General features: G+C 69.7%; 56 protein-coding genes (1 of these 56 cut by a window edge). 31 read left to right on the top strand and 25 right to left on the bottom strand.

Annotated features, from left to right (window positions below; translation table 11 throughout):
* The 4 genes from ACFOWB_RS00280 to ACFOWB_RS00265 form a co-directional block, all read left to right on the top strand.
* On the top strand, window positions 1–373 hold the 3' end of the coding sequence (locus ACFOWB_RS00280) for a murein hydrolase activator EnvC family protein (RefSeq protein ID WP_378145024.1). Its footprint begins 908 nt before the window's first position; only the last 373 of its 1281 coding nucleotides appear in the window; the start codon falls outside the window, past its left edge; its stop codon occupies window positions 371–373.
* Window positions 373–1701, top strand: coding sequence for a S41 family peptidase (locus tag ACFOWB_RS00275; RefSeq protein WP_449252277.1), 1329 nt, complete (start codon window positions 373–375; stop codon window positions 1699–1701). Before ACFOWB_RS00280 ends, ACFOWB_RS00275 begins: the two co-directional genes overlap by 1 nt.
* 204 nt (window positions 1702–1905) lie before the next feature.
* Window positions 1906–3102, top strand: coding sequence for a divergent polysaccharide deacetylase family protein (locus ACFOWB_RS00270; RefSeq protein WP_261401900.1), 1197 nt, complete (start codon window positions 1906–1908; stop codon window positions 3100–3102).
* Complete coding sequence (locus ACFOWB_RS00265) at window positions 3099–3608, top strand: RNA pyrophosphohydrolase (RefSeq protein ID WP_261401901.1); 510 nt, start codon at window positions 3099–3101, stop codon at window positions 3606–3608. The genes ACFOWB_RS00270 and ACFOWB_RS00265 overlap by 4 nt, the downstream gene beginning before the upstream one ends.
* Here the strand turns inward: ACFOWB_RS00265 and ACFOWB_RS00260 are convergent.
* Together ACFOWB_RS00260 and ACFOWB_RS00255 are read right to left on the bottom strand one after the other, a co-directional pair.
* A complete protein-coding gene (locus ACFOWB_RS00260) occupies window positions 3605–4444 on the bottom strand; it encodes an oxygenase MpaB family protein (protein ID WP_261401902.1) in 840 nt (279 codons plus the stop codon). The genes ACFOWB_RS00265 and ACFOWB_RS00260 overlap by 4 nt on opposite strands.
* A gap of 49 nt (window positions 4445–4493) precedes the next feature.
* Window positions 4494–4730 (bottom strand): hypothetical protein, encoded by a 237-nt coding sequence (locus tag ACFOWB_RS00255; protein ID WP_261401903.1) that lies wholly within the window; start codon window positions 4728–4730, stop codon window positions 4494–4496.
* Between the two features lie 122 nt (window positions 4731–4852).
* Here ACFOWB_RS00255 and ACFOWB_RS00250 point away from each other — a divergent pair, with 122 nt between their 5' ends.
* The gene (locus ACFOWB_RS00250; RefSeq protein ID WP_261401904.1) at window positions 4853–6907 is read left to right on the top strand and encodes an ATP-dependent helicase; all 2055 of its coding nucleotides are present in this window, start codon (window positions 4853–4855) and stop codon (window positions 6905–6907) included.
* Between the two features lie 12 nt (window positions 6908–6919).
* Here ACFOWB_RS00250 and ACFOWB_RS00245 read toward each other — a convergent pair whose 3' ends face one another.
* Window positions 6920–7843, bottom strand: a complete 924-nt coding sequence (locus ACFOWB_RS00245; RefSeq protein ID WP_261401905.1) for a hydrogen peroxide-inducible genes activator — start codon at window positions 7841–7843, stop codon at window positions 6920–6922.
* A 161-nt stretch (window positions 7844–8004) separates the two neighbouring features.
* On the opposite strand from ACFOWB_RS00245, the gene katG reads away from it, so the two are divergent.
* Window positions 8005–10170: a catalase/peroxidase HPI gene (gene katG, locus ACFOWB_RS00240; protein ID WP_378145019.1), complete on the top strand. Its 2166-nt coding sequence runs from the start codon at window positions 8005–8007 to the stop codon at window positions 10168–10170.
* A gap of 74 nt (window positions 10171–10244) precedes the next feature.
* Here katG and ACFOWB_RS00235 read toward each other — a convergent pair whose 3' ends face one another.
* From ACFOWB_RS00235 to ACFOWB_RS00200, 8 genes are all read right to left on the bottom strand, one after another.
* The gene (locus ACFOWB_RS00235) at window positions 10245–11174 is read right to left on the bottom strand and encodes an ACP S-malonyltransferase (protein WP_261401907.1); all 930 of its coding nucleotides are present in this window, start codon (window positions 11172–11174) and stop codon (window positions 10245–10247) included.
* A complete protein-coding gene (locus tag ACFOWB_RS00230; protein WP_261401908.1) occupies window positions 11168–11776 on the bottom strand; it encodes a malonate decarboxylase holo-ACP synthase in 609 nt (202 codons plus the stop codon). Before ACFOWB_RS00230 ends, ACFOWB_RS00235 begins: the two co-directional genes overlap by 7 nt.
* Window positions 11773–12579, bottom strand: a complete 807-nt coding sequence (gene mdcE / locus ACFOWB_RS00225; protein ID WP_261401909.1) for a biotin-independent malonate decarboxylase subunit gamma — start codon at window positions 12577–12579, stop codon at window positions 11773–11775. The genes ACFOWB_RS00230 and mdcE overlap by 4 nt, the downstream gene beginning before the upstream one ends.
* Window positions 12576–13418 (bottom strand): biotin-independent malonate decarboxylase subunit beta, encoded by an 843-nt coding sequence (locus ACFOWB_RS00220; protein ID WP_261401910.1) that lies wholly within the window; start codon window positions 13416–13418, stop codon window positions 12576–12578. The genes mdcE and ACFOWB_RS00220 overlap by 4 nt, the downstream gene beginning before the upstream one ends.
* Window positions 13415–13702 (bottom strand): malonate decarboxylase subunit delta, encoded by a 288-nt coding sequence (locus ACFOWB_RS00215; protein ID WP_261401911.1) that lies wholly within the window; start codon window positions 13700–13702, stop codon window positions 13415–13417. The genes ACFOWB_RS00220 and ACFOWB_RS00215 overlap by 4 nt, the downstream gene beginning before the upstream one ends.
* Window positions 13702–14673: a triphosphoribosyl-dephospho-CoA synthase gene (locus ACFOWB_RS00210; RefSeq protein ID WP_261401912.1), complete on the bottom strand. Its 972-nt coding sequence runs from the start codon at window positions 14671–14673 to the stop codon at window positions 13702–13704. The genes ACFOWB_RS00215 and ACFOWB_RS00210 overlap by 1 nt, the downstream gene beginning before the upstream one ends.
* Window positions 14674–14676: 3 nt before the next feature.
* A complete protein-coding gene (mdcA, locus tag ACFOWB_RS00205) occupies window positions 14677–16326 on the bottom strand; it encodes a malonate decarboxylase subunit alpha (protein WP_378145013.1) in 1650 nt (549 codons plus the stop codon).
* A gap of 144 nt (window positions 16327–16470) precedes the next feature.
* Window positions 16471–17823, bottom strand: coding sequence for an SLC13 family permease (locus tag ACFOWB_RS00200; protein WP_261401913.1), 1353 nt, complete (start codon window positions 17821–17823; stop codon window positions 16471–16473).
* 253 nt (window positions 17824–18076) lie between these two features.
* Between ACFOWB_RS00200 and ACFOWB_RS00195 the strand changes: the two genes are divergently transcribed.
* Entirely contained in the window at window positions 18077–18796 is a 720-nt protein-coding gene (locus ACFOWB_RS00195) for a GntR family transcriptional regulator (protein ID WP_261401914.1), read from the top strand.
* 3 nt (window positions 18797–18799) lie between these two features.
* Here ACFOWB_RS00195 and puuE read toward each other — a convergent pair whose 3' ends face one another.
* Entirely contained in the window at window positions 18800–19714 is a 915-nt protein-coding gene (puuE, locus tag ACFOWB_RS00190) for an allantoinase PuuE (protein WP_261401915.1), read from the bottom strand.
* A gap of 7 nt (window positions 19715–19721) precedes the next feature.
* On the bottom strand, window positions 19722–20390 hold the full coding sequence (locus tag ACFOWB_RS00185) for a TetR/AcrR family transcriptional regulator (RefSeq protein WP_261401916.1): 669 nt from the start codon (window positions 20388–20390) through the stop codon (window positions 19722–19724).
* A gap of 111 nt (window positions 20391–20501) precedes the next feature.
* Here ACFOWB_RS00185 and ACFOWB_RS00180 point away from each other — a divergent pair, with 111 nt between their 5' ends.
* The 8 genes from ACFOWB_RS00180 (at window position 20502) to ACFOWB_RS00145 (ending at window position 27617) form a co-directional block, all read left to right on the top strand.
* Window positions 20502–21254 carry an aspartate/glutamate racemase family protein gene (locus ACFOWB_RS00180; RefSeq protein WP_378145010.1) on the top strand — a complete coding sequence of 251 codons (753 nt, stop codon included), beginning with the start codon at window positions 20502–20504 and terminating at the stop codon, window positions 21252–21254.
* A 147-nt stretch (window positions 21255–21401) separates the two neighbouring features.
* Window positions 21402–22859, top strand: a complete 1458-nt coding sequence (locus ACFOWB_RS00175) for an NCS1 family nucleobase:cation symporter-1 (protein ID WP_378145008.1) — start codon at window positions 21402–21404, stop codon at window positions 22857–22859.
* A gap of 109 nt (window positions 22860–22968) precedes the next feature.
* A complete protein-coding gene (alc, locus tag ACFOWB_RS00170; RefSeq protein ID WP_261401918.1) occupies window positions 22969–23970 on the top strand; it encodes an allantoicase in 1002 nt (333 codons plus the stop codon).
* Window positions 23967–24461 carry an ureidoglycolate lyase gene (locus ACFOWB_RS00165; protein ID WP_261401919.1) on the top strand — a complete coding sequence of 165 codons (495 nt, stop codon included), beginning with the start codon at window positions 23967–23969 and terminating at the stop codon, window positions 24459–24461. The genes alc and ACFOWB_RS00165 overlap by 4 nt, the downstream gene beginning before the upstream one ends.
* A gap of 347 nt (window positions 24462–24808) precedes the next feature.
* A complete protein-coding gene (locus ACFOWB_RS00160; protein WP_378145047.1) occupies window positions 24809–25546 on the top strand; it encodes a transporter substrate-binding domain-containing protein in 738 nt (245 codons plus the stop codon).
* 34 nt (window positions 25547–25580) lie between these two features.
* Window positions 25581–26255, top strand: coding sequence for an amino acid ABC transporter permease (locus tag ACFOWB_RS00155; protein ID WP_261401921.1), 675 nt, complete (start codon window positions 25581–25583; stop codon window positions 26253–26255).
* Entirely contained in the window at window positions 26252–26911 is a 660-nt protein-coding gene (locus ACFOWB_RS00150; protein WP_261401922.1) for an amino acid ABC transporter permease, read from the top strand. The genes ACFOWB_RS00155 and ACFOWB_RS00150 overlap by 4 nt, the downstream gene beginning before the upstream one ends.
* A complete protein-coding gene (locus ACFOWB_RS00145; protein ID WP_261401923.1) occupies window positions 26889–27617 on the top strand; it encodes an amino acid ABC transporter ATP-binding protein in 729 nt (242 codons plus the stop codon). Before ACFOWB_RS00150 ends, ACFOWB_RS00145 begins: the two co-directional genes overlap by 23 nt.
* Window positions 27618–27630: 13 nt before the next feature.
* Here ACFOWB_RS00145 and ACFOWB_RS00140 read toward each other — a convergent pair whose 3' ends face one another.
* The 7 genes from ACFOWB_RS00140 to ACFOWB_RS00110 form a co-directional block, all read right to left on the bottom strand.
* Entirely contained in the window at window positions 27631–30780 is a 3150-nt protein-coding gene (locus ACFOWB_RS00140) for an efflux RND transporter permease subunit (protein ID WP_261401924.1), read from the bottom strand.
* A gap of 12 nt (window positions 30781–30792) precedes the next feature.
* A complete protein-coding gene (locus ACFOWB_RS00135; protein ID WP_261401925.1) occupies window positions 30793–31980 on the bottom strand; it encodes an efflux RND transporter periplasmic adaptor subunit in 1188 nt (395 codons plus the stop codon).
* 73 nt (window positions 31981–32053) lie between these two features.
* Window positions 32054–32320 (bottom strand): cysteine rich repeat-containing protein, encoded by a 267-nt coding sequence (locus ACFOWB_RS00130; RefSeq protein ID WP_378145001.1) that lies wholly within the window; start codon window positions 32318–32320, stop codon window positions 32054–32056.
* Window positions 32321–32375: 55 nt separating this feature from the next.
* Window positions 32376–32987, bottom strand: a complete 612-nt coding sequence (locus tag ACFOWB_RS00125) for an SH3 domain-containing protein (protein WP_261401927.1) — start codon at window positions 32985–32987, stop codon at window positions 32376–32378.
* A gap of 190 nt (window positions 32988–33177) precedes the next feature.
* On the bottom strand, window positions 33178–33489 hold the full coding sequence (locus ACFOWB_RS00120) for a hypothetical protein (protein ID WP_378144999.1): 312 nt from the start codon (window positions 33487–33489) through the stop codon (window positions 33178–33180).
* Window positions 33486–34400 carry a sterol desaturase family protein gene (locus ACFOWB_RS00115; RefSeq protein ID WP_261401929.1) on the bottom strand — a complete coding sequence of 305 codons (915 nt, stop codon included), beginning with the start codon at window positions 34398–34400 and terminating at the stop codon, window positions 33486–33488. The genes ACFOWB_RS00120 and ACFOWB_RS00115 overlap by 4 nt, the downstream gene beginning before the upstream one ends.
* Before the next feature lie 27 nt (window positions 34401–34427).
* Window positions 34428–34664 carry a hypothetical protein gene (locus ACFOWB_RS00110; RefSeq protein WP_261401930.1) on the bottom strand — a complete coding sequence of 79 codons (237 nt, stop codon included), beginning with the start codon at window positions 34662–34664 and terminating at the stop codon, window positions 34428–34430.
* 186 nt (window positions 34665–34850) lie between these two features.
* Between ACFOWB_RS00110 and ACFOWB_RS00105 the strand changes: the two genes are divergently transcribed.
* Window positions 34851–35561 (top strand): response regulator, encoded by a 711-nt coding sequence (locus ACFOWB_RS00105; RefSeq protein ID WP_261401931.1) that lies wholly within the window; start codon window positions 34851–34853, stop codon window positions 35559–35561.
* Complete coding sequence (locus tag ACFOWB_RS00100; RefSeq protein WP_261401932.1) at window positions 35558–36925, top strand: sensor histidine kinase; 1368 nt, start codon at window positions 35558–35560, stop codon at window positions 36923–36925. Before ACFOWB_RS00105 ends, ACFOWB_RS00100 begins: the two co-directional genes overlap by 4 nt.
* Before the next feature lie 6 nt (window positions 36926–36931).
* Here ACFOWB_RS00100 and ACFOWB_RS00095 read toward each other — a convergent pair whose 3' ends face one another.
* From ACFOWB_RS00095 to ACFOWB_RS00080, 4 genes are read right to left on the bottom strand one after another with little or no spacing between them, the layout of a single operon-like run.
* A complete protein-coding gene (locus ACFOWB_RS00095) occupies window positions 36932–37822 on the bottom strand; it encodes an efflux RND transporter periplasmic adaptor subunit (RefSeq protein WP_261401933.1) in 891 nt (296 codons plus the stop codon).
* Between the two features lie 14 nt (window positions 37823–37836).
* Window positions 37837–38034 carry a DUF1656 domain-containing protein gene (locus tag ACFOWB_RS00090; protein ID WP_261401934.1) on the bottom strand — a complete coding sequence of 66 codons (198 nt, stop codon included), beginning with the start codon at window positions 38032–38034 and terminating at the stop codon, window positions 37837–37839.
* The gene (locus ACFOWB_RS00085) at window positions 38034–40076 is read right to left on the bottom strand and encodes an FUSC family protein (protein ID WP_261401935.1); all 2043 of its coding nucleotides are present in this window, start codon (window positions 40074–40076) and stop codon (window positions 38034–38036) included. The genes ACFOWB_RS00090 and ACFOWB_RS00085 overlap by 1 nt, the downstream gene beginning before the upstream one ends.
* Window positions 40073–40534 (bottom strand): MarR family winged helix-turn-helix transcriptional regulator, encoded by a 462-nt coding sequence (locus tag ACFOWB_RS00080; RefSeq protein WP_261401936.1) that lies wholly within the window; start codon window positions 40532–40534, stop codon window positions 40073–40075. The genes ACFOWB_RS00085 and ACFOWB_RS00080 overlap by 4 nt, the downstream gene beginning before the upstream one ends.
* A gap of 256 nt (window positions 40535–40790) precedes the next feature.
* Between ACFOWB_RS00080 and ACFOWB_RS00075 the strand changes: the two genes are divergently transcribed.
* From ACFOWB_RS00075 to bhcD, 9 genes are all read left to right on the top strand, one after another.
* The gene (locus tag ACFOWB_RS00075) at window positions 40791–41885 is read left to right on the top strand and encodes a calcium-binding protein (RefSeq protein ID WP_261401937.1); all 1095 of its coding nucleotides are present in this window, start codon (window positions 40791–40793) and stop codon (window positions 41883–41885) included.
* Between the two features lie 213 nt (window positions 41886–42098).
* Window positions 42099–43082, top strand: a complete 984-nt coding sequence (locus ACFOWB_RS00070) for a Bug family tripartite tricarboxylate transporter substrate binding protein (RefSeq protein WP_261401938.1) — start codon at window positions 42099–42101, stop codon at window positions 43080–43082.
* A 4-nt stretch (window positions 43083–43086) separates the two neighbouring features.
* On the top strand, window positions 43087–43533 hold the full coding sequence (locus ACFOWB_RS00065) for a tripartite tricarboxylate transporter TctB family protein (RefSeq protein ID WP_261401939.1): 447 nt from the start codon (window positions 43087–43089) through the stop codon (window positions 43531–43533).
* A gap of 4 nt (window positions 43534–43537) precedes the next feature.
* The gene (locus tag ACFOWB_RS00060; protein ID WP_261401940.1) at window positions 43538–45037 is read left to right on the top strand and encodes a tripartite tricarboxylate transporter permease; all 1500 of its coding nucleotides are present in this window, start codon (window positions 43538–43540) and stop codon (window positions 45035–45037) included.
* 36 nt (window positions 45038–45073) lie between these two features.
* Window positions 45074–46051, top strand: a complete 978-nt coding sequence (locus ACFOWB_RS00055) for a 2-hydroxyacid dehydrogenase (RefSeq protein WP_378144991.1) — start codon at window positions 45074–45076, stop codon at window positions 46049–46051.
* A 14-nt stretch (window positions 46052–46065) separates the two neighbouring features.
* On the top strand, window positions 46066–46359 hold the full coding sequence (locus ACFOWB_RS00050) for a putative quinol monooxygenase (protein ID WP_261401941.1): 294 nt from the start codon (window positions 46066–46068) through the stop codon (window positions 46357–46359).
* Window positions 46360–46709: 350 nt separating this feature from the next.
* Window positions 46710–47657 carry a beta-hydroxyaspartate dehydratase BhcB gene (gene bhcB, locus ACFOWB_RS00045; RefSeq protein ID WP_261401942.1) on the top strand — a complete coding sequence of 316 codons (948 nt, stop codon included), beginning with the start codon at window positions 46710–46712 and terminating at the stop codon, window positions 47655–47657.
* A 13-nt stretch (window positions 47658–47670) separates the two neighbouring features.
* The gene (gene bhcC / locus ACFOWB_RS00040; RefSeq protein ID WP_261401943.1) at window positions 47671–48834 is read left to right on the top strand and encodes a 3-hydroxy-D-aspartate aldolase BhcC; all 1164 of its coding nucleotides are present in this window, start codon (window positions 47671–47673) and stop codon (window positions 48832–48834) included.
* Between the two features lie 22 nt (window positions 48835–48856).
* Window positions 48857–49822: an iminosuccinate reductase BhcD gene (gene bhcD, locus ACFOWB_RS00035; protein ID WP_261401944.1), complete on the top strand. Its 966-nt coding sequence runs from the start codon at window positions 48857–48859 to the stop codon at window positions 49820–49822.
* Between the two features lie 231 nt (window positions 49823–50053).
* Here bhcD and ACFOWB_RS00030 read toward each other — a convergent pair whose 3' ends face one another.
* Window positions 50054–51253, bottom strand: coding sequence for a pyridoxal-phosphate-dependent aminotransferase family protein (locus tag ACFOWB_RS00030; protein WP_378144987.1), 1200 nt, complete (start codon window positions 51251–51253; stop codon window positions 50054–50056).
* A gap of 149 nt (window positions 51254–51402) precedes the next feature.
* On the opposite strand from ACFOWB_RS00030, the gene ACFOWB_RS00025 reads away from it, so the two are divergent.
* The 5 genes from ACFOWB_RS00025 to ACFOWB_RS00005 form a co-directional block, all read left to right on the top strand.
* The gene (locus ACFOWB_RS00025; RefSeq protein ID WP_261401945.1) at window positions 51403–52167 is read left to right on the top strand and encodes a GntR family transcriptional regulator; all 765 of its coding nucleotides are present in this window, start codon (window positions 51403–51405) and stop codon (window positions 52165–52167) included.
* A 106-nt stretch (window positions 52168–52273) separates the two neighbouring features.
* A complete protein-coding gene (locus tag ACFOWB_RS00020) occupies window positions 52274–53260 on the top strand; it encodes a tripartite tricarboxylate transporter substrate binding protein (protein ID WP_261401946.1) in 987 nt (328 codons plus the stop codon).
* Between the two features lie 105 nt (window positions 53261–53365).
* The gene (locus tag ACFOWB_RS00015) at window positions 53366–54352 is read left to right on the top strand and encodes a tripartite tricarboxylate transporter substrate binding protein (RefSeq protein ID WP_261401947.1); all 987 of its coding nucleotides are present in this window, start codon (window positions 53366–53368) and stop codon (window positions 54350–54352) included.
* Window positions 54353–54568: 216 nt separating this feature from the next.
* The gene (locus ACFOWB_RS00010) at window positions 54569–55081 is read left to right on the top strand and encodes a tripartite tricarboxylate transporter TctB family protein (protein ID WP_261401948.1); all 513 of its coding nucleotides are present in this window, start codon (window positions 54569–54571) and stop codon (window positions 55079–55081) included.
* A gap of 13 nt (window positions 55082–55094) precedes the next feature.
* A partial coding sequence (locus tag ACFOWB_RS00005; RefSeq protein ID WP_378144984.1) for a tripartite tricarboxylate transporter permease occupies window positions 55095–55477 on the top strand: 383 nt, incomplete at its 3' end.

The following is a 55477-nucleotide window of genomic DNA, read 5'->3' as shown; positions in this document are numbered from 1 at the left end:
CGGGGGCGGCGGCGCCTCCAAGGGCGTGTCGATCTCGGCCTCGCCCGGCGCGCCCGTGACCGCCCCGTGCGACGGCTGGGTGGTCTATGCCGGGCCGTTCCGGTCCTACGGCCAACTCTTGATCCTGAACGCGGGCGGCGGCTATCATGTGCTTCTTGCGGGCATGGAGCGTATTTCCGTCGCATTGAACCAGTTTGTTCTCGCGGGAGAGCCTGTGGCGACGATGCGCGGCGCGGCCGCCGGACCGGCACGGCCGGCGACCACCTCGCCGGATCGTCCAGTGCTCTACGTCGAGTTCCGCAAGGACCGCGGCTCGATCGACCCCTCGCCCTGGTGGGCCGCCGGCAATCCCGGCGAAAAGGTAGGCGGATGATGCGAAAGGTTACTCTGGTGCTCTTCGGAGCCGTGATCGGCGCCTCGGCGGCCGGCATGGCGCTGCAGCCTCGCGCCTTCTTCGGGTCCGTGGCGGAGGCCGCGGGCTCCGCCGACACCTACCGCCAGCTGAACCTGTTCGGCGACGTGTTCGAGCGCGTGCGCGCCGACTATGTCGAGAAGCCGGACGACGCCAAGCTCGTCGAGAGCGCCATCAACGGCATGCTCTCGGGCCTCGATCCGCATTCGAGCTACATGGACGCCAAGGCGTTCAAGGACATGCGCACCAACACCGACGGCAAGTTCGGCGGCCTCGGCATCAAGGTGCAGATGTTCGAGAAGCTGATCCGCGTCGAGGGCGCGATCGACGACACGCCGGCGCAGAAGGCCGGCATCCGCGCCAAGGACGTCATCACCCAGATCGACGGCCAGCAGGTCGAGGGCATGACGCTCGAGCAGGCGGTCGACAAGATGCGCGGGCCGGTCGGCACGCCCATCACGCTGACCATCCAGCGCGAGAACATCGAGAAGCCCGTCGAGGTGAAGCTCACCCGCGCCGAGATCAGCCTCGACTCGGTCAAGTGGGAAGTGCTGAACGACGACATCGGCTACATCCGCGTCAGCCAGTTCAACGCCCAGACGTTCGAGATGATGAACAAGGGCCTGGACCAGATCGAGAGCAAGGTGCCGAACGACAAGCTCAAGGGCTTCGTCATCGACCTGCGCAACAATCCGGGCGGCCTGCTCGACCAGGCGATCGCGGTCTCCGACGCCTATCTCGAGCGCGGCGAGATCGTCTCGACCCGCGGCCGCAATCCGGAAGAGTCGCAGCGCTTCAACGCGCGTCCGGGCGATCTCGCCAAGGGCAAGCCGGTGATCGTGCTCGTGAACGGCGGTTCGGCCTCGGCGTCGGAGATCGTCGCCGGCGCCCTGCAGGACCACAAGCGCGCGACCATTCTCGGCACGCGCTCCTTCGGCAAGGGCTCGGTCCAGACCATCATCCCGCTCGGGGGCAACGGGGCCATCCGCCTCACCACCGCGCGCTACTACACGCCGTCGGGCAAGTCGATCCAGGCGAAGGGCATCTCGCCCGACATCGAGGTGAAGCAGGAACTGCCCGAGGACATGAAGGACAAGGACTTCGAGACCAAGGGCGAGGCGGGCCTGAAGGGTCACCTCAAGAACGGCGAAGACGAGCAGTCGGGCTCTTCGGCCTACGTGCCGGCCGAGCGCAAGGACGACAAGCAGCTCAACTACGCCCTCGACCTGATGCGCGGCATCCAGTCGAACGCCGCCTTCCCGCCCCAGGGCAAGACCTCGGCGAACTGACAAGACCTCCGCGAACTCCGCGGAGATTCCGGCCAGATCCGACCCCCTTCCGCGCTCTGCGGAAGGGGGGGGTCTTTGCGCCAGTCTTGGAGGGCGGCGGCTCGTTCCGATCCCCGCTCCGATCGCCCTGGGGATCGGCGCGCGTTTCTTCGACGCAGCGGGCGCGAATCCGTTATCGTCTCGCACGGCCAGCCGACGAGACCGATGACCGAGGACGAACTCAAGAAGCCGCTCAAGGCGCGCAAGCCGGCGAAGCTCCCGTTCCCGCGCCCGAAGGTCGAGGGCATGACGCTGCTCGCGCTCGGCGTCGGCGGCGCGCTGGCGGCCGCCGGGCTCTGGGCGATGTTCGTCCATGATCCTCTCGGCGGAGAGCCGGTCGCGACGGCCGCGATCGAGCGCCGCGCGCCCTCCGCGCCGCAGAAGTCGGCGGCCGAGCCCGACGCCCATGCGGCCGCCGAGATCGAACAGCCGTCGTTCTCGCGCGAGGGCGTGAGGATCGTACGGCCGGGCGACCCGATGCCGAAGAGCGGACCGGTCATCATCCGCGTGCCGGACGCCAACGGCCACGACGCCCCCTCGGCGCAGGCCGCGGCTCCCGCTCCCGCCGCCGATCTCCAGACCGCGATGCTGGAGGACAGCCGCTACGGCCAGCTTCCGCGCATCGCCCCGGACGGCAAGCGGCCCGTCGACGTCTACGCCCGCGCCGCCGCCGGCCCCGCCGACGCGCCGCGCGTGGCGCTGGTGGTCGCGGGCCTCGGCGTCGGCCGCGACGCGACGCTCGCCGCGATCAAGGGCTTGCCGGGCGAGGTGACGCTCGCCTTCTCGCCCTATGGCTCCGACGTCGGCGAGTTCGTCGAGGCCGCCCGCAAGGACGGCCACGAGACGCTGATCCAGGCCCCGATGGAGCCGTTCGCCTATCCCTCGAACGACCCCGGCCCGCAGACGCTGCTGGCGAGCCTTCCGGCCCCCGCCAATCTCGAGCGCCTGCGCTGGGCGCTCGCCCGGGCGCGGGGCTATGTCGGCGTCGCCCCGCTCGCGGGCGGCCGCTTCCTGCAGGCCGACGAGGCGCTCCAGCCGGTGTTCGCGGAGCTTGCGCGCCGCGGCCTGATGTTCCTTGGCCAGACCGACCGGGAGAGCCGCTTCGGCGCGGTGGCCGAGCGCGCCGGGCTGCTCTACGCCCGCGCTGGCGCGCCGATCGACGCCGCGCCGGACGCCGGCGCGATCGACGGCGCGCTCGCCGAGCTCGAGCGCCGCGCCAGGGAGAACGGCTCCGCGGTCGGCTGGGCGAGCGCCTCGCCGCTCACGCTGAAGCGCATCGAGGCCTGGCGCTCGGGGCTCTCGGCCCGCGGCCTGACGCTGTCGCCGCTCACCGCCGTCATCAAGCCGCAGGACCGGTCGTGAGCGCGGCGCCGGCGGACGGGCGGCGGCTGCCCTATCGGCGTTGCGTCGGGGTCGCGCTCTTCAACGCGCAAGGCAAGGTGTTCGTCGGTCGTCGCAAGTCCGGAGCCGGAGACGCCGAAAAGCTCGTCCACCGCTGGCAGATGCCGCAGGGCGGGATCGACCGCCACGAGGACCCGCTGACCGCGGCCCGCAGGGAGCTCGAGGAGGAGACGGGCGTGCGCTCGGCCGAGCTCCTCGCCGAGGCGCCGGAGTGGTTCACCTACGACTTCCCGCCCGAGATCCTCGCGCGAGCCCGCGGCGGCAAGTTTTCCGGCCAGACCCAGCTCTGGTTCGCGTTCCGCTTCACCGGAGAGGACGCAGAGATCGACCTCGCGCCGCCCGGCCACAAGCCGGAGTTCGACGAGTGGCGCTGGGCGGACCTCGCCGAGACGCCGGCGCTGATCGTGCCGTTCAAGCGCTCGGTCTACCGTCAGGTCGTCGAGACCTTCGGGCGCTTCGCGGCCTAAGCCGTGGCGTCGACGCGCATCGCCCATCGCAGCAGCGCCCCGGCGCCGTAGGCGCGCGCCCGCACCGCGCGACGCGCCCGCGGACTTCGGCCAAGCCCGTGCATCTCGGCGGCCCAGTCCGGGAGGAGGTCGCAGCCGGCGTCGAAGATGAAGCCGTCGACCGGCGCGAAGGACGGCGCGACGGCTGGCTGCGACAGCAGGTGGCTCGCGACCCGTCGCGTGCGCGCGTCCCATTTGAGCCGCGGGCGCATCGCCTCGAGATAGGCCTCGGCGTCGGCGCGGGTCGCGGGCGGCTCCGCGGAGCCGAGGAGGCGCGCGACGCTCGCCATCTCGGCGAAGTAGCGGTCCTGGTCGGCCGCGGGCGTGCGGGGCGCGCGATAGCGCAGATGAGCCTCCAGGAAGCAGCGCGTCTCGGCGACGTGGACCCATCTGAGGAGCTCCGGGTCGGACGCCGCGTAGGGCGTCCCGTCCGGCAGGGCTCCCGCGACCTTCTCGTGGATCGCCCTGACGCGCGCGATCGCGGCGAGGGCGTCGTCCTTCGCGCCGTAGGTGGTGACGGAGACGAAGCGCGCGGTGCGCCGCAGCCGCCCCGCCATGTCCTTGCGGAAGTCCGAATGGTCCCAGACGCCGGCGAGCGCCGACGGGTGAAGCATCTGGAGCAGCAGCGATCCGACGCCGCCGATCATCATCGAGGTGAAGTCGGCATGGACCGCGCGGACGATCGAGCCCGGCGGAAACAGCCCCTCGGCCGAAGGCGGCGGCGCCTCGCCGGCGCGCCGCTCGACGCCGACGATCTTGAGCACCTGGTCGCGGACGGCTCTGCGCGCTGCTTTCATGGGGAGAATGTGGGCTTCCGGTCGCCGGCCGCCAAGCCGAACCTCGACGCTAGATCTGGCGATAGGTGCCCGGTTCGATCCCGAGCCGGGCCGCCTGCGCCTTGATCTCGGGTCCGCTCGACGAGATGCGGTGCTCGAGGCCCGGATGGTCGGCCTCGACGAGGCCGAGCGCCTCGGTCTCGTCGCTTGCGAGCACGAGGAAGACCATCAGCGTCGCGGCGCGGCCCTCTTCGGCCGGCTGCGCCTGGCTCTCCACGATGAAGCCGTCGTCGGTGTTGGCGCCCATGTCGTCGAGGCTCGCACGGATCGCGCCGGCGCGACAGGGGCGCCGGAGCCGATTGCGAACGAAACGCGAATGGGGCTCACTCGCCCGAGCGCGACGCGGACATCGATTCGAGGCGGCGACTGGTGGCGGCCGAGGCCTATCTCGACAAGCTGAACGACGAGCAGCGGCAGGCGGTGGAGCATGGCGCGACGGGCCCGTGCGGGCCGCTGCTCGTCATCGCGGGCGCGGGCTCGGGCAAGACCAACACGCTCGCCCACCGGGTCGCGCATCTGGTGGCGCGCGGCGCGGACCCGGCCCGCATCCTGCTCCTGACCTTCTCGCGCCGCGCGAGCGTCGAGATGATCCGGCGCGTCGAACGCATCCTGCGCGAGGCCCTCGGGCCCCAGATCGGCGGCGCGCTGTCGCTGCCCTGGGCCGGCACGTTCCACGGCGTCGGCGCGCGGCTGCTGCGCGACCGCGCCGAGACGATCGGGCTCGACCCGCAATTCACCATCCTCGACCGCGAGGACGCCGCCGACCTCATGAACGTGGTCCGTCACGAGCTCGGCTTCTCGAAGACCCACAAGCGCTTCCCGACCAAGAGCGCCTGCATGTCGATTTATTCACGCGCCGTGAACGCCGAGGCGCGCATCGACGAAACGCTCGGGCGCTCGTTCCCCTGGTGCGCCGGATGGGCCGACGAGCTCGGGCGTCTGTTCGCCGCCTATGTCGAGGCCAAGCAGGCCCAGAACGTGCTCGATTACGACGACCTGCTGCTCTACTGGGCGCAGATGGCCGCCGAGCCCGGGATCGCGGCCGAGATCGGCGGGGCGTTCGACCACGTGCTGGTCGACGAATACCAGGACACCAACCGCCTGCAGGCCTCGATCCTCACCGCGCTCAAGCCCGACGGGCGCGGCCTTGCGGTGGTCGGCGACGACGCGCAGGCGATCTACTCGTTCCGCGCCGCCACGGTGCGCAACATTCTCGACTTTCCCGCCGCCTTCTCGCCGCCCGCGCGGATCGTCACGCTCGACCGCAACTACCGCTCGACCGAGCCGATCCTTTCCGCCGCCAACGCCGTCATCGGCGAGGCGTCGGAGCGCTTCACCAAGAACCTGTGGTCGGGCCGGGAAGGCGGCGGGCGGCCGCGCCTCGTCTCGGTCCGCGATGAGGCCTCGCAGGCCGCCTTCGTCGCCGACGCCGTGCTCGAGAACCGCGAGGCGGGCGAGACGCTCAAGCAGCAGGCGGTGCTGTTCCGCACCTCCTCCCACAGCGCGCCGCTCGAACTCGAGCTCGTCCGGCGCAACATTCCGTTCGTGAAGTTCGGCGGCCTCAAATTCCTCGACGCCGCCCACGTCAAGGACATGCTGGCGCTGCTGCGTTTCGCCGAGAACCCGCGCGACCGCACCGCGGGCTTCCGCGCCATGCAGCTCATTCCGGGCGTCGGGCCCTCGACGGCCGCCCGCGCGCTCGACGCGATCGCGGCCGCTTCGGCGCCGTTCGAGGCGCTCACCGCCGCTTCGCCGCCGCCGCGCGCCGCGGCCGACTGGGCGGCCTTCGCCGAGACGATCGCGACGCTCGCCACGGGGCAGGCCGGATGGCCGGGCGAGATCGCGGCGGCGCGCCGGTGGTACGACCCGCAGCTCGAACGCGTCCACGAGGACGCCGAGACGCGCCGGGCGGACCTCGCGCAGCTCGAGCAGATCGCCGCCACCTATCCCTCGCGCCAGCGCTTCCTCACCGAGCTCACGCTCGACCCGCCGGACGCGACCAGCGACGAGGCCGGCCCGCCGTCGAAGGACGACGACTACCTGATCCTGTCGACCATTCACTCCGCCAAGGGGCAGGAGTGGCGCTCGGTCTTCGTGCTGAACGGCGTCGACGGCTGCATGCCCTCCGACCTCGGCGTCGGCTCGCGCGAGGAGATCGAGGAGGAGCGCCGCCTGCTCTACGTCGCCATGACGCGGGCCAAGGACGCGCTCTCGATCGTGCTGCCGCAGCGCTTCTACGTCCACGGGCAGGCGGCGCGCGGCGACCGGCACGTCTACGCCGCCCGCACCCGCTTCATCACTGCGGCGATGCTCGGCCTGTTCGAGGCGATCGCCTGGCCGCCGGCCGCGGCCGAGCCGGCGGCGCGGCCCGCCGGGACCGCGAAGGTCGACCTGCGCGCCAAGATGAAGGCGATGTGGGGCTGAAGCGCAGGCGGATCACGCGCGCGCCGCGGCCGCCTGGCCGAGCGCTCCGGCCGAACGGCGCACGGTCTCCGACATCTGCAGCAGCTGCGCGGTGAGGGGGCTCGTCGTGCGCCACACCATGCCGATGGTGCGCGAGGGCTTCGGGTTCGTGAAGCGCGCGATCGACACCGAGGCCGAGCGGGTCTCGACCCCGACGGCCATTTCGGGAATGAGCGTGACGCCGAGCCCCGCCTCGACCATTTGGACGAGCGTCGAGAGCGAGCTTGCGTCGAGCAGGCCGCGCGGCTGCGCGGCGTGCGTCGGGCGGTTGCAGAAGGTGAGCGCCTGTTCCCGGAAGCAGTGGCCTTCCTCCAGCAGCAGCAGCCGCATCTCGCGCAGCGCCTCGCGGTTGGGGACGGGCTGGCCCTCGTCGGCGCGCGGGCGCACGAGCACGAACTCCTCGGTGAACAGCGGCGCTTCCGTGAGCGAGGGCTCGGAGACGGGCAAGGCGACGATCGCGACGTCGATGCGGCCGTCGTTCAGCTCCTGCACGAGCTTCGGCGTCAGCGTCTCGCGCACGTGGAGGTCGAGGCCGCCATGGAGGCGGATGAGGTCGGCGATGAGGCTCGGCAGCAGATAGGGCGCGACGGTCGGAATCACGCCGATGCGCAGCCGGCCGACCAGCCTTCCGCGGGAGGCGCGCGCAAAGCCCTCGAGATCGTCGAGCGCGCGCAGGATGTCGCGGGCGCGCAGGGCGATCTCCTCGCCGAAATTCGTCAGCCGCACCTGCCGCCGGTCGCGCTCGAACAGCGGCGCTCCGAGCTCCTCCTCCAAGGCCTTGATCTGCATGGACAAGGCCGGCTGGGAGATGGCGCAGGCCTCGGCCGCGCGGCCGAAATGGCCGTGGCGGGCCAGCGCCTCGAAATAGCGGAACTGCTTGAGGGTGAGGTTTTTCATAAGGACGACTTATCGTCACAATCAGGAAATCGGAATTAATATAATGAAACGGCTTTGCTAGAACGCTCCCAAGGAAGGGGCGGACAGGTCGCGCGGAAGCCGCCGATCGCTCCGCGGACCGACGACGCCCTATCAGCCGAGCCACAATCGGAGAAATGAAAATGGACGCCAAGACCGAGGACAACGTCGGCAAGTGCCCCGTCGCGCACGGGGGCCCGAGGCAGAACACCGACTGGTGGCCGAACACGCTGCCGGTCGACCTGCTCAACCAGCACTCCGCCAAGTCCGATCCGCTCGACAAGGAATTCAATTACCGCGAGGCCTTCAAGAAGCTCGACTATCAGGGCCTGAAGCGCGACCTGCGCGCGCTGATGACCGAGAGCCAGGAGTGGTGGCCGGCCGACTTCGGCCATTACGGCCCGCAGTTCATCCGCATGTCGTGGCACGCCGCCGGCACCTATCGCCTCATGGACGGCCGCGGCGGCGGCGGTCGCGGCCAGCAGCGCTTCGCGCCCCTCAACGCCTGGCCGGACAACGTCAACATCGACAAGTCGCGCCGCCTGCTGTGGCCGATCAAGCAGAAGTACGGCCAGGCGATCTCCTGGGCCGACCTCCTGATCCTCACGGGCAACGTCGCGCTCGAGACCATGGGCTTCCGCACCTTCGGCTTCGCCGGCGGGCGCGCCGACACCTGGGAGCCGGATCGCGACGTCAACTGGGGCTCGGACACCGAGTGGCTGACGCACCGCAATCCCGAGCAGTTCGGCAAGGACCTCGGCGCGACCGAGATGGGCCTGATCTACGTCAACCCGCAGGGTCCGAACGCCGACGGGAACCCGCTGACGGCGGCCGAGTTCATCCGCGAGACGTTCAAGCGCATGGCGATGAACGACGAGGAGACCGTCGCGCTGATCGCCGGCGGCCACACCTTCGGCAAGACCCACGGCGCGGAAGCCGAGTCCTACAAGGGCCCGGATCCGGAAGCCGCCGACATCGAGGACCAGGGCCTCGGCTGGACGTCGAGCTACGGCGCGGGCCACGGCGGCGACGCCATCGGCTCGGGCCTTGAGGTCACCTGGACCCAGACGCCGGCCCAGTGGTCGAACTTCTTCTTCGAGAACCTGTTCAAGTTCGAGTGGGTGCAGACCCGCAGCCCGGCCGGCGCGATCCAGTGGGAGGCCAAGGACGCCCCCGAGATCATTCCGATGGCGCACGACGCCACGAAGAAGATCAAGCCGACCATGCTGACGACCGACCTGTCGCTGCGCTTCGATCCGATCTACGAGAAGATCTCGCGCCGCTTCCTCGAAGACCCGCAGGCCTTCGCCGAAGCCTTCGCGCGCGCCTGGTTCAAGCTGACCCATCGCGATCTCGGCCCGCGCTCGCGCTACATGGGCCCGGAAGTCCCGAAGGAAGTGCTGATCTGGCAGGATCCGATCCCGGCCGTCGACCACCCGCTGGTCGATGACGCGGACGTCGCGGCGCTCAAGGCCAAGATCGCCGAGGCTGGCCTCTCGGTCTCCGAACTCGTCGGGACCGCCTGGGCGTCCGCGTCCACGTTCCGCGGAGGCGACAAGCGCGGCGGCGCCAACGGTGCGCGCATCCGTCTGGCTCCGCAGAAGGACTGGGAGGTCAACCAGCCGGCCCAGCTCGCCAAGGTGCTGGCGGCGCTCGAAGCCGTGAAGGCTCAGTTCGAGCAGGGCGGCAAGAAGGTGTCGATCGCCGACCTCATCGTGCTGGCGGGCTCCGTCGGCGTCGAGCAGGCGGCCAAGGCCGCCGGCCACGACGTCGTGGTGCCGTTCACGCCCGGCCGCGCCGACGCCAGACAGGAAGACACCGACGTCGAGAGCTTCAGCTATCTGGAGCCCGAGCTCGACGGCTTCCGCAACTACGAGACCGGCGGCACCAAGCGGGCCGAGGTCGCGCTCGTCGACCGCGCCCAGCTCCTGACGCTGACCGCGCCGGAACTGACCGTGCTGATGGGCGGCCTTCGCGCCATCAACATCAACGCCGACGGGTCTTCGCGCGGCGTGCTGACCTCGACCCCGGGGGCGCTCACCAACGAGGTGTTCGTCAACCTGCTCTCGATGGACACCAAGTGGAAGGCCACCGACGACACCAAGCGGTCGTTCGACGGCGTGAACCGCAAGACCGGCGACAAGACCTGGACGGCGTCGCGCGCCGACCTCGTCTTCGGCTCGAACTCGATCCTGCGCGCGCTCGCCGAGGTCTATGCGGCCTCCGACGCGAAGGAGAAGTTCGTCTCGGACTTCGTGGCCGCCTGGGTCAAGGTCATGAACCTCGACCGGTTCGACCTCGCGGCCTGATCGGCCGTCGATCGACCTAAAAAACGCTCCCGGCGCCGCTTCACGCGGCGCCGGGATTTTTTTGCGCGGAGCCGTCAGTCCGCGCTGCGGACCGCGGCGAGCCTTGCAAGCGCCGAGATATCCGCGCCGTCGAGCGAAACCACCTCCGCCGCCTCGATCGCTTCGGCCGTGAGGTCGCGCAGGGTCGAGCCCGGCGGGGCCTCGAGCGCGGTCCTGACGCCGAGCTCCCCGAGCAGCTGCGCGGCGTCGCGCCAGCGAACCGGCTCGGCGACGTTTGAGGCGAGATCCTCGCCGATCGCGTCTGCGGCGCGGAGCCGGCGGGCCGTGCGCGCGCTCACCACCGCGATCGCAGGCGCCGAGAGCGCGACCTGCGCGATCGCAGCGCGCAGGCGATCGGCCACGGGCGCGACCAGCGGAGAATGAGAGGGCGTGGCGACCGCGAGCCGCTCGGCCTTCCGCGCGCCGCGCTCGAGCGCGAGCTCGGCGACCCGCGCAAGCGCGGCGTCGGCGCCCGAGACCACGATCTGACGTTCGGCGTTGCGGTTGGAGACGTAGAGCTCCCCGGCGGCTCGCGCCTCGTCGACGAGCCGCGCCACCGCCGCCTCGCGCAAGCCGAGGATCGCGGTCATGCCGTAGCCCTGCGGGTGGCTCTTGGCCATCAGGCCTCCGCGCAGCCGGACCAGCTCGATCGCGTCCTGGAACGACAGCGCTCCGGCCACGACCGCGGCCGGAAACGCCCCCACCGAATGACCCGCCACCACGTCGATCGGCGCGCCTTCGGCCAGTAAGGCGCGGCCCGCCGCGACGCCCGCGATCGTGAGCGCGAGCTGCGCGCCGTCGGTGCGCGACAGCGCGTCGGCGTCGTCGAGCGAGCGCCAGTCGCGGCCGAGGATCGCCGCGGCCTCCTCACGCGCGTCGTGAACCGCGCGGTGGTCGGGCAGGCCCGCCAGCATGCCGGGCCGCTGCGATCCCTGACCCGGAAAGAGCAGCGCGGTCTTCAGCACGGCCCGGTCCAGAGCGCGCCGCGCCGCGCGAGCCGCGGCCCCTCCCGCGTGCGCAGCAGGACGCTTTCGACGTCCGAGAGATACTCCTCAAGCGCCGCCGCGCCTGCGGGCGCCTCCAGCAGGACGTCGACGCGCAACGGCGCGCGCCGCGCCGCCGCCGCGAGGCCGGCGAGGACGCCGTCGCGCGGCGGAGCGCGGAGGCGCAACACGAGGTCGAGGTCGCTGTCGGCGGTGAGCGCCGGACGGCCGGTCGCAAGCTCGAAGCCGGCCGCGCCCGCCGGTCCCCAGCCGCATCCGACGTCGTCCAGCGCCGGCCGCAGCGCCGCCATGGCGTCGAAGGCGCTGTGGGCGCGCGGCGGCGGCCGGTCCGCGAGATCCTCGGGGCCGAGCGTCTCGACGACCGCAGTGGTTGGGACATGGGCCGCGAACCGCTCCGACCGCGTCGCGCCGCGCACGCCGACGGCGATGCGGCCGCCGGCTTCTCCCGCGCGCCGCGCCACCACCCAGGGCGTCGCTGCGAGCGCCGCCGCGACCCAAGCCGGCGCCGCGGCTGCCTCGACGGCGGTCGGCGAGGCGAGCCGGAGCAGGTCGTGCGGCCTCACCCCCATTGCGCCGCGAGCGCCTCGCGCACGCGGATCGACGCCGTCCGGTTCTCGCGCGCGGCCTCGGACGTCAGGCGGCTCGACAGGTCGCGCGGACCCTGGCGCGCGTCGGCGATCGCTGCGGAAATGCGCTCGGCGACCTTCGCGACGTGGTCCGGACCCGGCGCGTCGGCGTCGACGCCGCCGATCAGCTCGTGCACCAGGCCGAGCTTCGCGAAGGAGCGGACGTCATAGGCGAGCGGCAGGATCTCCTCGCCGAGCTTCTCGAGCTGCTCGACGGTGCGCTTGGTGACGCGCGCGGCCGCCTGCTTGCCCATGGCGTGGATGGAGACGCCGGGATCGTCGAGCGCGAGCACCCGGTTGGCCTGATAGCCATGCGCGAGGAAAGCGCCGGAGAGCGCCCGGCCGACGATGAGCGAGACCACTGGACAGCCGGCGAGGCGGGCGCTGGCGTAGGCGTCGGCCGCCGCCGCGCAGGCGAGGTGGATGCCAAAAAGCTCCTCCGCGCGGCCATAGGCCTGGCTTGGGACGTCGACGACCGCGAGCACCGGCCGCGTCTCGCCGCCGAGAACCTCGCGGACCCGGGCCGCCACGCCCCAGCCTTCGTCGAGGCCGACTTCGCCCTCGCGGGCGCGCGGAAACCGGTTTTCGGGATCGGGAACCACCGAGATGATCCGCACGCTCTCGCCGCCGATCGGGGCGTCGGCCGCGAGCACGGAGGGCGGCCCGCCTTCGAGGCGCGCGGCCTCGCCGGCGAGCGCGTCGAACCAGGTGCGGCCGCGGCTTGTCGGAACGGCGCTCATGCCTCGTCTCCCTTCCAGACTTGGCGCAAAGCCGGGCCTTCGGCGCGCGCGGGCAGGCGGTCGAGCCGCGCGCGCCAGAAGTCGATCCGCTGGCTGTTGTGCTCGCGCGGCGCGCCCGCCTCGAAGGCCGCGCGCACGGCGGCCGAAATCGCTTCGGCGTCATCGGCCACGAGGTCGTCGGCGAGGCCGACTGCGTGGCGCTGCTCGCCCCCCGTGAGGCTCCAGATCAAAGGCCGGTCTCGGCTGTCTAGCTCGTCGAGGCCGGCGTTCTGCTCGATGACCTCCGGGCCGTTGAGCCCGAGCCGCGCCTGTCGCGTCACGATCAGTCGGCTCATCAGCCCGGCCGTGATGCCCATGCCGCCGAAGCAGCCGATCATGCCGGCGATCACGCCGACGACGGGCGTGCGGCGGCGAAGAGCGACGACTGCGGCGTGCACGTCGGCCATGGCCGCGAGGCCGAGATTGGCCTCCTGCAGCCGCACGCCGCCGGTCTCGAAAACGAGCACGGGCCGGATGGGCCGGCCGGCCTCGCAATCCTTCAGCGCGAGCTCGAGCGCTCCCGCGATCTTGGCGCCCGATACCTCGCCGGTGGAGCCGCCCTGGAACGCGCCTTCGATCGCGATGGCGACCGCCGGCGCGCCGCCGATCGTCCCGCGCGCCGCCACGACGCCGTCGTCGGATTGCGGGACGACGCCCTGGCGGGGAAGCCACGGCGACTCGATGCGGTCGAACGGGCCGAGCAGCTCTCGGAACGAGCCCGCGTCCAGCAGCGCCATGGCGCGGGCGCGGGCGTTCAGCTCGACGAAGCTGATGCGGTCGAGGAGGGCGGGGCGGGTCATCGGCGGGCCTCCTCGAGCGCCTGGGCGAGCCGCAGCGACACGACGCCCGGCGTCGCGCCGAAATCGTTGATCTCGATCTTCGCGGCGATCGGGTTGCGGGCGAGGAAGCGCTCCAGCGTCGCGCGCCAGATCATGCCGAAGCCGTCGACGCTGGTGCGCACCGAGACCACGGTCTCGTTCGCGGGCTCCATCAGGACCTCGAGATCGCCGGAGCCCACGACGCCCACATGCGCGCGACCGCCGATCGGCGCGTTTCCGGAGAAGCGGAGTTCGAAGCTTTCCATCAGGCGTCCTCTCCCTTCGGATCGAGCGCGTCGAGCAGCAGCGCGGCGGCGAGCATGTCGGCCGCGCCGCCGGGCGAGGCGTTCAGCGCCAGCAGGCGGCGGTCGAGCGCCTTCGCCGCCGCCATGCCGTCGGGCGTCCCGGCTCCGCCGGCGGCGAGCGCCGCGCGCGCCCCGAGCCGGGCGATCCTGAGCGCCCTGAGGCCGCCGCGGTGGAGCAGGCAGGTGTCGTCGAGCGTGGCCATCACCGTGAGCAGCCCGTCGAGCCGGGCCGCGGCCTCGGGGGCGCCCTGACGGCGGGAGGTTCGCAGGGCGCGAAGAGCCGTCGCCGCATGCGGAAAGCCGGCCGCGGCCTCGCCGCGCGCGCCCGTCACGCCATAGGCCCGGCACGCGCGCGCGCCGTTGAGGTCCAACGGCCGAGCGGCGCTGTCCTCGAATCGCGCGATTGCGCCGGCGGTCTCGCGGATGTCCGTCGCGGAGGCGGCGGGTCGCATCGCCGCGGCCGCGACCAGCAGTCCGAGCGCCCAGATCGCGCCGCGGTGGGTGTTTGCGCCGCCGGTCGCGGCGAACATCGCGGCCTCGCCCTCGCGGCCGACGGCTGCGAGCTCCTCGCGCAGCGCCTGCGAGGGCTCGCGCCCCTCCGCCGCCCGCGCCAGCGCCGCGAAGGTCGGCCGCAGCGCCTCGGCCGAGGCGAGGAAATGGGAGAGCTCGACGTCTGCGTGCGCGCCCGGTCCGCGGGCGTCCACGAGGCCGGGCTTGGGGGTGAGAGACGCCTCCGCGATCAGCGCGGAGGCCGCGAGGTCGGCGAAGAGCTGAGAGGAACTGCGTGCTTCGAGACGCGCGCCCGTGGCGCGCTCCTCAGCATGAGGGACGGGGGAGGGGCTCCAACAGTCCTCATGCTGAGGAGGCGCGAAGCGCCGTCTCGAAGCACGCGCTGCGCCTCGGCTCGCGTCCCTATCAAGCAGGTCGCTCATCGCTCAAAAGCTCCTGAACTTGGCGGGCGGGCGGTAGAGGCCGCCGGACCAGTCGACCAGATCCTCAATGGTGCGGGCCGCGAGCAGCGAGCGTTTCGCCTCCGCGGGATCGACGCCGAGATCCTCCGGATAGGCCACGAGCCCCTTGGCGCGGAGGTCGTCGGTGCGGCGCGCGTCGTGCCGCAGGCCGATCGGGCTCACCCCCGCCACGGCTGCGATCGCGGCGCGGCGCTCGTCCTCGTCCGCCGCGAGATAGAGATAGGCGACGCCCTCCTCGGTCACGACATGGCTGACGTCGTCGCCATAGATCATCACCGGCGCGATCGGCATGCCGGCCGCCTTGCCGACGCCGACGGCGTCGAGCTCCTCCACGAAGGTCGGCACGCCGCCCTTCTGGAAGGTCTCGGCCATCTGCACGACGAGCTTCTTGCCGCGCGCGGTGGGGGAGGGGTCGGTCTTCATGTCGAGCCAGGCCTTGCTGGCGTGGCGGCGCCCGCCGGGATCGTGGCCCATATTGGGCGCCCCGCCGAAGCCTGCGAGGCGCCCGCTGGTCACGGTGGAGGAGTTGCCGTCGCCGTCGATCTGCAGCGTCGCGCCGATGAACATGTCGACCGCGTATTGGCCCGCGAGCTGGCAGAGCACGCGATTTGACCGCAGCGAGCCGTCACGGCCGGTGAAGAACACGTCGGAGCGGGCCGCGATGTAGTCCTCCATGCCGACCTCGCCGCCGAAGCAGTGCACGCTCTCGACCCAGCCGCTCTCGATCGCCGGGATGAGGGTCGGGTGCGGGTTGAGCGTCCAGTGCTTGCAGATCTGGCCTTTCAGCCCGAGCCGCTCGGCGTAGGTCGGCAGCAGCAGCTCGACGGCCGCGGTGTTAAAGCCGATGCCGTGGTTGAGCGAGACGACGCCGTGGCGTTCGTAGACGCCGCGGATCGCGAGCATCGCCATCAGGATGTGCTGCTCGGTGATGAGGCGCGGGTCGCGGGTGAACAGCGGCTCGATCGCGGCCGGCCGGTCGGCCTTCACCACGAGGTCTACCCAGTCGCCGGGAATGTCGACGCGCGGCAGTTCGTCGACGATTTCGTTGGCCTGCGCGACCACGATCCCGCCGCCGAAGGCGCAGGCCTCCACGATGGTCGGCGTGTCCTCGGTGTTGGCGCCCGTATAAAGGTTGCCGCGCCGGTCGGCCTTCTCGGCCGCCACCAGCGCGACGCGCGGCGTCAGGTCCACGAACATGCGGGCATAGAGCTCGACATAGGTGTGGATCGCGCCGACCTCGAGCTGGCCGTCCTCGAGCAGCTGCGCGACGCGCAGGCTCTGCGGGCCCGCATAGGCGAAGTCGATCTTCTTTGCGACGCCCGTCTCGAACACGTCGATCTGCTCCGGCCGGGAGATCGAGGAGATCAGCATGTGGAGGTCGCGCACCTTCTCGGGCGAGACCTCGGCGAGCGATCGGGAGAGGAAGTCCGCCTGCTTCTGGTTGTCGCCCTCGAGCGCGACCCGGTCGCCGGACCGCAGGATCGCTTCGAGCGCCTCGACCATCCTAGCGCTGTCCAGAACCTTGCCGTCCGCGAAGGCGGACGCCGCGCGAAGCCGCTCGAGCTTGTTGTCGCGGCGGGCGGTCCAGGAGCGGGACGCGGTCATTTCGGGCATTGAACCCAACCTTTCCGGATAAGGCTCGTCATGCCCCGGCTCGTCCGGGGCATCCACAGTTCGGCTGGCGCGGCGATCCGTGATCGGGCGTCATCCCCCGGACGAGCCGGGGGATGACGCCATGTCTTGAACCGTCGCTCATCCTCACAGCACCACGAACAGGAACCAGACCACGAAGGGCGCGACGATCGTGACGAGCGCTCCGTAGCTCAGCAACTGCCTGAAGAAGCCGTCGCGCGAGCCCTCGGGCGCATTGGCGAGCACCAGCGCGCCGTTGGTCGAGAACGGCGACACGTCGACGATGGTGGAGGACACCGCCATGGCGGCGATGAAGCCGATCGCGCCGACGCCGGAATCGCCCTGGAGGAAGGGCACGGCGAGCGGGATCAGCGAGCCGAGCACCGCGGTGGAGGATGCGAAGGCCGACACCACCGCGCCGATCAGGCAGAGCAGGAGGGCTGCGGTCAGCGGCGAAGCGAGGCCTGCGACGCCGTCGGCCACGTAGGAGATCGTGCCCATCTTCTCCATCACGCCGACGTAAGTGCTGACGCCCGTGATCAGCACGATCTCGGGCCACGTCACCTGCGCGACCGCCTTGCGCTGGAGCGTCGGGGAGACGAGCGAAAGCGCGAGGCCGATCGCGATCGCGCAGAAGCCGATGTCGAGGTTGAAGCCAAGCGTCAGCACAGCGAGCAGCAGAATGCCGGCGAGCGTCAGGATCTGGTACTGCCGGTTGTCGGCCATCGGGTGGTCGACCTTGCGGTTGCTCGCGATGTCTTCTTCGGCGAGCAGCGCCTCGGTCTCGGCGTCGCCGTAGCGCTCGGGCGTCTCGGGGCTCCGGGCGTAACCGCCGGCCGGGGCGCCGTTCGCGCCCGCCGGCTCGAGCCGCGCGCCGAACAGCTTGCGGCCGCCGAGCGCGATGAACAGCAGGACGGCGACGCCGGCGTTCACCGCGAAGCTCGCGAGGAACGTCACCATCGGCTCGAGCGGCAGCCCCGCCTTGGAGACGACGCCGTTGGTGATGCCGCCATAGATCGAGATCGGCGAGAAGCCGCCGGCCTGCGCCCCATGAATGACCATGAGGCCCATGAGCAGCGGCGAGATGCCGTATTTGATGGCGAAGCCCAGCGCGATCGGCGCGATGATCGCGACCGCGCCCGGCGACACCGCTCCGACCGAGGTCAGGGCGGCTGCGACGAAGAACATGATCCACGGGATCGCCGCGACCCGGCCCTTAACGGCGCGCACCGCAAGCCGCACCAGCCAGTCGATCGTGCCGTTGGTCTGGGCGATGGCGAACAGATAGGTGATGCCGACCAGAGTCAGGAACAGGCCGGTCGGGAAGAAGCCGAGGATCGCCTTGGTGGTGAGGCCCGCCACCAGCGTCCCGAGCAGGAACGCGCCGGTGAAGGCGATGACGCCCATGTTCACCGGCAGGATCGTGGCGACGACGAACATCGCCGCGAGGCCGAGGATCGAGAGAAGTTCAGGCGACATGGCCGGCGCTCCTCCTGCGGGAGTTCCGAGCGTCGGCGAAAGGCGAGCGGGCGCGAGCCGGCGCCTCGCGCCCCGGGGGCGCGGCAGCAGGCGTTCTCATGGCGGTTCCTCTGCGGTGCAAGGCCGTTTTCGGCTCTCGTTGACGCCCATGGAACGCCCGTGGGAATACGGTGTCAACCTTTTTGTATACAAGAAATTCGGTTGTGCATTTTCGGAGCGCACCCTAGGCTGGCGCAAAAGAAGACCGCGCGACATGACCGGCGTTACGAAACCGAGAGCCGAGACCACGCCCGAGCCGATCGCTTTCGCGCCCGGCGCAAGACGCGCCGACGCGCTGCGGGTCGAGCTCGAAAACGCGATCGTCACCGGCGCGTTTAAGCCGGGCGACCGGCTCGACGAGCAGTCGCTCGCCGACCGGTTCGGCGTGTCGCGCACGCCGCTGCGCGAGGCGCTCGGTCAATTGGCGGCGACCGGCCTCGTGACCCTTCAGCCCCGTCGCGGAGCCTTCGTGGCCTCGCTCGGCTTCCGCGACATCATCGAGCGGTTCGAGACCATGGCGGCGCTCGAGGCGATGGCGGGGAGCCTCGCGGCGCGGCGGATCGACAGCGCGGGCCGGCGCGAGCTCGAGACCTCGCTTGCGGCCTGCCGCTCGGAAGCCGAGCGCAGCGACAGCGACAGCTATTATCTCGCCAACGAGCGGTTTCACCACGTCATCTACGCGCAGGCCCACAACGGCTTCCTGGGTGACGAGGCGCGCAGGCTCCATCAACGCCTGAAGCCTTACAGGCGGCTGCAGCTGAGGGCGGGCGCGCGCGTCGCGGTCTCGCTCGCCGAACACGAGCGCATCGCGGCCGCGATCCTGGCGGGCGATCCCGCGGCGGCCGAGCGCGAGCTGAAGACCCACATCCTCGTCCAGGGCGACCGGCTCAACGATTTTCTCGCGGCCTTTGAGCGCCAGGGCCGCGACGACTGAGCTTTATGCGGGCGGGGGCGCCTGCGAGGCGAAGGAGCGAGCGATGTCGATGCGCCGGGCGACCCACGCCTTCTCATGCGCGGCGACGTGGTCGAGGAACTTCGCGAGCCCTCCGATCCGCCCGGGCTTGCCGATCAGCCGGCAATGCAGCCCGATCGACATCATGCGGGGCGTCGTCTCGCCTTCGGCGTAGAGCGCGTCGAAGCTGTCTCGCAGGTAGTGGAAGAAGTGCTCGCCCGTGTTGAAGCCCTGGGGCGTCACGAAGCGCATGTCGTTGGCGTCGAGCGTGTAGGGCACCACGAGGTGCGGCCGGTCGACGACGCGGCTCCAGAACGGCAGGTCGTCGCTGTAGTCGTCGGCGTCGTAGACGAAGCCGCCTTCCTCGGCGACGAGGCGGCGCGTGTTGACGCTGGTGCGGCCGGTGTACCAGCCGAGCGGGCGCTCGCCGCAGATCCGGGTCTGGATCTCGATCGCGCGCTCCATGTGCTCGCGCTCAACGTCCTCGGGCACGCCGTGATAGTTGAACCAGCGAAGCCCGTGCGAACAGATCTCGTGGCCGTCCCGGAGCGCGACCTCGGCGACGCGCGGATTGCGCTCGAGCGCCATGGCGACGGCGAACACAGTGATGGGCATGCGCCGTTCGCGAAACAGCGACAGCAGCCGCCACACGCCGACGCGCGAGCCGTATTCGTAGAGCGACTCCATGCTCATGTGCCGCGCGCCCGGATAGGGCAGGGCCCCGACGATCTCGGAAAGGAACGTCTCGGAAGCCGCGTCGCCATGCAGCACCGAATTCTCCCCGCCCTCCTCGTAGTTCAGCACGAACTGGACGGCGACGCGGGCGTCGCCCGGCCAGCGAATGCGCGGCGGCTGCGGGCCGTAGCCGATCAGGTCGCGGGGATAGGCCGGCGTCGTCATCGCGAACTCACTCGTCGAGCGGCAGGCCGAGCCCGCCGAACACGAGCTGCGTGATGGTGGCCTTGGCGGCGTCGTAATCGGGCTCCTCGAGCCGGCGGCGCGTCTTCATGATCTCCATCTGGGAGGAGAAGTCCGCATAGGCCTGCGTCATCGCCCAGATGCAGAAGAACAGGTCGACGGCGCTGATCGGCTTGATGAGGCCAAGGCTCCGCCACTCCTCGACGGCCTTGACCTTTTCGAGCAGCAGCGGCGTCGAGACCTTCTCGATGAACTCGCCGATGAAAGGCGCGCCGGAGATGATCTCGTTGGCGTAGATCCGCGACAGGGAAGGATTGTCGCGCGAGAAATCCACCTTGCGGTGAATGTAGTCGCGCAGCACCTCGCGCAGGTCTCCGGACGCGCCGAGAGTGTCGATGTCGCGCGCCCATCTGTTCATCGCGCGCTCGAGGATCGCCCGGTAGAGATCCTCCTTGTCCTCGAAATAATAATAGAGATGCGCCTTGGCGACGCCGGCCCTCTTGGCGATCAGCGCCGTGGTCGCGCCGCGCAGCCCGAAATTGCCGAACACGAATTCGGCCGCGTCCAGGATCTTGTCCTCGACGTTGATCTCATGGGTCGGGCGCTTGGCGCGGCGGGGCGCGAGGCGGATCTGGAAGAGCTTGTCTTGCGCGGTCATCGGCGTTCGGCGGAGAAAGTCCGCCGCTTGAATATCAGCTTTTGGACGCCGTACGAGTAGGACCTCGCATCCCGAAAGGCGCCTGACCGATTGTTGAAGGGAGAGAAGAGCTTGGCCGAACCGACGACGAGCGTGGGGGCGACGCGCAAATGTCGCGTCAACGTCATCAACCCCAACACCACGGCGTCGATGACCGAGGTCATCGTCGGCGCCGCGCGGCGGGCGGCCGGCCCCGGCGTCGAGATCGTCGGCCGCACCTCGGCCTTCGGCGCGGCCTCGATCGAAGGCCATTATGACGAGGCGCTGTCGGCGGTCGGCGTGCTGAAGGCGGTGGCGGAGGGCGAGGCGCAAGGCTGCGACGCGCATGTGCTCGCCTGTTTCGGCGATCCCGGCCTGCTCGCCGCCCGCGAAATCGCGACCGGCCCGGTGATCGGCATCGCGGAGGCCGCGTTCCGGGCCGCGAGCTTCGTCTCGACCCATTTCAGCGTGGTGACGACGCTCACCCGCACCAAGGTGATCGCCGAGCATCTCGCGCTCGTCTACGGGGCCGAGCGGGCCTGCCGGCGCGTCCGCGCGGTCGACGTCGCGGTGCTCGAGCTCGACGATCCGGCCTCCAACACGCGCGGCCTGCTGGTCGCCGAATGCCGCCGCGCGCTCGAGGAAGACCACGTCGGCGCGCTGGTGCTCGGCTGCGCAGGCATGGCCGATCTCGCCGAGGATTTGAGCAGGGAGTTCGGCGCGCCGGTCATCGACGGCGTCGGCGCGGCGGTGAAGTTCGCCGAGGCGCTGGTGAGCCTCGGGCTGAAGACCTCGAAATATGGCGATCTCGCCCATCCGCTGCCGAAGGCGCGCACGCCTTTCTGACAGTTGCGCAGGCGTTCCCCCCGGCTACAATCTTGACCGGTCGTTCAAAAAAATTGAGCGACCGGTCAGCTTTGGCATGCGGGTTGCTCCGTGGCCTTCGTCTTTCAAGCGCGCGGCGAGCGCCGCCGGAACAGAGGGGGCAGGAATTTGACTGACGCACAGGTCATCGGCGCCGGCGGCCCGGCGGCGCCCGTTTCGAGCGGCTCCGCCCACGGCTCCAACACCCTCAGTCCGGTCACGAGCGAGGAGAAGAGCTGGGGCTGGTTCGCCATCTTCAACATCTGGGCGAACGACATCCAGTCGCTGTTCGGCTACTCGCTGGTGGCCTCGCTGCTCATCTCCTACGGGGTGAGCGGCTGGACCGCTTTCGCGGCGCTGATCGTGGCGGGCCTTCTGGTGATGGTTCTCGTGAACCTCTCTGGAGCCGCCGGCGAGCGCTACGGCATTCCTTATCCGGTGCTGGCGCGCGCCAGCAAAGGCACGCAGGGCGCCAAGCTCCCGGCGCTCCTGCGCGCGATCGTGGCCGTGTTTTGGTATGGCGTGCAGGTCTATTTCGCCTCGACCGCGCTCGCGCTGCTGATCTACTCCGTCTTCGGCGGCGCCGGCGGCGCGAAGCTCCTCGGCATGACCGCCATCGACTGGTTCAGCTTCTTCGTCGTCTGGGCCTTCCACATCTTTATCTTCTGGCGCGGCATGGGATGGGTCGAGACCTTCCTCAACATCGCCGGCCCCTTCGTCTACGTTGTGATGATCGGCCTCGTGGTCGTGCTCTGGATCGAGGCCGACGGGCAGCTTCTCTCCAAGGCGCAGACGATCTTCGCCAATCCGAACGCGACCGCCTGGACCGAGTTCTCCGGCTTCATCGCCATCATCGGGACGATGATCTCTTACTTCGCCGCGGTGCTGCTGAACTTCTCGGACTTCTCGCGCTACGCCAAGGACAAGCGCGCCATGATGCTCGGCAACCTTGCCGGCCTGCCGTTCAACATGATCCTGTTCTCGGCGCTCGCCCTGCTGACGACCGCGGGCGCGGCGGTGGTCTATGGCGAGGCGATCACCAATCCGACGGTGATCGTGGAGAAGACCAACAGCGTCACCTTGAGCATCATCGCCGCCATCACCTTCTTCGCCGCGACTGTCGGCATCAATCTGGTGGCGAACTTCATCCCCTCGGTGAACGGCATCGCGAACCTCGCGCCGTCCAAGATCAGCTTCCGCATGGCCGGAATGATCACGTCGGCCTTCGCGCTGGTGATCGGCGGCTTCTGGACATCGTTCATCAGCGAGTTCGGCATCTCGGGCTTCGTCAACACCCTCGGCGCGACCCTCGCGCCGGTCTACGGGATCATGATGGCGGACTACTACTTGCTGCGGAAACAGAAGCTGGAGCGCGACGACCTCTACAATCTTCAGGGAGGCCGGTACCACTACCGCAAGGGCTGGAACGACGCCGCCATGATCGCTTTCGGGATCGGCGCGGTGTTCGCGATCGCGACGGTGTGGATTCCGTTCCTCTCCGTCCTGTCGGGCTACGCCTGGCTGCTTGGCGCGGCGCTCGGCGGGCTGGTCTACTACAACCTCGCCAAGCGGGGGTTCGAGGTCTGACGTCGGCATGAGGTTCGGCGGAGACGTGCAGTCTCCGCCGGCCCGAGCCTCGACAGGCCGGCGCGCCACGTGATAGGCGCGGCGTCTCCCCACGAACCGCCAGACCTCGATGCTCCGCGATCCGTCCGCCCCCGATTTCATCTACGACTACGTCAACCTCGCCTCGCCGCTGATGGGCGCCGAGGCCGTGGTGGTCTCCGACGAGTTCTTCGCCGACAAGGCCCGTATCCTGCAGGATCAGCCCGCCGTCTTTCTGCCGGAGGCGTTCGACGACCACGGCAAGTGGATGGACGGCTGGGAGACCCGCCGGCGCCGCGACGGCGGCAACGACTGGCTGCTGATCAAGCTCGGCGTCCCCGGCGTGGTGAAGGGCGTCGACATCGACACCTCGCACTTCACCGGCAACTACCCGCCGGCCGCGATGCTGGAGGGCTGCTTCAGCCTGACCGAGCCCGACCCGAACGGCCGCTGGCGCCCGCTGGTGCGCACCACGCCGCTCGGGCCCAGCGCCCATCATTATGTCGGCGTCGCCGACCCCGAGCCGGTCAACTGGTTGAAGCTGTCGATCTTCCCGGACGGCGGCGTCGCGCGGCTGCGCGTCCACGGCGTGCCGTTCCGCGAATGGACCGAGGCCGAGCGCGGCGGCGAGATCGAGCTTTCGGCCGCCAAGAACGGCGGCCGCGTCATCGCATACAACGACGCCCATTACGGCAACGTCCAGCGCATGCTGGCGGCGGGCCGCGGAACCAATATGGGCGACGGCTGGGAGACCCGCCGGCGCCGGGAGCCTGGCAACGACTGGATGATCGTCGCGCTCGCCGACCCCGGCGTCATCGAGCGCATCGAGGTCGACACCGCGCATTTCAAAGGCAACTTCCCCGACCGTTGTTCGATCCAGGCCGCGCGCGTCGAGCAGGGCGCGCATCAGGCGCTCATCACCCAGTCGATGTTCTGGCCGGAGCTGATGACGCCCCAGAAGCTCTCGGCCGACGCCATCCATTCGTTCTCGGGCGGCGACATCTCGGCGCTCGGGCCCGTGAGCCACGTGCGCTTCAACATTTTTCCGGATGGCGGCGTCTCGCGCCTGAGGCTCTTCGGCCGCCTCGCATGAGCGCATCCCGCGCTCTTGTCCCAGAGCCTTTGACCAAGGCGGCCTTCGCGCCGTTTGGCGAGGTGATCGAGACTCAAGGGGCGCAGACGCGCGTCATCAATGACGGGTTCGCGCTCCGCCGCCATGCGCTGGCGACCGTCGAGCCGGGCGAGGGCGGGCGCGCGATCCTCTCGATCTTCGACGCGACCCGCCGGCCGTCTCCGATCGTGATCGACATGCTGGAGCGCCATCCGCTGGCGAGCCAGGCGTTCTTTCCGCTCTCCGAGCACGACTGGCTCCTGGTGGTGGCCGAGGGCGGGGACGCGCCCGACCTTGCGACGCTGCGCTGCTTTCGCGCGAGCGGGCGGCAGGGCGTGAACTACGGCGCCGGCGTCTGGCACTTCCCGGTGCTGATCCTCGTCGAGGCGCAGAGTTTTCTCGTGGCCGACCGCGAGGGGCCGGGCGCGAACCTCGAGGAGGTCCGGTTCGAGGCGTTCAAGATCGCGCTGTAGAATCCGAACCACCACCGCCGCCGCCATGCCCGCGCCTTGGCTTGTCCGGGGGCATCGACGCCAGATCGCTGACCGACATGCGTCGGACCAGTGGATGCCCCGGACGAGCCGGGGCATGACGAGGCGTTGGGTGCAGCCGAAGTCCGCCAGATGAAATCTTAGGCGCCTGCGCGATCGGCATGCGCGCTCCGTCACCCTACTCACCGTCCGGCTGCGCAAATATCCGCTGGTACGCCTCTTGCGTGATCGGTTTCGTCGCCCGGGCGGAGATCCGGGCCCGGAGACCGATCATGCCGTTCCTGACCCGTCGCGCCGTTGTCGCAGCCTTCGCAGCTCTCGCCGCCGTGATGGTCGGCGCGCCGCATAGCGCTCGCGCCGAACTCGCCGACATCACCACGCGCGGGACGCTTCGGGTCGCGGTGCCGCAGGACTTTCCGCCGTTCGGCAGCGTCGGGCTCGACATGACCCCGCAGGGCTATGACATCGACGTCGCCAAGCTCATCGCCGAGAAACTCGGTGTGAAGATCGAGCTGACGCCGGTGACGAGCGCCAACCGCATCCCGTTCCTGCAGACCAACAAGGTCGACCTCGTCATCTCGAGCCTCGGCAAGAACCCGGACCGCGAGAAGGTCATCGATTTCTCGACCGCCTACGCCCCGTTCTTCAACGGCGTGTTCGCGCCCGACAACGTCGCGGTCACCAAGGTCGAGGATCTTTCGGGCAAGACCGTCGGGGTCACGCGCGGCTCGGTCGAGGATCTGGAGCTCACCAAGATCATCCCTGCCGACGCCACCGTGAAGCGCTACGACAACAACAACGGCACCATCTCGGCCTTCCTGTCGGGCCAGGTGCAGGTGGTGGCGACCGGCAACGTCGTGGCCGCCGCCATCATCGAGAAGAACCCGCCGAAGAAGCCGCTGCTGAAGTTCCTCATCAAGAACTCGCCCTGCTTCGTGGGCATGAACAAGGATCAGCCGAACCTCAAGGCCAAGGTCGACGAGATCATCGCTGCCGCCAAGGCCGACGGGACGATGAACGCCATCGCCCAGAAGTGGCTGAAGACCGACCTGCCGAAGGACCTCTGACGACCGTCGACGCGTCGCGACCGGGGGGCCGCCAGTGGGTTATGTTTTCGACTACAGCTGGATCGGGGAGTATTCCGGCGTCCTGCTCAAGGGGCTCTGGCTCACCGTCTGGCTGATCCTCGTCGGCGCGACCTTCGGCGTCGCGCTCGGGATCTTCTGCGCCTGGGTGAGGGCGCTCGGCCCCAAATGGGCGCGGCCGATCGTCGGCGCCTATGTCGAGCTGATCCGGAACACGCCGTTCCTGATCCAGCTGTTCTTCATCTTCTTCGGCCTGCCGTCGCTCGGCGTCCAGATGGGCGAGACGCAGGCCGCGCTGCTCGCGATGATCATCAATCTCGGGGCCTATGGCTGCGAGATCGTGCGCGCCGGCATCCAGGCGACGACCAAGGGCCAGTTCGAGGCCGGCTGGAGCCTGGGGCTCAGCCGGATCGAGACCTTCCGGCACGTGGTGCTGATCCCTGCGCTCCAGCGCATCTGGCCGGCGCTCTCCTCGCAGATCGTCATCGTGATGCTGGGTTCGGCGGTCGTCTCGCAGATCGCGGCGGAAGACATCTCCTACGCGGCGGACTTCATCCAGTCGCGCACCTTCCGTGCGTTTGAGACCTACATCGTCGCGACGCTGATCTACCTCGCGCTGGCGATTCTGCTCCGGCAACTGCTGAAGGGCGTCGGCTGGGTGCTGTTCCCGAAGAGGAGCGCCGCCCGATGATGGAATTCTCCACCTGGGACATCGTGCGCAACCTGCTGCTGGCGGCGCGCTGGACGATCGTGCTGTCGCTCGTCGCCTTCGCGGGCGGCGCGACGGTCGGACTCGTCATCCTGTTCCTCCGCATCTCGAAGCAGAAGGCCGCGCGCGTCTTCGCCGGCGGCTACATCGAGCTCTTTCAGGGCACGCCGCTGCTGATGCAGCTGTTCCTGTCGTTCTTCGGCCTGTCGCTGCTCGGCGTCGAGGTCCCGGCATGGCTCGCGGCGAGCGTCGCGCTCATCCTGTGGACCGCCTCCTTCCTTGCCGAGATCTGGCGCGGCTGCGTGGAGTCGATCCCGAAGGGGCAGTGGGAGGCGTCGGCGAGCCTCGGCATGGGGCGCTTCGAGCAGATGCGCCACGTGATCCTGCCGCAGGCGCTCACCATCGCGATCCCGCCGACGGTCGGCTTCTCGGTGCAGGTCGTGAAGGGCACCTCGCTCACCTCGATCATCGGCTTCACCGAGCTCGCAAAGGCCGGCCAGGTGCTGACCAACGCCACCTTCATGCCCTTCACGGTCTACGGCTTCGTCGCGCTGATCTATTTCGCGCTGTGCTTCCCGCTGTCGAAGTCCAGCCAGTTCCTCGAGAGGAAGCTCAATGTCGCTCATCGAGATCACTGAGGTCCGCAAGAGCTTCGGCGACAACGAGGTCCTCAAGGGCATCGACCTGAACGTCGAGCCGGGCGAGGTCATCGCCATCATCGGCAAGTCGGGCTCGGGCAAGTCGACGCTTCTGCGCTGCATCAACGGGCTCGAGACCATCAACGCCGGCTCGATTCAGGTCGCGGGCGCGCAGCTCGCGACGGACGAGCTTCACCTCAAGGCGCTGCGCCTCAAGGTCGGCATGATCTTCCAGGGCTTCAATCTGTTCCCGCACAAGACCGCGGGGCAGAACGTCATGCTCTCCCAGATGGTGGTGAAGAAGACGCCGAAGCCGCAAGCCGAGGAGATGGCGAAGAAGATGCTCGACCGCGTCGGGCTCGGCCACAAGTTCGACGCCTATCCCGACCAGCTCTCCGGCGGCCAGCAGCAGCGCGTCGCGATCGCTCGTGCGCTCGCCATGCAGCCGGTGGCGCTGCTCTGCGACGAGATCACCTCGGCGCTCGACCCCGAGCTCGTGCAGGAGGTTCTGGCGGTCGTGAAGGAGCTCGCCTCCGAAGGCATGACGCTGCTGATGGTCACCCACGAGATGCGCTTCGCCCGTGACGTCTGCTCGCGCGTCGTCTTCATGCATCTCGGCCGCGTGCACGAAATCGGCCCGCCCGGAGAGGTGTTCGGAAACCCGAAGACGCCCGAGCTCCGACAGTTCCTCGGGCAGACGCACTGAGGCGCGTCGGCGATCACGCTTCGCGGGCCTGAGCCGGCGAGGGCTTGCGCGCGGCGAGACGCTCCTCGATCTGCTGGAAGATCACGAACAGCGCCGGGACGACGAAGACCGACAGCGCGGTCGAGACCGCCATGCCGCTGACGACCGAGACGCCGATCGACTTCGAGGCGTTGGCGCCGGCGCCGTCGGCGAGCACCAGCGGGATCATGCCGAGGATGAAGGCGATCGACGTCATCAGGATCGGCCGGAAGCGCAGCCGCCCGGCGGTCAGCGCCGCCTCGACCAGCGGCCGGCCCTCCTTCGCCCGAAGCTCGCGGGCGTATTCGACGATCAGGATCGCGTTCTTGGCCGCGAGCGCGATCAGCAGCACCAGCCCGATCTGGGTATAGAGCGTGTTCTGGAGCCCGAGCGCGAGCAGCGTCGCGACCGTGCCGCAGAGCGCGAGCGGCGCCGAGACGATGACGGGCATCGGCGCGATCCAGCTGCCGTACTGGCCGGCGAGCACGAAATAGACGAGCAGCAGCGCGAGGCCGAACGCGACATAGACCTGCCCGCCCGCGAGCCGCTCCTGATAGGAGACGCCGGTCCATTCGGCGGCGGTTCCGGCGGGCAGGGTCTCGGCCGCCGCGCGGTCGAGCATCGTCAACGCCTCGCCGGACGAGACGTCGGCCTGCGGGCGCCCGACGATCGTCGCCGCGGGACGGAGATTGTAGAGCGAGATCAGCGACGGGCCGGTGGTCTCCTTCACGCTCGCGAGCGCGCTCAAGGGCACGGAGTCGCCCGATGCGTTCGGGACCTTGAGCCGCGACACCGCCTCGCTCAGGCCGCGCAGCGAGCCTTCGGCCTGGACATAGACCTGGAACACCTGGCCGAACTGCGTGAACTGGTTGACGTAGGCCGAGCCGAGATAGCCTGAGAGCGCCTCGAAGGCGTCGTTGACCGAGACGCCGAGCCTGACGGCCTTGGCGCGGTCGATCGAGACGCCGAGCTGGGGCGCGTCGAAATTCGACGTCACCTGAGCGGCCTGGAGCCGTCCGTCGGCGAGCGCGCGGTTCGCGATCGCGCGGGCGACCTCGGAGAGGCGGCCGAAGTCGGAGGAGCCGTCGGTGAGCTCCACCATCATGGTGAAGCCGCCGGTGTTTCCGACGCCCTGGATGGAGGGCGGCGGAACCACGACCGCGAGCCCGTCGGGCAGCGCCGAGAGCGTCTTCGAGATCCCCTGAAAGAGCGGCAGCAGGTCCTCGTTCTCGCCGCGCTCGTCCCAGGGCGTCAGCATGACGTAGGCGACGCCGGCGTTCGGCAGAGAGGCGTTGCCGTCGAATGGCGAGACGCCCGCCACCGTGATGACGTTCGCGACGCCCGGCTGGCCTTTGAGCCGCGCATCGACGTCGGCGAGCGCCTTGTCGGTGCGCTCGAGCGAGGCGCCGGCCGGCAGCTGGACGGCGGCGATGAGATAGCCCTGATCCTCGATCGGCAGGAAGCCGGCGGGCACGCGATTGAGCCCTGCGACGCCGAGCGCGAGGATCGCCACGGCTGCGGCCGCGACCAGATATTTGACCCGCAGCGCGCGCTCCAGCAGCCGGACGTAGCCGCCCTCGAATGTCGAGAAACCGCGGTCGAACAGGCGGAATGCGAGGTTGCGCCGCGCGAGCGGCTTCGGCGGGCGCATCCAGAGCGCGGCCTGCACGGGTTTGAGCGTCACGGCGTTGATCGCGCTGATGATCGCGGTCGCGGCGATCACGAGCGCGAACTGCTGGTAGAGCTGGCCGGTGAGGCCCGGCAGGAACGCGGCCGGCAGGAACACGGCGATCAGCACGAGCGTCACGCCCATGATGGGGCCGAACAGCTCGTCCATGGCCTTCTCGGCCGCCTGCGGCCCCGGAAGACCCTTCTCCAGATGGCGCGCCGCGCCCTCGACGATGACGATCGCGTCGTCGACCACGATGCCGATCGCGAGCACCAGCGCGAACAGCGTCGACATGTTGATGGTGAAGCCGAGCGCGGCCATCGCCGCGAAGGCGCCGATGATCGTCACCGGCACCGTGGTGGCGGGCACCAGCACGGCGCGCAAGTCCTGCAAAAAGAGCAGGATGACCACGAAGACGATCACGCAGGCCTCGATCAGCGTCTTGTAGACGTCGCGCACGGCGGCGTCGACGAAGGCCGAGGTGTTGAACGGGATCTCGTATGTGAGGCCCGGCGGGAACGACTTCGAAAGCTCCGCCATGCGCGCCTCGACCCGGTCGGCGGTCTCGAGCGCGTTCGCCTCCGGCAGCTGGCTGATCGCGAGCGCGGCGGATGGCCGCCCGTTCATGCGGAACACCTGCGCGTAGGTCTTCGAGCCGAGCTCCACGCGGGCGACGTCGCGCACGCGCGTCGTCGACCCGTCTTCGGCGTTCGACTTGACGATCACGTCCTCGAACTGGCCGACCTGGTCGAGCCGGCCGGAGACGTCGATGACGGTCTGGAAGCCCTGGCCTGTCGGGGCGGGCGGCATGCCGACCTGACCGCCCGGAACCGTCTGGCTTGAGGCCTGGATCGCCGAGACGACGTCGGAGGGCTTGAGGCCGCGGGCCTGCAGGCGGTCCGGATCGAGCCAGACGCGCATGGCGTATTCGCCCGCGCCGAACACCGAGACGTCGCCGACGCCGGGAACGCGCGCGATCGGGTCGCGCAGGTTGATCGAGGCGTAATTCGACAGGAACAGGCTGTCCTTGGCCGGATCCTCCGACGACAGCGTCACGAAGGCGAGGATCGCGGTCGAGCGCTTGCGGACGTTGACCCCTTGCGTCTGCACCGCGCTCGGCAGCTGCGCGGTGGCGGCGTCGACGCGGCTCTTCACCAGCGTCTCGGCCTTGTCGGCGTCGGTCCCGATCTCGAACGTGACGGTGAGCGTGTAGGCGCCGTCGCTCGCGTTCGTCGACTGCATGTAGAGCATCCCGGGCGCGCCGTTGACCTGCCGCTCGATCGGCAGCGCAACTGTGTCGACCAGCGTCTTGGCGCTTGCGCCCGGATAGCGCGCCGTCACCTGTACGGTCGGGGGCGTGACGTCGGGATATTGCGCGACGGGGAGCTTCAGGAACGCGATCGCGCCGATGAGGATCGTCAGCAGCGCGATGACGTTGGCGAGCACCGGGCGCTCGATGAAGAACTTTGCGAACATCGGTCCTGCTCGTCAGCGGGTTTGGACGGAGGGGCTTGTCGAGCCGGCCGCCTGCCGGAACTGTTCCCTGGCCTGCGTCGCCGCCTCGCGCCGGTCGACGGCGTCGCCGGGCCTCGGGCCGGAGGCGACGTTCTGGATGACCCAGTCGGTGGTCATGAGCGCGCCGCGCACCTGCTGGAGCTCGCCGTCGCGCTCGATCAGAGAGACCGAGCGGCGCTCGACGACGCCCTTTTCGGTCACGACGAGCACGTAGCGGCCCTGCTGGTCGGTCCCGATCGCCGAAGGGGGCACGAGCAGCGCGTCCTTCACGGTCTCGACGGGGATGCGCACGCGCACGAACAGGTCCGGCAGCAGGGCGCGGTCGGCGTTTTCGAACACGGCGCGCACCGACAGCGTGCCGGTGTCCGCGGAGGTCTCGGGCGCGGCGTAGTCGAGCCGGCCCTTGATCGGGTAGCCGTCGTCGCCCTTCACGCCGATCTCGATCGGCACGGAGGCGATGTCCTTGCGCGTCAGTCCCCGTTCGCGGGCCTGCCTGCGGATCCGCAGCAGGTCGGCGTCGGAGATCGAGAAGGTCACATGGATCGGATCGAGCTGGACGATGGTCGCGAGCGTCGTGACGCCGCCCGAGCCCACCAGCGCACCGACGTCGGCCTTGTGTTCGGAGACGGCGCCGTCGAAGGGGGCGACGACGGTCGCGTAGCTGAGGTTAAGGCGCGCCTGCACCAGCGAAGCGTCGGCCGCTGCGCGCTGGCCCCTGGCGGACTCCAGCGAATTCTGGGCGTTGTCGACATTTACCTCGGGAGTCGCGCTGGTCTTCAGCAGCTGGCGCTGCCGGTCGAGCGCGCGCTGGGCGTTGTCGAACGTGGCGCCTGACTGCGCGAGGCTCGCCTCGGCCTGCTGGACCTGAGCCTCGTAGAGCTCGGGCTCGATCAGGAACAGGCGCTGGCCGGCTTTGACCTCCGCCCCGTCCTTGTAGTCGATGGACTTCAGGAAGCCGGAAACCCGCGCGATCAGATCGACCCGGTTCACAGCCTTGGCGACGCCGGTCTCGTAGAGATAGCGCGTCGCCGTGACGGGCTTCGGCTGCGCGACGACCGCGACCTTGGGGGCGGGCGGCGCCTTGCTTTCGTCCTTGCAGGCCGCGAGCAGGGTCGCGGCCGCAAAGGCGCAGGCCAAAGGCGTGAAGGCTCTCGTCCGCATCGGTCTGGTCCGTGGTCGCCGTTGGAAAAAAGGCGCGGGCGGCCGGTCGTCGGCCGCCCGCGCCCGTCGTGGTTCAGTTCTGCTGCTTCTGGTCCTTGGCCTTTGCGAGCGCGGCCGTGCAGGTCTCGGAGAGCTGGTCCTTCTTGGACTTCACGCACTCCATGATCCGCCCGCCGCCGGGCGCGATCCCGGCGCAGAGCTGCTTGATCTCGGGCCCGCAGGCCTGGCGCAGCTCCTTGCGGTCGGCCATCGAGAGGGTCTGCGCCGAGGCCGCGAGGGTGAGCACGGGCAGGCTCATGACCGCGAGCGCGAAGGCGGGGGCGATGCGAAGCTGAAGCATGGGAGTTCTCCTTTTCGGGGTGTTGGTCGCCGGAGGGCGAGGAGGGGGGCGCCGCTCAGCGCCGACGGAAGCCGGCGTGGGCGGACCGGAACCCGTGGCCGGCGCGGACGCCGGCGTGCGGGCGGCGGATCACGCCGCCGGCGCAGCCGCGCGGGCCGCAGCCGCCGGCGGCGACTCGGCGCGGGCCGGCGACAACGCCGCCGCACCGACCGCGCGCGCAGCCGCCTGCCGCTTTCACGCGGTGCGGATGGTGCGGGCGGACGTGGTGGTGATGGCGGCCCCAGTGGCCGTACCAGGGGCGGCCCACATAGTGGGCGTTCCAGTAGGCGTGGGAGAAGCCGACGACCGTGACGCCGACGGCGGGCGCGATCACGGGCGACACCACCGTGGCGGAGCCGCGATAGGTCACGCTGACATAGGTCGCCGAGACCCAGCCGCGCTCGCCGTCCCACGACACGTCGCACCAGGTGGTCGCGGCGTTGCAGCCAAAGAGCGTGAGCGGCGCGCGGGAGGGAAGCAGCGCGACTACGGGATAGTTCGAGCTCGGCCCGGCCCGCAGGTTGACGCTTGCGACCGAGACGGCGCCGGTCGCGGCTTGCGCCGACGACGGAGCGAGCGAGGGGAGGGCAAGCGCGGCGAGGGCCGCCGAAAAGGCGAGGGCTTTCATGCGAGGTCTCCTGGGCTTGGGCGTCAAGCGCGTCTCGGGGGCGGGCGCGCCGAAGCCGGGCGTCCGGAAAAGCTTGCGTCTCGAGAGATCTCCGGCGCCTCGCCGGCCGAGGTGGGGGGAACCGCCGGCGAGGCGCGCGGAGGAGGGCGGGTCTAAGGCCCTCGTCGATGGGAGGCGGCGTGGCGGGGGATCACGGCGCCTCCTCCCGCAGGCGGTCGTTCGCCGCCATGCGGGTCTCGTGCGCGGAAGCGGCCTGAGGGTCGTCTTCGGGCGTCGTCTCTTCCGGCAGGAGCTCGATGCACGCCGCGACGGTGTCGATCCGCGGCGCGAAGTCTTCGGTGTCGGGGTCGGTCTGAGGGTCGCTTTCGTCGGGGCAGACGAGTTCGGCCTGCCGAGGCGACGCAGGGTCCGAGAGCGCGCCGACGATCGTCGGCAGCATCAGGGAGAAGGACAGCAGCAGCGCCCCGACGATGCGGGCGGACAGGCGGACGACCTCGCTCATGCGCGCGTCTCCTCGATGGCGGGACGGTTCGGGGACGGGAGGGCCGGCGGCGCGTCGGGCTCGATCACGGCGCCGGGCGGCGCGAACAGAGCGCGGAGGCGGCCCTTCAGCGTGCGGGCGCGGCGCGCGTCGGCGAACATCGCGGCCCATTCGCCGAGCGCGATCCGGACCGGATTGAGGCTCCGCGTTCCGCCCACGAGGCCGTAGCGGAGCGGTTCTGCAGGCGGCGCCGCGAAGGTGCCGAACAGCCGGTCGAACACGATCAGGAGGCCGCCGTAGTTCTTGTCGAGGCACGACGCGTTCGAGGCGTGGTGCACCCGGTGATGCGTCGGCGTGTTGAGAACCCATTCGAGCGGCCCGAGCCTCGGCGCGAGCTCGGAATGGACGAAGAACTGGTAGAGGAGGTTCGCGCCGAGCGTCGCGACGATCGCGATCGGGTGGAAGCCGATCAGCGCGAGCGGCGCGAAGAACAGGAAGGTCCCCGAGATCGCGCCGGTCCAGCCGAGCCGGACCGCCGCGGTGAGGTTGAGCTTGGTGGCCGAGTGGTGGACCGAATGCGTCGCCCACATCCAGCGGATGCGGTGCGAGGCGCGGTGGCGCCAGTAATAGGCGAACTCGACGGCGAGAAAGAGCGCCAGCAGCCCGAGCGGCGTCGCCGCGTCGATCTCGAACAGCCGGTGTTCGTAGAGCAGCGCGAACGGCGCGGCCACGAGGCCGGCCTCGACGAGGCGCACGACGTTCTGGCCGAGCGCGACCCCGAACGAGGCCGCCGTTTCGGCGAGGTCGTGGGTCTCCTCGTGGCGATGGGCGAGGCGGCTCGCGCCGTATTCGAGGGCCATGAAGCCGACGGCCGCGCCGAAGATCGTGGCGCGCACCGCCGGATCCATCGCCATGACGATGGAGTCGGACATCGGAGTCTCCGAGAGGATCGGCTGGGGTCAGCGCGACGGCGCGCGGACCGCGGTGGTCTCGTTCGCGCCGGTGCGCGAGAGTTCGGCGAAGCGGCCCGAGCCCCAGTCGTCGGAGGCGGAGGCGAGGCGCGTCTCGTCCTTGCGGCCGCCATGGACGGCCGCGTGGCTCGACGAGGCCTCCGGCTGGCGGCTGAAGGCGCCTTCGGTCGCGATGGCGCAGGACATGACGGCGACATAGGCCGAGGCGGCGAAGATCTTGGTCATGAGAACAGGTCTCCCTGGGGCCGACCCGAAGAGCGGCCGGCGATGGGGAGGAGACTGGCGTCGCGGCGTCACGCGCCGATCACGCCCCGGCGCCAAAGCGTCGCGTTTCGTCACGACGTGTAACGGCTTGTAAAAATCGCAAGACGCTCTTGCGGTCCGCCGATGCGGCGCCGACAAGTAGGGACCATGAGCGCCGCCGCCATCCTCATCGTCGAGGACGATCCCGACATCGGCCGCATGGTCGGCGACCTGCTGCGCCGCGAGGGCTACGAGGTCGCCCATGTCGAGGACGGGCAGGCGATGGACGCCGCCATGGCGCTCCGGCGGCCGGACCTGATGATCCTCGACCTGATGCTGCCGGGCGAGGACGGCCTCTCGATCTGCCGGCGCGTGCGCGCGGGCGACTGGCTGCCGATCCTGATGCTCACCGCCAGGAACGACGAGATCGACCGCGTGATCGGCCTCGAGGTCGGGGCGGACGACTATCTCGCGAAGCCCTTCGGCCCGCGCGAGCTGGTGGCGCGCGTCCGCGCGCTGCTGCGCCGCGCCGACGCCAGGCCCGCCGCGCCGCCCTCGCGCCGCTTCGCCTTCGACGGCTTTTCGGTCGACGTCGACGCCCGCCAGGCCTTCGAGCCGGGCGGCGAACCGATGACGCTGACCAGCGCCGAGTTCGAGCTGCTCGCCTGCTTCGTGCAGCGGCCGCGGCGCGTGCTCACCCGCGACCAGATCCTCGAATGGACCCATGGGCGCGCGTCCGAACCCTACGACCGGACCGTCGACATGCTGGTCTCGCGCTTGCGCCGAAAACTCGAAAGCGCCGGCGCCGCGCCCGGGCTGATCGCGACGGTGCGCAACGGCGGGTACCTGTTCTCGGCCGTCGTGAGGTCGGCGTCGTGAGAGGACGGCTCAGCCTCGCGACGCGCATCGGCGCCATCATGGTGAGCGCGCTGCTCGCCGCCTGGCTGCTGGCCGCGATCATCTATTACAAGGGGTTCGACGCCGCCGCCGTCGAGGCGCGGCCCTCGCCGGCCCGGGTGGCCGCGATCGTCGAGCTGATCGAGCGGACCGCGCCGGCGGACCGCGATCTCGCGCTCTCGGCGGTGAGCTCGGAGGCGCTGCGGGCGAGCCTCGCGGCGCCGGGCGCAGCGCTCGATCCGAGCCGGACGGATCGCGACTGGCTCGAGCCCTACGCCGCCGCGCTCGGCGGGCGGCCGCTCTCTGTGAGCCTGGACTCGGCCTCCTCGCGCGAGCATCTCTTCCCCAAGCTTTTCGTCTACGCCGCGCCTGCGCTCGAGCTCCGCGTCGGGCTCGCGGACGGCGCGACGCTGATGTTTAAGACGCGCGGGCCGGTCGCGGTGACGCGGTTCGGGCTGCCGGTCGGGCTCGGGGCCGGTCTCATCGGAACGCTGATCGCGCTGGTCGCCCTCATCATCATGCAGCGCGAGACGCGGCCGATCGCGCGCCTCGCCTCGGCGGTCGACGAGATGGAGCTGCTCGACGCTCACACGCCGATACCCGTCCCGCGGCGCGGCGCGCCCGAGGTCCAGGCGTTGGTCGCGGCCTTCAACCGGCTGGGCGAGCGGCTCGCGACGCTTTTGCGGGCCCGCATGGCGCTGCTCGGCGGCATCTCGCACGACGTGCGCACCTTCGCGACGCGGCTGCGGCTGCAGCTCGACCAGATCCCCGACGAGGCCGAGCGCGCCCGCGCCGAAAACGACATCGCGGACATGATCCGCCTGCTCGACGACGCGCTGCTCGCAAGCCGCGCAGGCGCCGGGGAGCTGGTCCAGGAGCTCGTCGAGTTCGACGCCATCGTCCGCAGCGAGGTCGAGGACCGGCAGGCGCTCGGCGCGCCCGTCGCCTTCTCGTCCGACGGCCGCGAGGCGCTCGTGCTCGGCGACCGGGTCGCGCTTCGCCGCATCGCCTCGAACCTCATCGACAACGCCGTCGCCTATGGCCGCGTCGCGCATGTCGGGCTGCGCGTCGCGGACGGGATCGCGACGCTCGCCGTCGAGGACGAGGGGCCCGGAGTTCCGCCGGACAAACGCGCCGAGCTGCTGGAGCCGTTCGTGCGGCTCGAGACCTCGCGCAACCGCCGAACGGGCGGGTCGGGGCTTGGCCTTGCGATCGTTCGCGCGCTCGTCGACGCCCATGGCGCGACGCTCGCCATCGAGGATTCGGCCCATGGCGGCGCGCGGTTCGTGGCGCGCGTTCCGCTGTTTGATCCGCGCGCGGGCGTCTCCGAGGCGGCGGAGGGGTAGCAAGCCTTACGGCTGGCGGGCGCCCTCGGCTCCGGACGGCGTGATCACCACCGTCGCGGTGAGTCCGGCGGTCAGCCCCAGGTCGTCGGGCGTCGCGTCGAGCTTGATGCGGACCGGCACGCGCTGGGCGAGGCGGACCCAAGAGAAGCTCGGATTGACGTTGGCGATGAGGTCGTCGCCGGCTGCGTTGTCGCGGTCGACGATGGCGCGGGCGACGCTCTGGACCCGGCCCTTGAGGTCGTCGGAACGGCCCATCAGGCGCACCGTCGCGACGTCGCCCGTATGGATGCGGGCGATCTTGGTCTCCTCGAAATAGCCCGCGACGTAGAAGGAATCCGAGTCGACGATCGCCACCACCGCCTTGCCCGGGGAGACGTAGTCGCCCGGCCGCAGCAGGAGGTTGGTGACGTGGCCGTTGACCGGCGCGCGCACTTCGGTGCGGGCGAGGTCGAGCTCGGCCTTCTGGCGATCGGCGACGGCGGCGCGCATGGCGGCGTCCGCCGCGTCGACCGCCGCGCGGGCCTGCTCCTTGGACTCTTCCGACAGCGCCGCGCTGGTGAGCTTGTCGCGGCGGTCGGCCTCGCGGCGCTTCTGCTCGAGGTCGGACTGCTTGCCGGCCTCGGTCGCATGGGCGAGGTCGAGCGCGAGGCGAAAGCGCGCCTGATCGACCACGAACAGCACGTCGCCCTTCTTCACCACCTCGTTGTCATGGATGCGCACCTCCGTCACGGCGCCCGAGACGTCGGCCCCGAGCCGGACGATGTCGGCGCGCACGCGGCCGTCGCGCGTCCAGGGATCGTCCATATAGGCGCGCCAGACATAGACGCCGCCGGCGATCCCGCCCGCGACCACGAGGAGCGTCAGGGCGACCCGAAGTCCCGCCTTCCACCACGGCATTTCGAAGATCCTTCTCACTTCAGCAGGGCCACGACGCCGGCGAGCGTCATCGCGTAGGCCGCGAGGTTGAACAGCGCCGGGTGCCAGACCGCGCGGTAGAAGCCGGCGCGCTCGAGGACCATGCGCATCGGCTGCCAGATCAGCGCGGCGAGGACCGCATAGGCGATGAGCGGCGGCACGAAGACGCCGAAGAGATCGACTTCCTTGATCATCAGGCGGCCTCCTTCAGCGGCCCGTGTTCGGGCGCAGGCGTCGGCTCCGCCTCGCCGAACATCCGCGGGTGATGGGCCAGGCCCCCGCGCAGCGCCGCGATCCAGACCGGCGCGTCGGCGGCGTCGGGGCGGTCCGCGAGGCGGGCGTCGAGCGCGGCGTCGAGCGCCCGGTCGAGCTCGGCGAGCGGGGGCGCGGAAGCCTCGCCGCGGGCGAGCCGCCGGAAATGGCGCGCCGTCGCGGCGAGCGCGGAGACGAGCGGCGCGGAGACCTCGTCGGGCAGGTCGCGCGCGACGCCCCGCAGCGCGATGGCGTTGAGGCCGATCCGGATGCTCGCCAGCGCGCCCTGCTCGAGCGCGAGCTGGTTCGGATCCGAGAGGTCGAGCCGACGCATCAGGCCGTCGACCCGGTCGAGGATCCGGCTCTCGAAGGCGACGCGGCTCGGCGCGCTGCGGCCCGCCACCGCCTCGGCGAGGTCGGCGTAAAGGCCCGAGGTCAGGCGCGCCACGGGCCAGGCGGCGCCGATCGGCCGAAGCGCGCTGAGCAGCGCGGCCGCAAGCCCAATGCCGAAGAGCTGGGCGAGCGCGCCGTTGGCGAAGCTTGCGAAATCGGGCGTCATGACGTTGACGAGCCCCATGGCGTTGAGCGCGCCGAGCGCGCTGGCGAGCGCGGGCAGCGTGTAGCGCGGGATGGTCATCGCGTAGGCCGCGGCGAACAGGAAGGGCGCGAGCGCGAGAGCGAGCGCCTCGAAGCCCTCGAGGCCCGGCAAGATCGCGTAGGCGTAGGCGCCGGCGACCACGGAGCCGACCGCGGTCATCTTGAAGAAGCCTCCGGCGGCGGCCGACGGATCGTCGGCCTGCGCGAACAGGCTCATCATCACCGCCGTCATGATCGCCGCGCCTGCGCCGTCCTTCCAGCCGGTCGCGATCCAGAAGGCGCAGACCGCGCCGACCGCGACGAAGGCGCAGAGGCCGGCGACGAAGGCGAGGCCGTGGTCGCGGTAGCGCGCGATGGTGAGCGATGCGTCGTCGCCGTCCCCTGCGCCTGCCGGCCGGGCGCGGTCGAGATCGTCGCGCAGGGCGACGAGGTCTGCGGTCCGCAGCAGCACGGTGCGCTCGATCAGCCGCGCGCGGTCGGCGGCGAGCGCCTCGAAGTCCGGCGTGGCCGACAGGAGCGCGGCCTTGGCCGCCGCCCGCCGGTCAGCGCCCGCTTCCGGCGACATCGCGTCGGCGGCCTGAGCGAGCAGGGGCTCCATCCGCTCGAGCGCAGCCGGACGTTCGGCGCGCAGGATCTCCAGCCGGTCGTGAATCGAGACCAGCAGCGCGAGGAAATTGACGATGCGCGCATGCAGCAGCCTGAGCGCCCGGTTGGAGCGGCGCGTCTCGAGGCTGTCGAACGAGGCCTGGACGCGCAGCCCGTCGAGCGCCGTGACCTTGGCGACGAGCGCACGCCGGTCGGCAAGCACCGCCGCCGGGTCGGGGCGGCCGCGCAGCGTGTCGGCGGCCCAGCGCGAGGCGGAGGACACGACCGAAAGCGTCGCGGCCTTCAGCGTGTCGGCCGCGCTCTGCGGGAACACGATCTGGCTGAGCACGGTCGCGCAGGCGATCCCCACCATGATCTCCGAGCCGCGATCGAGGGCCGCCTGGAAGATCGTGTCCGGGGCCTCGACGGCGGGAAAGGCGATGATCGCGACCGAATAGCCCGACAGCATCGCGCCATAGGCGGCCGGCGCGTCGCGCAGATAGACCGAGGCCGCCACGCATCCGCCGATCCAGAGCGAGACCGCGAGCGCGAACAGCTCCGGCGCGTTCGAGAAGGCGCTCGTGAAGGCGATCGCCGCGACCGCGCCCGCGGCCGTGCCGGCGCCGCGGAACAGCGACTTCGACAGCACCATGCCGGCGAGCGGCTGCGACACGATGAAGACGGTGATCATCGAGGTCGAGGCCTGCGGCAGGTGCACGAGAAAGGCGATGAAGGCCGCCAGCAGCGCCGCCGCGGTGGTGCGCGCGGCGAAGATCAGCTGTTTCGGGTCGGGGGCGCTCACGCCGCGTCTCTCGCGGATTTCTCGGCGCGCGCGCCGAGGCGGGCGAAGACGCGCATGCAGGCCGCGAAGTCCTCCTCCGCGACGTCCTCCACCATGGCGGCGCAGACGTCGGCGACGACGGCACGCAGGCGGTCGACCAGCCGGCGGCCCTCCGGCGTCAGGTGCAGCGTCTTGGCGCGGCGGTCTGAAGCGTCCTCGCGCCGTTCGAGAAAGCCCGCGGCCGCGAGCCGGTCGAGCAGGCGCACGAGCGACGGGCCCTCGATGCCGAGCGAGCGCGCGAGATCGCTCTGTCGCGCGCCTTCGCCCAGCCGTCCGAGATGGACGAGCGGGCGCCAGCTCGCGTCGGTGAGGCCGGATCCGCCGAGCGCGTCGTCGAGCTCGCGCCGCCAGCGGCGGGCCGCGAAGGCGAGCTGGTAGCCGAACTCGGCGGCGTCTGCGGGATCGATGGGTTTCGACATGACCTAATAAATAGGAAGCTATCTAATAGGAGTCTAGCGACTTCCGCAGGAGCGCCGCGCGTGGCTGTCATGCGGCGAGCGCGTTGCTTTCGCCCCCTCGCGTCGCCGTCGGGGGCGTGGCTCTGACCAGATGAGGTAAGCGGATCGCCGAACGGGGCCATGGCGGACATGCCCGCGGCCGCCGATGATGCCGTGCGGCGTCTTTGCGGGCGGCCGGGCCGATCCCCGCGTCGCGCTTCGACGGAAGGGCCTCGCGATGACCGATCTGGACCACATGGGCGCTCCAGCCGCAGACCCGGCGTCCGGCCGCGATCCGACCGGCGTCTATCTGACCCGGGAAGACGACGTTTACGTCTATGAGGGCGGCGGCTCCCGCTGGGAGTTCACGGTCTACGGCCTTGGCGGAGACGACGAGATCACCGGTTCGATCAACTTGCGCGCCATCCGCGGCGGCGCCGGCGACGACACGCTTCACGGGGCCTCCTCCTTCGAAGCGAGGGGCGGAAGCGGCGACGACCTGATCTACGGGACCACGCGGCGATCGACCGTCGGGTCCGAACATCTCTACGGCGGGACGGGCGACGACCACATCGTTCAGCTTGGGGGAGCGTCCTACATCGACGGCGGCGCCGGCGACGACACGATCGATCTAGGATTGTTCTTCTGCCGGCTCAGCGGCGGCGCGGGCGATGACGTCGTCAATTACGCCCAGGTGGTCGAAGCGGGATCGAGGAGGCTCTCGCTCGGCGCAGGCGACGACGTCGTCGACGGCTCGACGAGCTTCGACAGGTCTGCATCCGGGGGCGTCGAGACGTTCGGCGGCGGCGGGAACGATACGGTCATCGCAGGCGCAGGCTTCGACCGCTTCGACGGCGGAAGCGGGATCGACGAGATCTCCTATGCGTTCGAGCGCTCCGGCGTGACGATCGACCTGCGAAGCGGCGTGAACGGCGGGGCCGCGGCGACGGACGTCCTGAGCAAGGTCGAGAACGTCACGGGGTCGGGCTTCGACGACCAACTCGCGGGCGACGGCGGCGCAAATGTCCTGAACGGGCTTGGCGGGGCCGACGTTCTTCGCGGGCGCGGCGGCGACGACCTGATCGTCGGCGGAGACGGCGCCGATGTGCTCAGGGGCGGCGCGGGCGCCGACACGCTGATCGGCGGCGCGGGAGCCGACATTTTCTACTATGACGACTTCGACGAGATCGTGGACTTCAATCCCGACGAAGGCGACGTGCTGATCTACCGTCCGCGCGACGGCTCGAAGGCGCATGAGGTCGTGGCCGATTGGCTGCAACGGCACCAGGAGGTCGCCCCGGACGCGGCCGATCACCATGATGCGTTTTGGTAGCCTCGCCTTCCGTCAGAAGCCGCGCGCTCCGATCTGACGCCCCCGCCGGCCGAGGGGCCGGCGCGTCCCGATCGAGCCACACCGCCTTCGTTTCAAGGTCCAGCAATTCAATCTAAGCATCGATCGATGCCCGAATGGACATGGACAGAAAAGGTCCGTGGTTCGACGCTCCGGTCAAACAGTCTGCGAAACGCAGCGTTTGGGAGGACGTCCATGAAGATCACCCGCCGCATGGCGACGACGGGGCTGTGCGCGCTCGCCGCCGCCCTCGCGCTGCCGGTCCCCGGTTTCGCCCAGGGTTTCGACCGCACCGTCCGCATCATCGTGCCCTACGCCCCCGGGGGCACGTCGGACACGCTCGCGCGCATCTTCGCGCCGCTCTTGCAGGAAAAGATCGGCCAGACGGTCGTCGTCGAGAACAAGCCGGGCGCGGCCGGCAACATCGGCGCGGACGCGGTCGCCAAGGCCGACAAGGACGGCCAGACCTATCTGCTGACCGACGTCGGCACCGTGGCCTCGGCCCCGGGCCTCTTCCCCGACCTCAGCTACAAGCCGCTCGAGGATCTCGCGCCCGTCACGATGGTGATGTTCTCGCCTTACGTGCTCGCGGTGAACCCTAAGCTCGAGGGCGTCACGGACGTGCCGAGCCTTCTCGCCTACGTCAAGGCGAACCCCGGCAAGCTTGCGGTCGCCAATTCCGGCATCGGCGGGGTGAACCACATCACCGCGGTGGCGATGGCGAAAGAACTCGGAATCCAGTGGAAGACCGTGCCCTACAAGGGCGGCGCGGCGGCGACTCAGGCCGTGGTCTCCGGCGAGAGCAAGCTCATCATCAACGGCGCGACCGCGACGCTGCCTTTCGTCACCAACGGCCAGCTCAAGGGTCTCGCGGTGACGGGCGAGCAGCGCAACGCCGCGGCGCCCGACCTGCCGACCTTCACCGAGGCCAAGCTGCCGCAGGCCGACGCCGGCTCGTGGCAAGGCCTGATGACGACCGCGGGCTCGCCGCCCGACCGCGTCCAGGCGATGAACGCCGCGATGAACGAGATCCTGAGGCGCCCTGAGGTCGTCGATCGCATCAAGCAGCAGGGCGGCCGGGTGGTCGGCGGGTCGGGCGAGGAGCTCGGCTCCTGGCTCAAGACCAACACCGAGCGCTGGGGCAAGGTGATCGCCGACGCCGGCATCAAGGGCCAGTAAGCCCGTGACCAGCCGCTTCGACCTGAAGGACGCGCTGTTCGGCGCGTTCCTGATCGCGGTCGCGTGCCTCGTGTTCTGGGCGACCCGCAACCTCGCCTTCGGCACGCCCGCCGACATGGGGCCGGGCTTCATGCCGCGCGCGCTCGCCGGAATGGCGATGGCCTTCGGGCTGTTCTTCGCCGTCCGCGGGCTGACGCGGGGCGGCGAGCCGATCGAGGCGCCGCAGGTCCGCCCGCTCGCCTGCCTCCTCGCCGCGATCGCGGCCTTCGCGCTGCTCGGCGCGAAGGGCGGCATCGTGGTCGCGGCGGCGGCGACCGTCGTCATCGCCGCGCTCGGGAGCCGCGAGACCAAGGCGCTCGAGATCATTCCCTTCGCGCTCGCGATCGCGGCGGCCTCCGCGCTGCTCTTCGTCAAGGCGCTGTCGCTGCCGCTTCCCGTCGGCTTCTGGTGAGGCCATGGACCTTTTCGCAAATCTCCTGATCGGCCTGTCGACCGCGACCGAGCCCGTCAATCTCGCCTACTGCCTGTTCGGCGTGCTGATCGGAACCGCGATCGGCGTGCTGCCGGGCATCGGCCCGGTGCCGACGGTGGCGCTGCTGTTGCCCTTCACCTTCGGGCTCGCGCCGCCCACCGCCTTCATCATGCTCGCCGGCATCTTCTATGGCGCGCAATATGGCGGCTCGACCACCGCGATCCTCGTCAACGTCCCGGGCGAAACCTCCTCGGTCGTCACCTGCATCGACGGTCACCAGATGGCGAAGCAGGGCAAGGCCGGCCTCGCGCTCGCGATCGCCGCCATCGGATCGTTTTTCGCCGGCACGGTCGCGACCATCGTGATCGCCGTGCTCGCGCTGCCGCTCGCCTCGCTCGCGCTGAAGTTCACGGCGGTCGAATATTTTTCGCTGCTGGTGCTCGGCCTTATCGCGGCCGTCGTGCTCGCCCACGGCTCGGTCGCCAAGGCGCTTGCGATGATCGTGCTCGGGCTGATCCTCGGAATCGTCGGCATCGACGTCTCGTCGGGCGCGCAGCGCATGACGTTCGGTTTCCCGCAGCTCGCCGACGGGCTCGACTTCGTTCCGATCGCCATGGGCCTGTTCGGCCTCGGGGAGATCGCGGCAAATCTCGAACGCCCGACCGACCGGCAGGTGGTGGCCAGGAAGGTCACGGGTCTGCTGCCGAGCTGGGCGGATCTCAAGACCGCGTTTCCCGCAATGGTGCGCGGCACCGCGATCGGCTCGTTCCTCGGCGTGCTGCCGGGCGGGGGCGCGGCTCTGCCGCCCTTCACGGCCTATGCGCTCGAGAAGAAATTCGCCAAGGATCCCTCGCAGTTCGGCAAGGGCGCGATCCAGGGCGTGGCGGGGCCCGAAAGCGCCAACAACGCCGGCGCGCAGACGAGCTTCATCCCGCTGCTGACGCTCGGCATTCCGTCGAACGCGCTGATGGCCCTGATGATCGGCGGCTTGATGATGCATGGCATCCAGCCCGGCCCCCAGATCATGACCGAGCAGCCGCAGCTCGTCTGGGGCCTGATCGCTTCGATGTGGGTCGGCAACCTGATGCTGCTCGTCATCAACCTGCCGCTCATCGGCATGTGGATCTCGATGCTGAAGATCCCCTACCGGCTGCTGTTTCCGGCCATCGTGCTGTTCTGCTGCGTGGGCGCGTACGGCATTTCCAACAGCATGTTCAACGTCTGGCTCATGCTGGGCTGCGCGGCGATCGGCTACTTTTTCATCAAGATCGGCGTGGAGCCCGCGCCGCTGCTGCTCGGCCTTGTGCTCGGTCCCCAGCTCGAGGAAAACTTCCGCCGCGCCATGCTGATCGCCGACGGCGACGTCAGCGTGTTCTTCACCTCGCCGATCTCGGCCGTGATCCTCGCGGTCGTGGCCGCCCTGCTGATCGCGATGTTCTCGCCCAAGATCGCGCGCAAGCGCGAGGAGGCGCTGGCCGAATAGCCGGCGCCTCTCGCCCGTCTTTCAAGGAACGCCCGCATGTCCGACGCCGCCCGCCGCGAACCCCTGCTCGTCCTCGGCGAGCTGATGGGCAATTCCGAGCGCGACCTCGGGCGGCGCTTCGAACTGCTGCGACCGGGCGCCGACGGGCCTGACGCGCTGCTCGCCGAGCGCGGAGCGGAGATCCGCGGGATCGTCACCCGCGGCCGCCTGCCCATCAACGCCGCGCTGATGGATCGCCTGCCGAAGCTCGAGATCGTGTCGGGCTTCGGCGTCGGCTATGACAGCGTCGACGTCGCGGAAGCCGCCAGGCGCGGGATCGTCGTCACCAACACGCCAGACGTGCTGACCGACGAGGTCGCGGACTTCACCGTCGGCCTTACGCTCGCGACCATCCGCGAGATCCCGCAGTCCGACGTCTACCTGCGCTCGGGCGGCTGGAACGGCGGCCCGTTCCGCCTCACCGCGACGCTGCGCGACCGCACGATCGGGATCGCGGGCATGGGGCGGATCGGCCAGGCGGTGGCGAAGCGCCTCGAGCCCTTCGGGCGGCCGATCGCCTATCATTCGCGCCGCCCGGTCGAGGGGCTCGGCTATCGGCATTTTCCCGATCTCCTCGGTCTCGCGCAGGCCTGCGACGTGCTGATCGTCATCCTGCCGGGCGGGGCGGCGACCAACAAAGCGGTGAACGCCGAGGTCCTGAAGGCGCTCGGCCCCAACGGCGTGCTGATCAACGTCGCGCGCGGCTCGGTGGTGGACGAGGCGGCGCTGGTCGATGCGCTGACGTCCGGCGGGATCCTGGCCGCCGGCCTCGACGTGTTCGAGCGCGAGCCGGCCTACATGCCGGAGCTCGGCAGGCTCGCCAACGTCGTGCTGACGCCCCATGTCGGCTCCGGCACCCATTGGACGCGAGAGCGGATGGCGGATCTGACGGTCGCGAACCTCGAGACCTGGTTCGACGGCAAGGGCCCGGTGACGCCAGTGCCAGAAACGCCCTGGACCGCCCAGTCCGCCTGAACCTGAGGCCTCAGATGCCCGCCGCCAAGATCGTCGCCGTCCTGATCGCCCGGCCCGGCCGGGCGGAGGAGCTCGAGGCCCTGCTTCTGGGAATGGCGGAGCCAAGTCGCGCGGAGCCCGGCTCGCTGCGCTGGGACGTGTGGCGGGACAAAGCGGACCCGAACCGCTTCGTGCTGGACGAACTCTATGTCGACGCCGACGCGGTCGCGGCCCATCGCGAGACGCCGCATTTCCGGGACTATGTCTCGAAGGTCGGGGAGCTGGCGGAGCGAACCGCGTTCGTCCTCGATCCCGTGCGCGTGGGATAGGCTCCGGCATATCCGCCATGCCGCGGCGGGCGTTCCGCCGATCGGCGGCGTTTGCATTATGCGCTCGGCCCGATTTCGCGAAGCTTTGAATGCGGATGCGCGGAATTTCACCCTCGCGGCCACGTCCGGGGCTGGATCAGCCTCGGCTTCGTCCCATTGAACTGACCGATCTGATCGATCGGCGCCGATCGACGTCAAAAAATGAATGCAAAATCATTTGGCGATCTGGAGCGGCGTGATACCAAGCAGCGCGTGAGCGGCCTTCGACGCGCCGTGGCCTGCGACCGGAGGCCCGCCGCATGGGGGCCGGCCGGCCTCGAAACGCTCGGAGCTTCAAGGAGCGGCGACCGATGATCATCCCGACCCTCGACGACATGCTCGCCGCTCACGAGCGCATCAAGCCGCATGTCCATCGCACCCCGGTGCTGACGTCGAGCCACGTCGACGGCCTCGCCGGCGCGCAGCTGTTCTTCAAATGCGAGAACCTGCAGAAGGCCGGCGCCTTCAAGGCTCGCGGCGCGTCGAACGCCGTGTTCGGGCTGTCCGACGCCGAGGCCGCGCGCGGCGTCGCCACTCATTCCTCCGGCAATCACGGCACGTGCCTGTCCTATGCGGCGGGCCGGCGAGGAATCCCCTGCACCGTCGTGATGCCGCGCACTGCCCCGCAAGCGAAGAAGGACGCGGTCGCCGGCTACGGCGCGCGGGTGGTCGAATGCGAGCCGTCCGTGACGTCGCGCGAGGCGACGTTCGCCGAGGTGGTGGCCGAGACCGGCGCCGAGTTCGTGCACCCCTACAACGACCCGCGGGTGATCGCGGGGCAGGGCACCTGCGCGAAGGAGATGATCGAGAACGTCGAAAGTCTCGACGCGGTGATCGCGCCCATCGGCGGCGGCGGCATGGTGTCGGGCACGTGCCTGACGCTCTCCAACCTTGCGCCGAACATCAAGATCTACGCCGCCGAGCCCGAGCAGGCCGACGACGCGGCGCGAAGCTTCAAGGCCGGCCACATCATCGCCGACGACGCGCCCGAGACTGTCGCCGACGGCCTGCGCGTGCCGCTCAAGGACCTCACCTGGCGCTTCGTGAAGTCCCATGTGACCGACATCCTGACGGTCTCCGAGCAGGAGATCGTCGACGCCATGAAGCTGATCTGGAAGCGCATGAAGATCGTGGTCGAACCGTCATCCGCGGTTCCGCTCGCCGCGGTCCTGAAAAACCCGGACGTCTTCGCGCAGAAGCGCGTCGGCGTCATCCTGACGGGCGGCAACGTCGATCTCGACAAGCTGCCCTGGCTGTGAAGGAGACGACGACATGAAGATGGAAACGAAGTTCGAAGGCCTCGAGGTCGGCTTCGACGTTCCCGCCCTGCCGGGGATGGACGAGAGCGAGATCTCCACGCCCTGCCTCGTGCTCGACCTCGACGCGCTCGAGCGCAACGTCAAGAAGATGGGCGACTACGCCAAGGCCCATGGCATCCGCCACCGCGCCCACGGCAAGATGCACAAGTCCGTCGACGTGCTGAAGCTCCAGCAGGAGCTCGGCGGCGCGGTCGGCGTGTGCTGCCAGAAGGTGTCGGAGGCGGAGGTCTTCGCCCGCGGCGGCATCAAGGACATTCTGGTATCCAACCAGGTGCGCGATCCGGCCAAGATCGACCGTCTCGCCCGCCTGCCGAAATACGGCGCGCGCATCATCGTCTGCGTCGACGACGTGACGAACGTGAAAGATCTGTCGGCCGCCGCCGTGAAGCACGCGACGCAGCTCGATTGCTTCGTCGAGGTCGATTGCGGCGCAGGCCGCTGCGGCGTCGTCACTCCGCCGGAAGTGGTCGAGATCGCCAAGGCCATCGACGCCGCTGAAGGCCTGCGTTTCGCGGGTCTCCAGGCCTATCAGGGCGCGATGCAGCACATCGTGTCCTACGAGGAGCGCAAGGCCAAGACCGACGCCGTGGTCGCCCAGGTGACCGGCGTGGTCGAGGCGCTGAAGGCGGTCGGCCTCGAATGCGAGCTCGTGAGCGGCGCCGGCACCGGCAGCTACTATTTCGAGACCGGCTCGGGCGTCTTCAACGAACTGCAGTGCGGCAGCTACGCCTTCATGGACGCCGACTACGGCCGCGTGCACGACCAGAAGGGCGAGCGCATCGACAAGGGCGAGTGGGAGAACGCGCTGTTCATCCTCACGAGCGTCATGAGCCACGCCAAGTCCGGCAAGGCGATCTGCGACGCCGGCCTCAAGGCCCAGTCGGTCGACTCCGGCCTCCCCGTCATCTTCGGCCGCGAGGACGTGAAGTACATCAAGTGCTCCGACGAGCACGGCGTCATCGAGGATTCGGGCAACGTGCTCGCCATCAACGAGAAGCTGCGCCTCGTGCCGGGCCATTGCGACCCGACCTGCAACGTCCACGACTGGTATGTGGGCGTGCGCGACGGCAAGGTCGAGACGGTGTGGCCGGTCTCGGCCCGCGGCAAGGCCTACTGATCAGCGAAAGGCGTCACCCCTCATGATCATCGTTCCCGAGCGCGACGTCGCCGGACTGATCACCCCTGCCGAGTGCTTTGAAGCCGTCGAGAGCGTGTTCGCCTCGATGGCTTCGAAGGCGGCCTACAACTTCCCGGTCATCCGCGAGGCCATCGGCCATGCGGACGCGCTCTATGGCTTCAAGTCGGGCTTCGACCGCCAGTCGCTGGCGCTTGGCCTGAAGTCCGGCGGGTTCTGGCCGGGCAACATGGCCAAGGGCCTCACCAACCACCAGTCGACCGTCTTTCTGTTCGACGCCGACACCGGCCGCTGCAAGGCGGTGATCGGCGGCAACCTGCTGACGGCGCTGCGGACGGCCGCCGCCTCCTCGATCTCGATCAAGCATCTCGCCCGCAAGGACGCGAAGGTGATCGGCATGATCGGCGCTGGCCACCAGTCCACCTTCCAGCTCCGCTCCGCGCTCGCGCAGCGTGCGTTCGAGAAGGTCATCGGCTGGAACATCGAGCCGGAGGCGTTGACGAAGCTGAAGGACGTCGCGGCCGAGAAAGGGCTGCTGTTCGAGGCGGTGGATCTCGACCGGATGGGCGCCGAGGCCGACGTGATCATCACGATCACCTCCTCGTTCGACCCGATCCTGAAAGCAGCGCAGGTGCGCCCCGGCGTTCACCTCGCCTGCATGGGCACCGACACCAAGGGCAAGCAGGAGGTCGAGGCCGAGCTCGTGGCGAAGGCGACCGTCTTCACCGACGAGATCGCGCAGTCGATCACCATCGGCGAATGCCAGCACGCGATCGCCGCGGGGCTCATCAAGCAGGACGCGATCGTGGAGCTCGGCGCCGTGATCAACGGCGACCATCCGGGCCGGACCTCGGACGAGGAGATCACGCTGTTCGACGGCACCGGCGTCGGGCTGCAGGATCTTGCGGTCGCGTCGAAAGTCGCCGAGCGCGCGAGCGCCTCGGGGCAGGGGACCGACGTCGACTTCTGACGTTGGTTGGCCACGGCATGACCGAACCGCGTGCTTCGAGACGCCGTCCTCGCGGACGGCTCCTCAGCATGAGGGAGGTCTGCGCATTGGCTTAGCGCTTCATGGAGCGCTCAAACCAACCTCATGCTGAGGAGCCCGCGCCAGCGGGCGTCTCGAAGCACGCAGTTCGTTGATCCAGATTTCTGGAAATGAAGAGGGCGGCGTCCTTTGCGGGCGCCGCCCTTTTACATCTCAGCCAGCCACCGCGCGAAGCGGCGCGTTCTGGGTCTTGGCGCCCTCGAGCGAGGCCATCGCGGCCTGAACGCCGCCGCTGCGATGGGGCACGCCGGCGGCGCTGAGCCCCATCTCGACGCCCGACAGCGCGCCGATCAGCATCAGCTCGTTGCACTCGCCGAGATGGCCGATGCGGAACACCTTGCCCTGGAGCTTCGCAAGGCCGGTGCCGAGCGAGATGTCGTACTTTTCGAGCGCGATCTTGCGGAAGACGTCGGCGTCATGGCTCGGCGGCATCATCACCGCGGTCAGCACCGGCGAATATTCCTTGGGGTTCCGGCAGAGGATCTCCAGCCCCCAAGCCTCGACCGCGGCGCGGGTCGCGGCGGCGAGCCGCTGGTGGCGGGCGAAGACGTTCTCGAGCCCCTCCTCGAGCAGGATCGCGATCGCCTCGTTGAGACCCCACAGCAGGTTGGTGGCGGGCGTGTAGGGGAACCAGCCGTCGGCGTTCGGCTTCATCATCTCGGCCCAATCCCAGTAGGAGCGGGGCATGGTGTTGGTCTTGGACGCCGCGAGCGCCTTGTCCGAGATCGCGGTGAAGCCGAGGCCCGGCGGCAGCATCAGGCCCTTCTGCGAGCAGCTGACGGTGACGTCCACGCCCCATTCGTCGTGCCGCAGATCCGCCGAGGCGAGGCCGGAGATCGAGTCGACCAGCAGGAGAGCAGGGTGGTTCGCCGCGTCGATCGCCTTGCGGATCTCCGCGATGCGGCTCGTCACGCCCGTCGACGTCTCGTTGTGCACGACCGCCACGGCCTTGATGGCGTGGGCCTTGTCCTCGGAGAGCTTGGCCTCGACCAGAGCCGGGTCGACGCCGCTGCGCCAGTCGCCGGGCACGAAGTCGACCTCGACGCCCCAGCGGTCCGCCATCTTCTTCCAAAGGCTCGCGAAATGTCCGGTCTCGACCATCAGCACGCGGTCGCCGGGCGAGAGCGTGTTGACGATCGTGGCCTCCCACGCGCCGGTGCCCGATCCCGGATAGATCACCACCGGGCTCTTCGTCTGGAACACCGCCTGGCAGCCCGCCAGAACCTCGCGGCCGAGCTTCTGGAAGTCCGGTCCGCGATGATCGATCACCTGCCGGTTCATGGCGCGCAGCACGCGCTCAGGCACCGGCGACGGGCCGGGAATGTTCAGGAAATGATGTCCGCGCTGCGTCATGGGACGCTCTCCCTCTCCGCGTCGCCGCTTCCGAGCGACTTCGGTCTCCTGTTTTGCATTCATTTTTGGAGCCTGCAAGTCACGTTCGAACGCAAGGTGTGTCCTGCTGGCGCTCGACAGATGCGCAAGCCTGGCCTATCCAGTGAGATATGAACGAGTTGCCGCATCCTGTTCCGGGCGCTCCCGCGACGCCGCCGACGGGCGAGGCCGAGCGGCCGCGCGCGCCGGCGAGCCTCCATGGCGAGCTGCTGGTCGCGCTGCGCGACTACATCGTCGAGGGCAATCTCGCGGACGGCGCCCGCGTGCCGGAACGCGACCTCTGCGAGCGTTTCGGCGTCTCCCGCACGCCGCTGCGCGAGGCGCTGAAGGTCCTGGCGTCGGAAGGTCTGATCGATCTCCTGCCCAATCGCGGCGCGCGCATCCGCCCCTTAAGGCCGCATGACATCCACGAGCTTTTCGACGTGATGGGGGGTCTGGAGGCGCTCGCCGGGCGGCTCGCCTGCGAGAAGGTCGAGGAGGCCGAGATCGCTGAGGTCGAGCGGCTTCACTACGAAATGTACGGCTATTACCTGCGCCGCGACCTGCATGGCTACTTCCGCTGCAACCAGGCGATCCATCTCGCGATCGTCGCGGCGGCCCGCAACGCGACGCTCGACGAGACCTACCGCACGCTGTCCGCGCGGCTGCGGCGCACGCGCTACGCCGCCAATCTCGACCAACACCGCGACCGCTGGGGGCAGGCGATGCGCGAGCATGAGGCGATGCTCGACGCGCTGCGCCGGCGCGACGGCCGCGAGCTCAGCGACATCCTGTTCCTTCACCTGCGCAACAAGCAACTCGCGGCGCTCGACGTCCATCAGGGCGCGAGCGACGGCGCCGGCGCGCTCCCGCAGGATGAGACTTCAGTCGCATAATATGCAGACGCGAACTCTTCCTTTTTCAGTTTGAATGCAAATTAGATCTCGCTTACAGTCCTCCTGAAGGCGCCGTCAGAGCGCCTCGCTTGAGGGAGTGAAAGCGATGAAGCAGCAGCTTGCGGCGGCTCTCGCCGCGTCGTGCGCGCTTGCGGCCCCGGCCTTCGCCTGGGAGCCCACCAAGGCGATCGAGATCGTGGTCCCGTTCTCCGCCGGCGGCGCCTCCGACCAGATGGCGCGCGTGATCCAGGGCGCGATCCAGAAGAACGGCCTGTCCAAGCAGCCCATCGTGGTCGTCAACAAGCCCGCGGCCGGCGGCGGCGAGGCCATGGTCGACATCCAGAAATCCAAGGGCGACGCGCACCGGCTGCTGACCACCTCGAGCGGCATCTTCATGACGCCGATGACCACGAAGCTCCCGGTCTCCTGGACCGATTTCACCCCCGTGGCCATGATGGCGCAGGACGCCTTCGGCCTCTGGGTCAAGGCCGACAGCCCCTACAAGGCGCCGGCCGATTTCATCGAAGCCGCCAAGAAGGCCTCGCCGCCGTTCAAGGTCGGCGGCACCTCGTCGAAGCGCGAGGACCAGCTCCTCGTCGTGGCGATGGAGCGCGAGAGCGGCGCGAAGTTCGCCTACATCCCGCACACCGGCGGCGGCGCGGCCTCGACCCAGCTCGCAGGCGGCCATCTCGAGGCCACCACCAACAATCCGGCCGAGGACGTCGCCAACTGGCGCGGCGGCCAGACGCGTCCGCTCTGCATCTTCTCCGAGAAGGCGCTGCCCTACACCGAGAAGGTCGCCGAGGACAAAAGCTGGTCCGAGATCCCGACCTGCCCGAGCCTCGGCCTCAACGTCACCTACCAGATGCTCCGCGGCATGTTCATGCCGGGCGGGGTGACGCCGGACCAGCAGGCCTATTACGTCGACCTGTTCAAGAAGGTCTCCGAGACGGCCGAGTGGAAGGAGTACATCGCCCGCAACGCGCTCGTTCCCGACTTCCGCGAGGGCGAGGCCTATGTCGCCTTTCTGAAGCAGGACGAGGAGCGCCACCGCGATCTCCTGACCAAGGCCGGCTTCATCGCGGGCAACTGAGCGCCGCTTCTTTGGGCCGCGGCGTCGGCGACGCGCGGCCCCGGGACGTGGTAAGTCGGCTGTTCCAGGCGCCGCCAGAGCGCCGGATCTGGGAGGAATGAAACGATGAAGCAGCTTTTCGCTGCGGCCTGCGCGGTCGCCTGCGTGACCGCCGCCCCGGCCTACGCCTGGGAGCCCACCAAGCCGATCGAGATCGTGGTGCCGTTCGGCCCCGGCGGCGCCTCGGACCAGATGGCCCGCACGCTCCAGGGCCTCATCCAGAAGCACAGCCTGTCGCCGCAGCCCGTCATCGTGGTCAACAAGCCGGCGGCGGCCGGCGGCGAGGCCATGATGGACATCCAGAAGTCCGCGCGCGACCCGCACAAGCTTCTGACCACCTCGAGCGGCATCTACATGACCCCGCTCTCGACCAAGATGCCGGTCAACTGGCGCGACTTCACGCCGGTCGCGATGCTGGCGCAGGACGAGTTTCTCATCTGGGCGCAAGGGTCTGCGCCCTACAAGACGCTCACCGAGTTCATCGAGGCCGCCAAAACCGCGTCTCCGCCCTTCAAGATCGGCGGCGCCGGATCGAAGCGCGAGGACGACCTCATCACCTTCGCGCTCGGCGCCGAGACCGGGGTCAAGTTCGCCTACATCCCCTACAAGTCGGGCGGCGAAACCTCGACGCAGCTCGCCGGCGGCCACATCCAGGCCTCGACCGGCAACCCGTCGGAGGAGATCGGCAGCTTCAAGGGCGGGACGGCCAAGCCCCTTTGCCTGCTGTCTGAAAAGCGGATGCGCTACACCACCAAGGTCGCCAACGACATGTCGTGGTCGGACGTGCCGACCTGCGGCGAGCAGGGCGTCAAGTTCACCTACAACATGCTGCGAGGCATCTTCATGCCCGGCCGCGTGACGCCCGAGCAGCAGGCCTTCTACGTCGACATGTTCAAGAAGGCGGTCGAGACGCCCGAGTGGAAGGACTACCTCGAGCGCAGCGGCCTGCTCCCCGACTTCCGCGACGGCAAGCCGTTCGAGGAGTTCCTCACGGCCGACGAGGCCAAGCACAAGGAGCTCATGGGCAAGGCCGGCTTCCTGCCGACGAACTGAGCGCGAGCGCTCGAGGGGAGCAGCCTGCGGCGACCCAACTGCGTGCTTCGAGACGGCCGCCATAGCGGCCTCCTCAGCATGAGGCGCGTGGAGGATGGCAGGCTGCAACCCTCCTCATGCTGAGGAGCCTCGGCCATCGGCCGAGGCGTCTCGAAGCACGCAATCCCGCTGCTCCCAAGCAGCCGGCTCGACACGGGCCGCCGACGGAGAAGTCCCATGTCCCTTTCAGCCGACATCGAACAGCCGGACGATCCCGGCGCGCGCGGGCCGTCGAAGCGGGCGGTGGAGATCGTGGTCTCGCTGATCCTGATCGGGCTTGCGGCCGCGGTGCTCTACGACTCTTACGGCCGCGGCGCGGGCTGGAACGGCGGGCCGGAAAGCGGCTTCTTTCCCGCGCGCGTCGGCTGGATCTTCCTCGCCGGCTCGCTCTTCCTGCTGGTCCAGGCGTTCCGCGAGCCGCCGGCGATCTTCGCCACCTGGTCCCAGCTCCTGATGGTGGCCAAGGTCTTCGGGCCGCTCGCTTTGTTCGTCGTGCTGGTCGAGCCGCTCGGCATCTATGTGGCGGCGGCGATCTTCACCGCCGTCTTCATGCCGATCGTCGGCGGCGCGCGCTGGCACACGATCCTGCTGACCTCGGTGCTGGTGCCGCTCGTCTGCTTCTTCGTGTTCGAGATCGAGTTCCTCGTGCCGCTCCCCAAGGGGCCGCTCGAAGCCATGTTCGGCTACTGAAGGAGAGCCCCGGATGGACGATTTCTCCGCGCTGCTCGGCGGCTTCCAGGTCGCGCTCTCCTGGCACAATGTCGGCTTCATGATCGTCGGCGTGCTGCTCGGCATCGTGGTGGGGGTTCTGCCGGGCCTCGGCGGCCCCAACGGCGTCGCGATCCTGCTGCCGCTCACCTTCGGCATGGACCCGACGTCGGCCATCATCCTCTTGTCGTCGATCTACTGGGGCGCGCTCTTCGGCGGCGCCATCACCTCGATCCTGTTCAACATTCCAGGCGAAGCCTGGTCGGTCGCCACCACCTTCGACGGCTATCCGATGGCCCAGGAAGGACGCGCCGGCGAGGCGCTCACCGCCGCCTTCACCGCCTCCTTCATCGGCGCGATCTCGGGCGTGCTGCTCAT

Origin of the sequence: Chenggangzhangella methanolivorans, from assembly GCF_042648545.1 — a bacterium.
In the GTDB taxonomy this organism is placed as follows: domain Bacteria; phylum Pseudomonadota; class Alphaproteobacteria; order Rhizobiales; family Methylopilaceae; genus Methylopila; species Methylopila methanolivorans.
The sequence above is the reverse complement of the archived record's forward strand: the minus strand, read 5'-3'. Positions and strand labels throughout refer to the sequence as shown.

Coding starts and splice junctions, on each gene's coding strand:
- ACFOWB_RS00275 (WP_449252277.1), top strand. CDS start 373: ATGCGAAAGGTTACTCTGGTGCTCTTCGGAGCCGTGATCGGCGCCTCG.
- ACFOWB_RS00270 (WP_261401900.1), top strand. CDS start 1,906: ATGACCGAGGACGAACTCAAGAAGCCGCTCAAGGCGCGCAAGCCGGCG.
- ACFOWB_RS00260 (WP_261401902.1), bottom strand. CDS start 4,444: ATGAAAGCAGCGCGCAGAGCCGTCCGCGACCAGGTGCTCAAGATCGTC.
- ACFOWB_RS00255 (WP_261401903.1), bottom strand. CDS start 4,730: ATGGGCGCCAACACCGACGACGGCTTCATCGTGGAGAGCCAGGCGCAG.
- ACFOWB_RS00245 (WP_261401905.1), bottom strand. CDS start 7,843: ATGAAAAACCTCACCCTCAAGCAGTTCCGCTATTTCGAGGCGCTGGCC.
- katG (WP_378145019.1), top strand. CDS start 8,005: ATGGACGCCAAGACCGAGGACAACGTCGGCAAGTGCCCCGTCGCGCAC.
- mdcE (WP_261401909.1), bottom strand. CDS start 12,579: ATGAGCGCCGTTCCGACAAGCCGCGGCCGCACCTGGTTCGACGCGCTC.
- ACFOWB_RS00220 (WP_261401910.1), bottom strand. CDS start 13,418: ATGACCCGCCCCGCCCTCCTCGACCGCATCAGCTTCGTCGAGCTGAAC.
- ACFOWB_RS00215 (WP_261401911.1), bottom strand. CDS start 13,702: ATGGAAAGCTTCGAACTCCGCTTCTCCGGAAACGCGCCGATCGGCGGT.
- ACFOWB_RS00210 (WP_261401912.1), bottom strand. CDS start 14,673: ATGAGCGACCTGCTTGATAGGGACGCGAGCCGAGGCGCAGCGCGTGCT.
- mdcA (WP_378145013.1), bottom strand. CDS start 16,326: ATGCCCGAAATGACCGCGTCCCGCTCCTGGACCGCCCGCCGCGACAAC.
- ACFOWB_RS00200 (WP_261401913.1), bottom strand. CDS start 17,823: ATGTCGCCTGAACTTCTCTCGATCCTCGGCCTCGCGGCGATGTTCGTC.
- ACFOWB_RS00195 (WP_261401914.1), top strand. CDS start 18,077: ATGACCGGCGTTACGAAACCGAGAGCCGAGACCACGCCCGAGCCGATC.
- puuE (WP_261401915.1), bottom strand. CDS start 19,714: ATGACGACGCCGGCCTATCCCCGCGACCTGATCGGCTACGGCCCGCAG.
- ACFOWB_RS00185 (WP_261401916.1), bottom strand. CDS start 20,390: ATGACCGCGCAAGACAAGCTCTTCCAGATCCGCCTCGCGCCCCGCCGC.
- alc (WP_261401918.1), top strand. CDS start 22,969: ATGCTCCGCGATCCGTCCGCCCCCGATTTCATCTACGACTACGTCAAC.
- ACFOWB_RS00165 (WP_261401919.1), top strand. CDS start 23,967: ATGAGCGCATCCCGCGCTCTTGTCCCAGAGCCTTTGACCAAGGCGGCC.
- ACFOWB_RS00160 (WP_378145047.1), top strand. CDS start 24,809: ATGGTCGGCGCGCCGCATAGCGCTCGCGCCGAACTCGCCGACATCACC.
- ACFOWB_RS00150 (WP_261401922.1), top strand. CDS start 26,252: ATGATGGAATTCTCCACCTGGGACATCGTGCGCAACCTGCTGCTGGCG.
- ACFOWB_RS00145 (WP_261401923.1), top strand. CDS start 26,889: ATGTCGCTCATCGAGATCACTGAGGTCCGCAAGAGCTTCGGCGACAAC.
- ACFOWB_RS00140 (WP_261401924.1), bottom strand. CDS start 30,780: ATGTTCGCAAAGTTCTTCATCGAGCGCCCGGTGCTCGCCAACGTCATC.
- ACFOWB_RS00135 (WP_261401925.1), bottom strand. CDS start 31,980: ATGCGGACGAGAGCCTTCACGCCTTTGGCCTGCGCCTTTGCGGCCGCG.
- ACFOWB_RS00130 (WP_378145001.1), bottom strand. CDS start 32,320: ATGCTTCAGCTTCGCATCGCCCCCGCCTTCGCGCTCGCGGTCATGAGC.
- ACFOWB_RS00125 (WP_261401927.1), bottom strand. CDS start 32,987: ATGAAAGCCCTCGCCTTTTCGGCGGCCCTCGCCGCGCTTGCCCTCCCC.
- ACFOWB_RS00120 (WP_378144999.1), bottom strand. CDS start 33,489: ATGAGCGAGGTCGTCCGCCTGTCCGCCCGCATCGTCGGGGCGCTGCTG.
- ACFOWB_RS00115 (WP_261401929.1), bottom strand. CDS start 34,400: ATGTCCGACTCCATCGTCATGGCGATGGATCCGGCGGTGCGCGCCACG.
- ACFOWB_RS00110 (WP_261401930.1), bottom strand. CDS start 34,664: ATGACCAAGATCTTCGCCGCCTCGGCCTATGTCGCCGTCATGTCCTGC.
- ACFOWB_RS00105 (WP_261401931.1), top strand. CDS start 34,851: ATGAGCGCCGCCGCCATCCTCATCGTCGAGGACGATCCCGACATCGGC.
- ACFOWB_RS00095 (WP_261401933.1), bottom strand. CDS start 37,822: ATGCCGTGGTGGAAGGCGGGACTTCGGGTCGCCCTGACGCTCCTCGTG.
- ACFOWB_RS00090 (WP_261401934.1), bottom strand. CDS start 38,034: ATGATCAAGGAAGTCGATCTCTTCGGCGTCTTCGTGCCGCCGCTCATC.
- ACFOWB_RS00080 (WP_261401936.1), bottom strand. CDS start 40,534: ATGTCGAAACCCATCGATCCCGCAGACGCCGCCGAGTTCGGCTACCAG.
- ACFOWB_RS00075 (WP_261401937.1), top strand. CDS start 40,791: ATGACCGATCTGGACCACATGGGCGCTCCAGCCGCAGACCCGGCGTCC.
- ACFOWB_RS00070 (WP_261401938.1), top strand. CDS start 42,099: ATGAAGATCACCCGCCGCATGGCGACGACGGGGCTGTGCGCGCTCGCC.
- ACFOWB_RS00060 (WP_261401940.1), top strand. CDS start 43,538: ATGGACCTTTTCGCAAATCTCCTGATCGGCCTGTCGACCGCGACCGAG.
- ACFOWB_RS00055 (WP_378144991.1), top strand. CDS start 45,074: ATGTCCGACGCCGCCCGCCGCGAACCCCTGCTCGTCCTCGGCGAGCTG.
- ACFOWB_RS00050 (WP_261401941.1), top strand. CDS start 46,066: ATGCCCGCCGCCAAGATCGTCGCCGTCCTGATCGCCCGGCCCGGCCGG.
- bhcB (WP_261401942.1), top strand. CDS start 46,710: ATGATCATCCCGACCCTCGACGACATGCTCGCCGCTCACGAGCGCATC.
- bhcC (WP_261401943.1), top strand. CDS start 47,671: ATGAAGATGGAAACGAAGTTCGAAGGCCTCGAGGTCGGCTTCGACGTT.
- bhcD (WP_261401944.1), top strand. CDS start 48,857: ATGATCATCGTTCCCGAGCGCGACGTCGCCGGACTGATCACCCCTGCC.
- ACFOWB_RS00030 (WP_378144987.1), bottom strand. CDS start 51,253: ATGACGCAGCGCGGACATCATTTCCTGAACATTCCCGGCCCGTCGCCG.
- ACFOWB_RS00025 (WP_261401945.1), top strand. CDS start 51,403: ATGAACGAGTTGCCGCATCCTGTTCCGGGCGCTCCCGCGACGCCGCCG.
- ACFOWB_RS00020 (WP_261401946.1), top strand. CDS start 52,274: ATGAAGCAGCAGCTTGCGGCGGCTCTCGCCGCGTCGTGCGCGCTTGCG.
- ACFOWB_RS00015 (WP_261401947.1), top strand. CDS start 53,366: ATGAAGCAGCTTTTCGCTGCGGCCTGCGCGGTCGCCTGCGTGACCGCC.
- ACFOWB_RS00010 (WP_261401948.1), top strand. CDS start 54,569: ATGTCCCTTTCAGCCGACATCGAACAGCCGGACGATCCCGGCGCGCGC.